The sequence below is a fragment of the Pseudomonas sp. Xaverov 83 genome, from assembly GCF_019352905.1.
Lineage (GTDB): Bacteria > Pseudomonadota > Gammaproteobacteria > Pseudomonadales > Pseudomonadaceae > Aquipseudomonas > Aquipseudomonas yamanorum.
Genome location: NZ_JAAAFU010000049.1, coordinates 245,250 through 301,596 on the forward strand (window position 1 = coordinate 245,250; position 56,347 = coordinate 301,596).

Sequence of the window (56,347 nt, forward strand, 5' to 3'; positions counted from 1 at the left end):
CTGCCCTCACGTCAGACGGTTACCGTTCTGCCACCGGCGCTGAGTGCTTTCGCCCCATTTTCGCGCACGGCACCGCGTTTTTTGAACGACGGCCCGCGTATCTGCGGGCTTACCACCAGCGGTCCGTTTCTTGCTTGAGCCAGCTTAATCAATGACATGGCATTTTGCCGTCAGTCATTTCAAAGCTTGATTCGCCGCACAGGCGAGTGGTTCTAGGAGTCGTCGGACATGCAAAGCCTTTTGTCGCCAGGAATCCGCCTGCTCGGACGTTTTGGATTCGCGCGCAAGTTCCAGATCCTGTTTTTTCTGTTCATGCTGCCCCTGGCGGGCAGCTTGTGGATGATCGCGCAGGAGTACCGCACCAAGCAGACGGTGATTTCCAATGAGCAATTCGGCGTGCGCGAACTGCTGGCCCTGGATGCCCTGGACGCCCAACTGACCGCCCAGCGCAATCTGGCCGCACGCTGGAAAGCCGCCGACATCCTCCACGACCAGACACCCGCCGCCAAAGCCGCAATGACGGCCGTGGACACCAATTTTCCGCTGATCCTGCAAAGCGTGCAGGCCCTGGGCGAGGCCCTGAAAGCCCAGAACGCCAGCGCTGATACCCTCGCTCGCTTCGAAGCACTAAAGGCTTCGGTCACCGACATGGACTCCCAGGCCCTGCGCACCGTGGGCTGGTGGCCGGACGGCTACGACCGCTTCACTTCCGCATTGAGCGCGATGCAAACCCTGCGCGAGCAGATCACCATGGACACCGGTTTGATCCTCGACCCGTGGCTTGAAACCTATTTGCTGATGCAGATTTCCACCCAGCAAACACCTGACCTGATCGAGCGTATCGGGCGCATGGCGAGCGTCGGGCAGTCGTCCATCGCATCGGGGCAGTTCACCCTGCAAAGCCGTTTGCAGATGCGTGATTTACGCGGTCGCATTGGCGATGCAAGGGACCAGTTGGTCAAGGCCGCCGCATCCCTCAAGGCCAAGCAATATCCGGGGCTGCAAACCTGGATCGCGCAATACGACGACAGCTTGCAACTGCTGGACAACGAACTGAAGACCCTGGACGAAGGCGTGTTCGGCGGCACCATCAAGCTCGATACCACCGGCTTCGAACGCAGTGTGGATGGCATGCTCGGCACCCTCGGCGCGTTGCGTAAACAGTCGCTGACCTCGCTGGACGCGCGGCTGGGTTACTACCGCGACAGCTCGCTCAAGCAATTCATCCCAGTGGCGGTGACGTTCAGCGTGCTGGCGCTGGCAGCGCTGTACCTGTTCGTGTGCTTGCAGGCATCGATCCGCCGCAGCGCCAGCGGCATCACCACCCTGGCCGAATCCCTGCGTGACGGCAATCTGTGCGTGGAAGTGGCGGTGGAAGGGCGTGACGAACTGGCCGCCATCAGCACCGCGCTCAACGTCGCCGTGGTGCAGTTGCGCACCAGCCTGTTGGGGGTCAATCACGAGACGCAGCAGTTGGGCTCTGCGGTGCTGACCCTCAATTCACAATCAGGCAGCACGCTGACCGAAGTGGAAGACCAGCAACAGCAGATCAGCCAGATTGCAGCGGCCGCCACACAGTTGGCCGCGACCTCCATGGGGGTCGCCAAGAGCTGCGAGCAGGCCTCCGGCAGTGCGCAAAAAACCCGGCAGATTGCCGAAGACAGCAGCCGCGACAGCCAACGCACCACCGCCAGTATCCAGCAACTCAACCAGCGCCTGACCGACACCTCCGATGCATTGGAACGCGTCAGCCAGCAGGGCCAGCAGATCCAGTCGGTGGTCGACACCATTCGCGGTATCGCCGAGCAGACCAACCTGCTGGCGCTGAACGCCGCCATCGAGGCGGCGCGGGCCGGTGAGCAGGGGCGGGGTTTTGCGGTGGTGGCCGATGAGGTGCGCAGCCTGTCCCAACGCACCCAGGCCTCCACGGCGCAGATCGCCGGGACGGTCGACAGCTTGCGCGCGACGGTGAGCCAGGCGGTCACCCTGATGGGCGCGGCCTGTGAGCAAGCGGTGACCGATGCCGAGTCCGTCACGGGCTTGGGCCATCGGTTGGGCGAGATCGCTAGCGCGGTGCAGAGCGTCACTGACACCCTGGCGCAGATCGCCACGGCGGTTGAAGAGCAGGCGGCGACGGCGGATGAAGTGAGCGGCAATATCCAGCAGGTTGACCAGGCCGCCGGGCGCTTGCTCGATGGCGCGCGGGCGGTGAATCAGGCGGCGGATATGTTGAGCAAGGGCAGCCGAGCATTGAGCGATAACACGGCGCGGTTCCAGCTGGGTTGAGGGTGTGTTGGCGGGGCAAACTGTGGTATTCAGCTCCCTACAGCCCAGCAAGGAACGCAGATGAATTTCTTCAAGAAGCTCTTCGGGGCACGGAACACGCCTGAGCCCCAGTCGCCCGAGCCCGTGGCATCACCCGAAACCGCCGCGCAAAAGCTCAATTACGACGACCTGACCGAAGCAGAGGCGGCGAACCACGCCGCGTGCATGGCCAGCGCGCAATGCCTGGATCGCCATTGGCAAACGGTAGGTACTGTTGAGCGGGACGTGCTCTCGTACATCATCAGCCCGAGTTTCAGCGGTGGGCCTGATTGGCCGTCGACCCGCCAGGCGTACCGGGTGGTTCGCCGGGACCATGCCATCGTGCTCGCCACGGACGGCCTGTCAGACCCTTTCGATGACGCCGAGGGGTTGGGCAATGGCTTCGAAATGGAGCTGTTCCTGGAGACGTCCGATATCCCCGAACATGCCCGGGGTGTGTTAGGGGAGATTGATCCTTTAAAGCAGAGCTGGGCGTTTGAGCTGATAGAGCACGTCGCAAAAACCGTGGCGAACGCCGGCGGCATTACCCATCAACTGGACCGCCACGGTGTGTTGTCCCTGGAGCTGCCCGGGTTCAGCCAGTCGCACCACATGAGCGATCAGCTGCCGCCTCTGTTCGTCACCGAGGACGATGCCACGGGCGTGCTGTTGGGCGGCCCTGATCCGGACTTCCCGACCCGCCTGGACGACATGCCGCTGTCCCCGGTCAGGCTGGTTCCCGTGGTATTGATCACCGCGTCCGAGCTGGAATACGTGCGCACCGGCGGGCGCGAAGCACGGGAAGATCTGGTCAGCCGCCTGAAGGCTGCTGGCATCGGGCACACCAGCAGCCTTCGTCGGGCCAGCGTGGTATGAGGCCGGTAGAAGCGCTCTCCCGTTCGACGAGCCAGAGACCTTTTCAATGATCTCCGATCCGTTCCGTATTCCAACCGATGCTGAAATCGAGAAGGCCGCGAGCAACCTGAACTTCCCGTTCCCTGCGGCGTATATCGAGTTCCTCAAGGGCGGCAGCGATGTGGCCAATGCGACGTTCGAGCCGGCCGTGATCCTGCCGGGCACGAGCCATCTCGATTTGTTCGAAATCGCCCAGGTTGCGTGGAACCAAATGGGGGTGCCAAAGGAGTGGCTGCCGTTCATTGAAGAAAACGGCGACTACTTCTGCGTGTCGCAGACAGGGCAGGTTCGGTATTGGTCGCACAATGGCCCGACGAATGAGCGCTGGCCGAATTTTTCGGCGTGGTTCCAGCAGGTATGCGTGGAGTGTGAATAAACGGGCAGCTTTCGACGGGTGAATGGAATGCTCTATCATGAGTTTTTACTCATAAACGATTGCCCGCCCGGGAAGCAATGCCATGAGAGACCTGCCACCCACCTCGACATTGCGTGCCTTTGAGGTTGCGACTCGGCACACCACGTTCACCTCTGCTTCGCAAGAGCTGCACGTCACCCAAAGTGCCGTCAGCCATCAACTCAAGCACCTCGAAGAACTCTGGGGATTGCAGCTGTTCCAGCGGGGCAAGTCACTCAGCCTGACACCTGCCGGCGCAGCCCTTGCGCCCATCGTGCGCGAGTTCTTCATGAACCTTGAGGCGACACTCGCGGACCTGCGGGAGCAAAAGGGCAGGGTGCGGCTCAAGGTCAGCACCACCTATTCCTTCGCGCTGAAATGGCTGCTGCCACGTTTGCCGAGCCTGGCCCAGCGGCATCCGGAAATACTGGTCACGCTGGACTCCAGCGACAAGATCATCAACTTCTCCAGTGCGGAGGCTGATGTTGCGATCCGCTTGGGCAACGGGAATTACCCGGCGCTTTACTCGGAGTTCCTGTTCCGCGAGCAGATTTTTCCAGTGGCCAGTCCCGATCTGTTGAAGCGCTTTGGCCGGCCAAACACGCCCGCCGAATTGCTGCGCTATCCCTTGCTGATGCGCGACGGCGCCGACCTGGTGCCGAAGTGGGAAGTGTGGTTCCAGCACGTCGGGCTGGCGATTTCGCCACTCAATGAGAGTGTCAGGTTTCCGGATACCAACATGACGATCGAGGCGGCGTTGCTCGGCCAGGGCATCGCATTGGCGCGCAGTGGGCATGTGGAGTCAGAGCTGAGCGACGGCAGCCTGGTCAAGCTGTTCGATGTGCCGTTCCCATCCCCGGTCGCCTATTATTTTGTGTGCCCCAAAGGGCTCGAATCCCAGCCTCACATCGTCAGCTTTCGTGATTGGTTGATGCAGGAAGCGGTAAACGCCGGACTCGCCTACGAATAAAGCATGAGGATTTGCTCATTCTTCAATGAGGAGACTTCGTTTCAGTTAACGCGCCGGTTTGCTTAGGATTAGCGCATGCCTTATCACATCATTCTCTTGGTCCTGTTCGCCGCCTTACTGCACGCCAGTTGGAATGCGCTGCTGCGTGGCGGCGCCGACCGGCTCTGGTCGATGACGGTGATGTGCCTGGCGGTCGCTATTGCCAGTGGCGCCGCTGCCTTGTTCCTGGAAGTGCCGGCGCCAGCCAGTTGGTTCTATGTGGTGCTGTCAGCGGTACTGCATGTGGGCTACAACCTGTTCCTGGTGCGCAGCTACAAGGTGGGCGACCTGGGGCAAACCTATCCGATTTCACGGGGCTCCTCGCCGGTCCTGATCACCCTTGGCGCCGCAGTGTTTGCCGGGGAGAGCGTGTCGGCCAGCGCGCTGCTGGGCATTGCCCTGGTGTCTGGCGGGATTATTTCACTGGCGTTCAGGGGCCGTCGCCTGGCCGTGCCCAGCCTGCCATATGCCCTTGGCACCGGCTGTTTCATTGCCGCTTACAGCGTGACAGACGGCATCGGCGCACGCCTTTCCGGCGCTCCCGTGGCCTACACCGTATGGATGTGCGCCCTGTGGGGTGTGCTGATGCCGGCGGTGTACATCGGCCTGCGCGGGGCCAAGAGTTTGTTCAGCGTGCGGCCCGGATTCTTCACGGCGTTCGCCGGCGGGCTGGTGTCGCTCCTGGCCTACGGAATCATCATCTACGCCATGGCCGGTGCACCCATGGGCGCGGTGTCGGCGTTGCGCGAGACCAGCGTGTTGTTTGCGGCGCTGATTGGCTATTTCTTTCTCGGCGAGACACTGACGGTGCGCAAGGTATTGGCGTGCGTGGTGATCGCCACCGGCACCCTCCTCATCGGCTGAGGACAGGTAACGCATTTCCCACCACCACATGAAGGTTCGCTCAATGGATACCGTCCCGCAGGCACCGCTGATTCTGATCACGGGTGGAAGCCGTGGCGTTGGCGCCGCTACCGCGCGGCTGGCTGCCGCACAAGGTTATGACGTGGCGATCAGCTTCGTTTCCGACGAATCTGCTGCCCTCGCGGTAGTGGCGGATGTAGAAGCGGCGGGGCGCCGGGCCTTGGCCGTGCGTGCAGACAGCGCAGACCCGGAGCAGGTCGTTCAGTTATTTGCCGCGATAGATCGGGCGTTCGGGCGCATCGATGTACTGGTTAACAACGCCGGGATCAACGCGTTGCAATCCCGGGTCGAGGACCTGGCGTTCGAGCGCATGCAGCGGATTTTCGCGGTCAATGCGATCGGGCCGATGCTGTGTGCCCAGCAAGCGGTGAAGCGCATGTCGTTTCGTCACCAGGGGCGGGGCGGTTCTGTGATCAATATCTCGTCGGCCTCCGCCCGGCTGGGCAGCCCCAACGAATACGTCGACTACGCCGCATCGAAAGGCGCGCTTGAGACCTTCACCATCGGGTTTGCCAAGGAAGTTGCAAGGGAGGGAATACGCGTCAACTGCATCCGCCCCGGGCATATCTACACCGACATTCACGCCAGCGGCGGAGAGCCGGGGCGGGTTGATCGCGTTAAAGACTCGATCCCCATGGGCCGGGGCGGTCAGCCTGAAGAAGTGTCCAGGGCGATCCTGTGGCTGGCAGGCGCCGAGGCGTCCTTCATCACGGGTACGTTCCTGGATGTCACCGGCGGTAAATGAGCAGCAGGGCGTGGCACCGAGGCTCCCCCCGGTAGGCCACGCCAGGCATGCTTGCGCCGGGTCAGCTGTTGAGCTTGATCTGCTCTTTCGCCAGCTTCACCACATTCTCCAGGGTAAAGCCGAACTTGGCCTGCAACTTGGCCAAGGGTGCCGAGGCGCCAAAGCTGTTCATCACCACCTTGGCCCCGGTCTGCCCTACGTAGCGATCCCAACCCAGCGGGCCCGCCTGTTCCACCACCAGCCGTGCCTTCACTGTTGGCGGCAGCACGCTGTCGCGGTAGGCCTGGTCCTGTTCTTCGAACAGTTCCCAGCTCGGCATCGACACCACTTGCGCCGCCACGCCTTCAGATTTCAGTTGCTCATAGGCCTCCACCGCCAGGCTGACTTCACTGCCGGTGGCCATCAGGATCACCTGGGGCTTATCGGCGCCGGCCAGCACATAAGCACCACGGGACGTGCCCGAGGCTGCGGCGTATTTCGTGCGATCCAGGGTCGGCAGATTCTGCCGCGACAGCACCACGCAGGTCGGCCGGTGGGTCTGGGCCAGGGCGATCTTCCAGGCCTCCAGGGTTTCATTCGCGTCGCCTGGGCGCAGGGTCAGCAAGCCCGGCGTGGCCCGCAGTTGGGTCAGGTGTTCGATGGGCTGGTGGGTGGGGCCGTCTTCGCCGACACCAATCGAGTCATGGGTAAACACGAACACCACCGGCAGCTCCATGATCGCCGCGAGGCGAATCGGCGGCTTCATGTAATCGCTGAACACGAGGAAGGTCGAGGTATACGGCCGCAGGTACGACAGCGCCATGCCGTTGGCAATCGCGCCCATGGCATGTTCACGAATACCGAAGTGCAGGTTGCGCCCGCCGTAGTTCTCGGCACTGAAGCGCCCGGCGTCGTCGAACGTCAGGTTGGTCTTGGTGGACGGCGACAAGTCTGCCGAGCCCCCCAGCAGCCACGGGATTTGCTTGGCAAACGCATTCAACACCTCGCCACCGGCGGCACGGCTGGCGACGCCCTTGGCATCCGCGGCAAAGCTCGGCAGTTGCTCCTGCCAATGCTCGGGCATCTCGCCCGCACGCATGCGGCGCAGCTCATCGGCCAGTTCCGGCTCGTACTGTTCGAGGTGGGACAGGGTTTCGGTCCATTGCTCATACAGCGGCTTGCTGCGCTTAAGCAGCGCATCCCGCAGGACCGTACGCGCTTCCTCCGGTACCAGGAAGCTTGAGTCTTCGGGCCAGCCGTAAGCCGCTTTGGTCAGGCGGATTTCCTCTTCACCCAAGGGCTCGCCATGGGCCGACGCGGTGTTGTGTTTGTGAGGCGAGCCATAGCCGATCACGCTGTCGACGACGATCAGCGTCGGAGCCCCGGTGTTTTTCTGGAAGGTGCTCAGGGCGTCGCTCAGGGCCAGCAGGTTGTTTGCATCGGTGACGTGCAACGTGTGCCAGCCATAGGCCTGGAAACGCTTGATCACGTCTTCGCTGAAGGCCAGTTCGGTGTGACCTTCGATGCTGATGGTGTTGTTGTCGTAGATCCAGCACAGGTTATCCAGCTTCAAGTGCCCGGCAATGGACGCAGCTTCGCTGCTGATGCCCTCCATCATGTCGCCGTCGCCACACAGGGTGTAGACGTTGTAGTCGAACAGCACCTGGCCGTCGCGGTTGAAACGCTTGGCCAGCCAACGCTCGGCCATCGCCATGCCGACGCTGTTGGCGCACCCCTGGCCGAGAGGCCCGGTGGTGGTTTCCACGCCAGTGGTCATGCGGTATTCGGGGTGGCCGGGGGTTTTCGAGCTCATCTGCCGGAACTGCTTGATGTCGTCCAGGCTGATGGCCGGCTGGCCGGAGCGCTTGCCGTGGGCGTCAATCTCCACCACGCCCGCCAGGTGCAACAGTGAATACAACAGCATCGAGGCATGGCCCACGGACAATACAAAACGGTCACGGTTGGGCCAGTCGGGATGCTCGGGGTGATAGCGCAGGAAGCGGCTCCACAAGGTGTAACCGACGGGCGCCAGGCCCATGGGCGTGCCGGGGTGGCCGGAGTTGGCCTTCTGCACAGCGTCCATGGCGAGGGTACGAATAGTGTTGATGCACTGGGTGTCGACAGCGTTGGCAGCGTGATTCATGGAACCTGTTCTCCATCGGGTGACGATCTACAGTGGAGGGCAGCCTGCGCCAAAGGTTTTATGAAATCGTCTGCCCCGCGACGAACGGGGCGCAAACGCGACAGGTTCATCTCAAACATGACAAGAGCCCATCGGATGGGCTAGCTTCAAGGGGCATTCAGTCATTGATCAACTTGCGGAGGTACTCCATGCCAGTGAAACACGACCTGTATCAGGACCTGACTTTCACCAAGGAAGACATTCAACAGCGCAGGGCGGGCGACAACTACCTGGATTCGCTGTTCCACCAGTACGACAGCGCCGACAAGGAGGTTTTGGAGCTTGAGTCCTCCAGTGGCGGCGACGAGGAGCTGGAGAAGCTGAAGAAAAAACGCCTGTTGATCAAAGATAAGATCGTCGAGCAGTTGGAGAAAGCTACAGCCAAGTAAAATATTTGTTCAGAATTGCCTGAAAGACAGCGGCACCGCCGCTGCCTATCATGCCAATCGTTCGCCCGGCACTGGGGCTCTTAGACGGCGCATGGAATGCGCTGTGGCCGGGCGAACTCTCTCTTTCAAGCCAGCAGCGCGCGTTTGCATTCGTCAATCGAGCGCTGCTGGGTTTCCCCGTACAACTTCAGCTCATCAATCGTCTGACGGCCCAGGGCCTTTTCAAACTCGGCCTGGTTGGAGTTGGCCGCGTAGTGACTTTGCGCCGCATCCCCCAGGTTCGACTGGAAAATCCCCGCCGCACTCACGGGCAGAAAATCTTCGTACACCAATGGCTCCACATCCACGTGGCCGGCGGCGATCAGTTCGTCCAGGGTGGCGGCCTTGTCCTGCGCGGCCAAGCCTTTCTCGGTCACGAAGTAGCGGAAGTACGCCAGCTCCTGCTCGCGCATCTCGCGGTGATTATCGGGAAACCTCTGGAAGTGCTGCTCCATCAATTCGGTGTAGCGCCCGGCATTGGCCTCATTCGGAAACGCGCCCAATTCATCCCGTGCAGCATTCAGCAGTTGGTCATACAGCGCACGGCCCTTGGGGGTCAGCGCCACGCCGCGTTGTTCGATCTCACCGAAGCGCGCGCTGTGGCTGCCCTTGGCATCGGTAAACGCAATTGCCTCGTCCAGGGCCTTGAAGCTGGTCTGGCGCAGCAGGATCGGGCACTGGCGGCGGGGCGGGCCTTCGATCACGGCCTTGGGGGTGATGCCTTTGCCGGGCATCGCGGCCTGTACCTGGTCGATGTCCAGGGTGCGCGGCGTCAGGTGGTTTATGTGCGGGCCCTTGAAGGCCACCACGTCGGCGATCAGCCGGTGCTGGTCGCTCAGTTGCTGGTATTGCGCGGCGGTGACGGTGGCGGTGTGGTGCCAGCGGAAGGTTTCCAGGGCTTGCTGGATAAACGCTTCGGCGTGGGTAGCGTCGAGGCCGCCGTCGGCTTCCGCCTGTTGGATCAGCTCAAGGGCGCGCGGAGTGAAGATCGAGCGTTTGGCCAGGGCTGACTCGGCGAATGCGCGCAGTTCAGGATTTTCGATCAGCTCCAGACGCAGCAGGGAAGTGAATACCCGGAACGGGCTGGTTTGCAGGGCGCTTTCATGCACGGCGCGAAAGGCCGTGGAGTGCACCGGTACCCCGGCGGGCGTGAGGTCGTAATAGCCCACCGGCTGCATGCCCATCACCGCAAACAGGCGGCTGATGGTCGCCAGTTCTTCGGCGGTGCCCAGGCGGATGGCGCCGTGGCGCTCCATGTCCAGGCGCTGGATTTCCCCGGTGCGCTGCAGTTGGTGAGCCAGCGCGGCGTCGGTGTTGAGCACGCGGGCGTTGGTCTCGGCCACCAGTTCCATCAGGGCGCCGTACAGCGGCACTTCATCGCGGTACATGTCGGACATGGCTTTGGAGAAGCCTTTGCGAATGTCGTCAGGGCTGACATGGCGGGCGGTGGGCATAGAAAAATTCCTGGCGGCTGTCGAGGTGAACTACACGGTTGCCTGATTTTGTTGGGCCCGCCATTGCCTTGCAAACGAAGATTCCTCTGGACTTCATTCTGCAAATGAATGAGCTGGATGTTATTAGCTTCACGTGCATCTCAGCGCCGATGGGTTCTACACTGGCCGTCCCCTCTGAACGCGACGGAAGACTCGATGACGGCACAGCCTGCGACGAACATTCTGAACACGATTGAAGGCCAGCGCCTGGCCAAGGATGACGCCGAGCGCTGGCGTGACTGGGGCCCTTACCTGAGTGAGCGGCAATGGGGCACGGTGCGCGAAGACTACAGCGCCGACGGCGATGCCTGGCGCTACTTCCCCCACGAACACGCCCGCAGCCGCGCCTACCGCTGGGGCGAGGATGGCCTGGCGGGCTTCAGCGACAAGGCCCAGCGCTGGTGCCTGGGCCTGGCGCTGTGGAACGAGCACGACGCGATCATCAAGGAGCGCCTGTTCGGCCTGAACAACGCCGAGGGCAACCACGGCGAAGACGTCAAGGAACTGTACTTTTTCGTCGATGGCGTGCCGAGCCATGCCTACATGCGCATGCTCTACAAGTACCCCCACGCGGCCTTTCCCTACGACGACCTGATCACCGAAAACGCCCGGCGTGGCCTGGGGGATGCCGAATACGAAATCCTCGATACCGGGGTTTTCGAAGACAACCGCTACTGCGACGTCACGGTGGAATACGCCAAGCATCAGCCCGATGACGTGTTCATGCGCATCACTGTCCACAACCGATCGGACCAGCCAACGCGCCTGCAGGTGTTGCCGCACCTGTGGGCGCGTAATGACTGGAGCTGGACCCACGATGCCCCCAAGCCTGAATTGCGCCTGGAAGGCGAACAGGTGGTGGCGCGGCACCATGAATTGTTTGATCGCCACCTGAGTGCCTGGGGCCAGGACAGTGTGGAATGGTTGTTCTGCGAGAACGAAACCAACTTCCCCAAGCTCGACGGGCAACCTGGGCCGGGGCCGTTCAAGGATGGGATCAACGACTATGTGACCACGGGTTCGGAAGCAGCGATTCGCCGGGATTCGGGGACCAAGGTGGCCGCGCGTTTCATCCTCGAACTGGCGGGCCAGGAAAGCAAAACCCTGTACCTGCGCTTCGCCCCGGCGGAGGCGCCGTGGATCAATGCGCGCAAGCTGTTCGAAGAACGCCGTCAGGAGACTGATGATTTCTACGCGGCGCTGCAGCAGGGCATCGCCGATGAAGACGCACGCAACGTGCAGCGCCAGGCTCTGGCGGGGTTGTTGTGGTCCAAGCAGCTGTATTACTTCGACGTGAATCAATGGCTCGACGGCGACCCGGCCCAGCCGGCGCCGCCGCCCGAGCGTTTGCATATCCGCAATACCCATTGGCGGCACCTGTCGAATTTCGACATCCTCTCGATGCCCGACACCTGGGAGTACCCGTGGTACGCCTCGTGGGACCAGGGTTTCCAGGCGGTGGCGTTTGCCCTGATGGATCCGGGGTACGCCAAGCAGCAACTCCTGTTGTTGGTGAAAGACCGCTTCATGCACCCCAACGGGCAGTTACCGGCGTACGAATGGCGTTTCGACGACGCCAACCCGCCGGTGCATGCCTGGGCCAGCTGGCGGGTGTACCAGCAGGACAAGGCGCTGAACGGCGTGGGCGACATGGATTTTCTCGAGCGGATCTTCCACAAGCTGCTGCTGAATTTTTCCTGGTGGGTTAACCGTAAGGACGCCGAGGGCCGCAACCTGTTCCAGGGCGGGTTTCTCGGGCTGGACAACATTGCGCTGTTCGATCGCTCGGCTGATTTGCCGCCGGGTTATCAGTTGGACCAGGCGGACGGAACGGCGTGGGTGGCGGCGTATGCGCTGGACCTGATGCGTATCGGCCTGGAACTGGCCAAGCGCAACGTGGTGTATGTGGACATCGCGGTGAAGTTCTTTGAGCACTTCCTGTATATCGCCGGGGCGATCAACCGGGTAGACGACAGTGCCGAAGGCTTGTGGGATGAGCAGGATCAGTTTTTCTATGACGTGCTGCATCGTCCGGGCGGTGAAAGTGAGCCGGTGCGGTTGCGCTCCATCGTTGGCCTGATGCCGCTGTTTGCGGTGCTGGTGCTGGAGCAGCGGGAGCATGAAGGGCTGGAAGGTTTGCGCGAGCGGTTGCTGGGGTTTATGAAGCATCGGCCGGACCTGGCCAAGTTGGTGTCGCGCTGGAACGAGCCGGGGCAGGGGAATCGCCTGTTGCTGGCGCTGTTGCGGGGGGAGCGGACCAAGGATTTGCTGCGGCGCATGCTGGATGAGTCTGAGTTTCTCTCGACGTTTGGTGTGCGGTCGCTGTCGAAAGCGTTTGCCGAGGAGCCGCTGGCGCTGAAGATGAATGGCAATACGCTGTGTGCCCGTTATGAGCCGGCAGAGTCGGATTCGCGGTTGTACGGGGGTAACTCTAACTGGCGTGGGCCGTTGTGGATGCCGGTCAATTACATGCTGATTGAGTCGTTGCGGGAGTTTCATCGGTACTACGCGGATAATTTTTCGGTGGAGTATCCGGCGGGGAGTGGGTATCTGGCTTCGCTGGAGGAGGTTGCGGATGGGCTCAGTCAGCGGTTGACGCGATTGTTTCTGAGGGATGAGAACGGTTCGAGGCCGTCGATGGTGGGGTATGCGCAGTTGGAGGCGGATCCGGGCAGTCGCGATTTGGTGTTGTTTCATGAGTACTTTCATGGCGAGACCGGGCGGGGGTTGGGGGCTTCGCATCAGACGGGGTGGAGTGCGTTGGTGGCGCTGTTGTTGCAGCCTCGGTAGGGGGGCATATCCGTTGTTTAGGTAACGGCGGCTTATGGTTCCGCCCTTACGGCGGCTAACCCGGCGTCCTGCCGGGTTAGCCACGCTCCAAAGCCTGCGTTCGGCCAGCGTGGTTTAACGGGGCGCCTAAGATCAAAAGCAGATTAAGAGCGCAGCGGCCTACCGGCCGGCTTGAGTGTGGTGAGGCAAAATCAAAAGCTGAAGCGGGCACGGTCCAAATGTGGGAGCTGGCTTGCCTGCGATGGCATCACCTCGGTGTACCTGATGCACCGAGTTGTCTGCATCGCAGGCAAGCCAGCTCCCACAGATCAGAACCAGGTACATTCGCCGCCCCTCATGCCTGGGTGGAGTCCGGAAAATTTGTTTTGGCTCGGAAACGAAAAATCCCGCCATTGGCGGGATTTTTCGTTTTAGCGCGGGTTTGATCAGGCCGGGAACAGCTCGCTCAATTTCATGGCCAACATCATGTCGCCTTCAGTGCGCAGTTTGCCGCCCATGAATGCCTGCATGCCGTCGGTGGAGCCGTCGACGATGCCTTTCATGGTTTCGCCGTCCATCACCAGAGTGACTTGGGCGTCTGGGTTTTCACCTTCCAGCAGTTCGCAGGTTTTGTTTTTCACGACCAGCGAGAAGTTCTGGGTGTCGTCGATACGGAAACCGAACACCAGGTCCAGGCCGTCGGCAGCGGCTGGGTTGAATTTGGCTTTCATTGCTTCTACGGCTTTAGCTACGTCAGTCATGGTTTCGATCCTTTTATGGTGAGTCCAGTGACCTTGGGGTCACGGTTGGCCGCAGCTCATCGGAAGGTGATGAGCTGCGGCGCCTTCAACAGTTGCAAGTGGGTATGGCTGTTGAAGGAAGCCAGTGCCACCTCGCGACCACGGAATTTCAGCTGGTTGAGCGAGGTGTTAACAATTTGCCAGTTCAGTTCGAAGGCCTGTGCAGCAGGCATCCGGGTAATCAGGTGGAGCAGGGCCGTGATGGTGCCGCCGGAGGTAAACACGGCGATTTTGTCACTGTTGTCGGCGGCTTCGAGGAGGCGTTGCAGGCCGCCCTGGACGCGCTCGACAAACCCCAGCCAGCTTTCCAGGCCGGGCGGGTCGTAGGTGCCGGCCAGCCAGCGTTCGACAATCAGGGAAAAGATGCGCTGGAACTCGCCGCGGTTTTGCGCGGCGTTGCGCAGGATGTGCAGGGCTTCGGGTTCGCTGTGCAGCAGGTCCGGGAGCAGGGCGCGGATGATCGCCTCGGCGTCGAACTCGTTAAACGCGCTGTCGATTTCCAGCGTGGGTACCGGCAAGCCGAGGGCGCTGTATTGTTCGAAGGCGGCGGTGGCGGTGTGCTGCTGCCGGCGCAGGTCGCCCGACACGCAACGGTCGAAGCTCAGGCCCAGTTCCGCCAGGTGGCGGCCCAGCACTTGCGCCTGTTGCACGCCGATGGGCGACAGCACGTCGTAGTCGTCTGCACCGAAGGAGGCCTGGCCATGTCGAATCAGGTAGATGCTGCCCACGTCCGTTTTCCCGGTACGTTGAAAGTCTGGCGAGGTTATGAGGATGCCGGGAAGCTGTCAATGAAAAAACATACGCTTGTTTTAAAAGGTCGTTAGAGGCCCGTTGCTGGCGGTTTGATCACTGGCCCCATGACGGTGGCGTCGGTATGCTTGGGCAATCCGCGCCTGGCGCACTGCACTTGTAAGGAGTCACATGGATTTTCTGGCCGAGTACGCTACTTTCCTGGCTAAAACTGTCACCCTGGTCGTCGCCATCCTGGTGGTGCTGATCAGTTTTGCCGCGCTGCGCAGCAAGGGCCGCCGTAAAGCCGCCGGCCAGTTGCAGGTCAGCAAGCTCAATGATTTCTACAAAGGCCTGCGTGAGCGCCTGGAGCAGACCTTGCTCGACAAGGACCAGCTCAAGGCCCTGCGCAAGTCCGAAAGCAAAACCGAAAAGAAGAAAGGCAAGAAGAAACCCGAAGCCAAGCCTCGGGTGTTCGTGCTGGATTTCGACGGCGACATCAAGGCCTCGGCCACTGAAAGCCTGCGCCATGAAATCACCGCACTGCTGAGCCTGGCCACGCCCAAGGACGAAGTGGTACTGCGCCTCGAAAGCGGCGGCGGCATGGTTCACAGCTACGGCCTGGCGTCGTCGCAACTGGCGCGTATCCGCGAGGCGGGCGTGCCGTTGACCGTGTGCATCGACAAGGTCGCGGCCAGCGGCGGCTACATGATGGCGTGCATCGGCGAGAAGATCATCAGCGCACCGTTTGCCATCCTTGGCTCCATCGGTGTGGTGGCGCAGTTGCCCAACGTCAACCGCCTGCTGAAGAAGCACGACATCGACTTCGAAGTGCTGACCGCCGGTGAATACAAACGCACCCTGACGGTGTTTGGCGAAAACACCGAGAAGGGCCGCGAGAAGTTCCAGGAAGACCTGGACATCACCCATCAACTGTTCAAGAACTTCGTGTCGCGCTACCGCCCGCAGTTGGCCATTGATGATGTGGCCACCGGTGAAGTCTGGCTGGGTGTCGCGGCGCTGGACAAGCAACTGGTAGACCAGTTGCAAACCAGCGATGAATACCTGGCGACCAAGGCCAAGACCGCCGAGGTGTTCCACCTGCACTATGCCGAGCGTAAAAGCCTGCAGGAGCGGGTAGGCCTGGCGGCCAGCGGTTCAGTAGACCGGGTGCTGCTGACCTGGTGGAGCCGCCTGACCCAGCAGCGTTTCTGGTAACCCTTCAACTGACTGTCGAAGATCAAAATGTGGGAGCGGCGGTGCGACGATTCGACTTGCTCGCGAAGGCGGTGGATCAGTCACAGATGTATTGATTGATCCACCGCATTCGCGAGCAAGCCCGCTCCCACATTGGGTCGTGGTGGTCGCATTATCGAGTCAGTAAAGAGACCTGCGGCACCGCCGGTATGGGGTGCCGCATCAACAACCCCACCACCAGCGCCCCCAGCAAACCCAACAACCCCGCCACCCACAACACCACGCTGAACCCGCCGACAAACGCCTGCCGCGCCAGTGGCTGCACCATCCCGCGTGCCGTTTCAGGCAGCAACGCCATGGCCGCCGGCATATCGCCTGCCACTACCCGTGAAGCAATCCCTGCCACCTGTTCCTGCCACTGTGAGCCGATGCTCGTGTGCAGCAACTGTTCGCTATGGCTGCTCAACAACGCCCCATACACCCCAATCGCCAACATGATCGCGCTGAAGCGCATGGTAGTGCTCATACCCGACGCCATTCCCGCGCGATCCCGTGGCACGCAGGCCATGATGTTTTTCTGGGTGTCGCCATTGAGCAACCCGGCGCCGGCCCCCGTGACCGCTATGGCCAGGGCGAACGGCAGATAACCGCCGACATTCACCGCCCAGGCACTCAGCAGGTTGCCGCACCCCACCAACGCCAGCCCCGTCGCCATCATCGTTGCCGGGGCAAAACGGCTGGCCAGGCGGGCGCCAATTCGCGGGCAGATCAACATGGTCAAGGCAAACGGCAACATGCCCAGCCCCGAGGCGATCGCGGAGAATCCCAGGCCGTTTTGCAGGTAGAACGGCAGCAACGTCATCATCACTTGGGCGCAGCCGGCGTAGGCGAACATCCCCAGCAGCGCACCGATAAAGCGCGGGTGCTTGAACAACTGCAGGTCCACCATGGGTCGCTGTTGCAAGCGTTCGGCGAGTACAAACACACCCAGCAACGCCGCACCGCCCAGCAGCCGCGCGTAGGTCAGCGGGTTGTCCCAGCCGATGCGGTTGGCTTCGATCAGGCCCCAGATCAAACACAGCAGGCTGGCGCTGAAGGTCAGGCTACCCCAGGGATCGAGCCTGGCGGACTGGGCGTCCCGAGACTCCGGAATCGCGCGCAACACCAAGCCCATCAACACCAGGCCAACCGGCAAATTGAGATAGAAAATCCAACGCCAGCCCAGGTACTGGGTGATCAAGCCGCCGAGGGTCGGCGCAGCGGTCATCGCCACACCCATGCACGCGCCCCAGAAGGCCCAGGCCTTGGCACGCTCCACTTCGTCGTGAAACGTATGGCCGATGGACGCCAGTGCCGAGGTCAGCAGCAGCGCCGCACCGACACCTTTGACGGCGCGGGCGATATCCAGGAACAACGCATTCGGCGCCGCGCCGCAGCCAATGGACGCGAGGATGAAAATACTCAGGCCCCAGATCAGGGTCTTCTTGCGCCCAAAGCGGTCGGCGATGCTCCCGGCCGGCAATAACAGGGCGGCGAAGGCCAGCATGTAGGCGCTGACCACCCATTCGATATCGGCAAAATTCGCCCCGAGGTCCCGGGCGATGCTCGGCAGGGTCACGGCGACGATATTGGTGTCGAGCACGATCAGTGAGCAGACCCCGGAGGCAGTCAGCAGCGTGAGGCGTGGGCTGACCTTGCTCATGGCTGCACCGAAGCCACCGCCGCCAGGGCGATCTCATCATCGTGGGCCGGGGTGTCTGCGCTGATGCCGATGGCGCCCACTACCTGGCCTTCGAGGATGATGGGCTGAGCGCCTTTCATCATCAGCAGGCCGGCGGTGACGGCTGCCTGGCGCCCGCCGTTGATGGCGTTTTCCAGATCGGCCGACGGCCGTTTGAACAGCGCCGAGGTACGGGCCTTGCCTTGGGCCAACTCAATCCCGGCAACCACGGGAGCGCCGTCCATGCGGGTGGTGAGGATCGGCCAGCCGCCATCGTCAACAATCGCCAGCGCGCAGGGCCAGCCTTTATCAGCGGCGACTTTACGGGCCTGCGTGGCGATCTGCTGGGCGGTGGCCAGGGTCAGTATTGCCTTGTGGGCAATGGTGGCGGGTGGTTCGGCGGCCATTGCCGAGGGCAGGGTGGCCAGCGTTGCGAGTGCCAGTACCAGGGATTTGACTAACATGGGGGTGCCTCTCTACTGTGAGCGTGCGCACAGCTTAGTCCCGCCGAGTCTTGGCTTTATTAGGCGTGACAGTGATCTTCATTACCTTTGAGCTAATCCTGCGATGGAAATACGTCATTTCCGCTACTTTCTGGCGGTTGCCCGGCAACGCAATTTCACTCGGGCCGCCGAGCAGCTAGGCATCGCCCCGCCGACCCTGAGCCGGCAGATCCAGGACATGGAAAACACCCTCGGTACGCGCTTGTTTATCCGCCAGCAGCGCGAAGTCAGCCTCACCGAAGCGGGAGCGGCGCTGTTGATCGAGGCTGAGGCCACGGTGCGTCAGTTCGAGTTTGCCCAGCGCAATGCCCAGCGCGCCGGGCGCGGTGAGATTGGTCACATTGAATTGGGGTACGTTGCGTCGGCGGTCTATTCAGGCCTGTTACAGCGCCAGGTGCAGTCGTTCTGTGGGGACTTTCCCGACGTGAGCATGAGCGTGCGCGAAAGCCCGATGCCGACGTTGCCGGGGCTGGTCGCAGAGGGGCGCTTCGATATTGGCTATATCCGCTCGCCGATGACATTACCTGAGGGCGTCGAGGCGGTGCGTTTGAACAGCGAAGGGTTTGTGCTGGCGTTGCCGCAGGATTCCTGGCTGCTGGGATTAAAGGCCATCAGTTGCGAGCACCTGCAAAACGAGACCTTTATCTTGCCCGAGCAGATCAGCGGCACGCTGCAGGTGGCCGCCCAAGGTGGTTATGCGCCTCGGCTGGGGCCGCAGCCGGGCGGGTTGGTGGCGGTGATTGCGTTGGTGTCACTGGGGCAGGGCGTGGCGGTGGTGCCGGCGTCGGTGGTAGGGCATGTGGGTTTGCCGAATGTCGTGTACCGCAGCATCGAAGGCAGTGAGGCCTCGTCGTGGTTGTCGCTGATCCACCGGCGCTTTGAAAAGGCGCCGGCGGTGGCGCGGTACATCAAGCAAGTCAAACTGAGTGCGGCTGGTTTTGGTGATAAAAGTTAAGCCGGGTCGCGGCCATCGCAGGCAAGCCAGCTCCCACAGCTGACCGTGTACGCCCGGGCAACTCGGTCAACTGTGGGAGCTGGCTTGCCTGCGATGAGGCCTGACCAGGCGCTACACCAACCGCGGCTGAACCGAATCCGCCAATCGCGTCAGTATCAAGCAGCATGACACCGCTCCAGCATCCAGCACACCCAGCGAGCGTTCGCCCAGACGGCTGGCGCGACCTATCTTTGCCACCAGATCCTTGGTGGAATCCCGCCCCTGTGACGCCGCACTTTTCATCGCGTCCAGCGCCTCACTGAATGACGCCCCCGACCCATTGGCCTGTTCAAACGCTTCCACCGCCGGAATCAAGGTGTCCATCAAACACTTGTCACCCACGCCGGCGTCGGTGATGTCCTGCAACGACGTCAACCCGCCCCGCAGCAAATGGGCAAAGGTCGCCGCGTCAATCTCTTCGCGGCCCCGCACCTCATCCGCCATGCCGATAAACAGGCTGCCATACAGCGGCCCCATGGAGCCGCCGATGCCTTCCATCAGGCTCAGCGTCAACTCGTCCAGCGCTTCGGCCAGGGTCAACTGACGGCCTTCAATGGTGCGCCCGCAATGGGCGAACCCCTTGGCCATGTTGATGCCGTGGTCGCCATCGCCAATGGCGCCGTCGACTTCGCTCAGGTATTCGCGGTTGGCAACGATCACGCTCACCAGGTCGGCGACGATGGCGCTGCCGTCGTGGGTGGAGAAATGCTGGCTCATGGTTTAGTCCGCCTGGGTCATGCCGATGGAACGGCAGGGTTGGTCGATCAGGGTTTTCAGCTCGGCGTCCAGGCCCAGCAAGGTCAGGGTCACGCCCATCATTTCCAGGGAGGTGAAGTAGTTGCCCACGTAGCAGCGGTGAATCTTCAAGCCCCTGGCCTGCAGCTGACGTTCAACCTCGGCGTAGAAAATGTACAGCTCCATCACCGGCGTCGCCCCCAGGCCCGAGACCAGCACCACCACGCTGTCATCCTGGCTGAAGTCGCGGTCGGCGAGGATCGGCACGAGCATGCGCGCGGCCATGGCTTCGGCAGATTCGATGGGGATGACTTCAATGCCCGGCTCGCCGTGGTGGCCGATGCCCAATTCCATCTGCCCGTCAGGAATCTGGAAGTTCGGCTTGCCCACCGCCGCGATGGTGCAGGGCGTGAGGCCGATGCCGATGGATCGGCAATTGTCGACGGCCTTCTGGGCGACACGGATCACGCCGTCCAGATCGTAATCCTGGGCAGCGGCCGCACCGCCGACCTTCCACATGAAGATCTCGCCTGCCACCCCGCGACGCTTGGCGATATCGGCCTTGGGCGCCGAGGCCACGTCGTCGTTGGCGACCACGGTGCGGATCTGCATGTCCTTGCTGGCGGCCATTTTCATTGCCAGCTTCACGTTCATGTTGTCGCCGGCGTAGTTGCCGTACAGGCACGCCACGCCGGCACCCTGGTCGGCGGCGCGGAAAGCATCGAAGAAGCTTTTGGCGGTGGGCGAGGAGAAGATTTCGCCGACGGCCACGGCGTCCACCAGGCCGGGGCCGACATAGCCGAGGAAAGCCGGTTCATGGCCGGAACCGCCGCCGGTCACGATGCCCACGCGGCCCTGTGGCGACGCCTTGGCCTTGCCGATCACCCGGGGATTGGTTTCGTATTGGCGCAGCTCGGGGTGCGCGACCAAAATGCCCCGCAGCATGTCCTCGACCACTTGGTCCGGATCGTTTATCACTCGATTCATAACGCGGTTTCCTGTGTTCTTATTCTTGGTGTGGGAGCCGGGCTTGTGTGGGAGCTGGCTTGCCTGCGATGCAAGCGCCTCGGTCTTTCAGTGACACCGGGTCGATGCTATCGCAGGCAAGCCAGCTCCCACAAAGAGCCCGGCGCCCGCAGGGTTTTGTGTTATTGGGCCAATCAGGGTTCCAGCACGACTTTAAGCGACTTGTCCCCGCGCTCCATCACCGCAAATGCTTCCTTGAAGTCTGCCAAAGCAAATTTGTGGGTCACCACGTCGCGCATGTCGATCTTGCGGTTGCCGATAAAGTCGATGGCGCGCGGGTACATGTACGGACCCAGGTGGGAGCCCAGCACGTCCAGTTCCTTGCGGTCGCCGATGATCGACCAGTCCACCGTGGCCTCGTCGTTGAACACGCTGAACTCCACAAAACGCCCCAGTTTGCGCAGCATCGCCAGGCCCTGGTTCACCGCCTTGTGGTGCCCGGTGGCCTCAATGTAAATGTCGCAACCGTAGCCGTCGGTGATCTCGCGAATCTTCGCCATCACGTCGACTTCAGCCGGGTTCCACACTTCGTCCGCACCCATGCGCAGGGCGAGGGCGGCGCGCTCGGGTTTCATGTCGAGCACGATGAGTTTTTTCGGGTTGCGCATGCGCACCGCGCCGATGATCCCCAGGCCCAGGGTACCGGCACCGGCCACCACCACGATGTCGTCGAAATCCACATTGGCCCGCTCCGCTGCGTGCAGGGAGCAGGCCAGGGGTTCAATCAGGATGGCTTCGTCCGGGGCAATCGAGTCCGGCACTTTGTGGATGATGCCTTCCTTGGTGAAGATCATGTACTGGGCCATGGCGCCCTGGACGTTGTTCTGGAAACCGTACAAGTCGTGTTTCTGGCACATCCAGTACTGGCCGTGGTTGCAGAAGCGGCAGCCCCAGCACGGCACGATCTGCTCGGAAATCACCCGGTCGCCGACCTTCACTCCACGCTTTTCTGCGCCTGGGCCGAGGGCGACCACGCGGCACACGAATTCGTGGCCGGGAATCATCGGCGGCTTCACGTAGCGCGGCTGCTCAGCATCGCCCCAGAACGATGGAGCACCGCGATAAGTCTTGATGTCGCCCATGCAGATGCCGCACAGCTCGACCTTGGTCAGGATCTCGTCGGGCCCGGGCGTCGGTACATCGACGGTCTCCAGGCGATAGTCTTCGGGGCCATGGCAGACCACGGCCTGCATGGTTTTCGGAATGACGGGTGACAGTTGCTCGGGCGTGCGTTCGGTAACGGTAGACATGACGATAAACCTCACGACAAAAGATCAATTACTGGATGCTGTAGCCGCCGTCGATCACCACGTTCTCGCCGGTGATCATCTGCGCGGCGTCGCTGAGCAGGTACAACGCCAGCCCGGCGATTTCTTCCGGCTGGGCAAAGCGGCCCGCCGGGATCTGCAATTTGGCCCGTTCCCCCAGCTCGCCGGCCCAGGCCTTTTTGCCCAGGGCGGTTTCGACGATGGTCGGGGAAATGGCGTTGACGTTGATATGCGGCGCCCATTCCATGGCCAGCACCTTGGTCATGCCGACCACGGCGGCCTTGCTGGCGCAGTAGGCGACGTGACGGTCCAGGCCGATCACTGCCGCTTGGGAAGCGAGGTTGACGATGCGCCCGCTGCCCTGGGCAAGCATGTGTTTGGCGCAGGCCTGGGCGACGAAAAAGCTGGCCTTGAGGTTGATGTCGAGGGTGGTGTCCCAGGCGTTTTCGCTGACGTCCAGGGCCTTGTCCAGCAGGGCGACCCCGGCGCTGTTGACCAGGTAATCCAGGCGTTTGAAGTGATCGAATACGTAGTCGACGGTGCTGTGCACCTGGTCGAGTTGGCGCAGGTCCACGGCGATGCCGATGTTCCCGGTGCCGAGGCTGGCGGCGACTTCGACCACGGCCGGGTCACGGTCGAGCAGGGCCACCCGCGCGCCGCGTTCCACCAGCAGGCTGGCACAAGCCAGACCGATCCCGGCGGCCCCGCCGGTGATCACGGCGCAGCGGCCGGTGAGGTCGAAGGCTTGATTCCAGAATCCAGACATGAACATGACTCCATTTTTCAGATCGGTGGAGATCCAATGTGGGAGCGGGCTTGCTCGCGAAAGCGGTGTATCAGGTGGCACATCTGTTGAATGATCCACCGCTTTCGCGAGCAAGCCCGCTCCCACACTTGACCGGTTTTCAAGTCAAAACTTACTTCGTACCGCTGACCTGCTGGTACAGCGCATCCGCATTCGCATTGGTCACTGGCACCCACGGCAGGATGTAGTTCTTGGCGGTGCCGTCACCCCATTTCACATCCTTGCCATAGCGTTCCCAGATCACCGACTGCGGCTTGTAGTCCTTGCCGGCCAGCGCACGCAGCGCCACATCCAGCGCGCCTTGGGATTGCGCCTGGGCGTCTTGCAGGAAAGTGGTCACTTCATCTTTCTTGGCTGCCTGGATCGCATCCGGCATGCCATCGATGGAGGTCACCGGTACGTCCTTGGAGGTCAGTCCATGGGACTTCAACGCCTGCACCGCACCTAGGGCCATGTCATCGTTTTGCGCGATTACTCCGTTGATGCCTTTCGGGTGGGCGTTCAGCCAGTCCTCTGTCAGGGCCAGCGCCTGGGCGCGGTCCCAGTTGGCGGTTTTCTTCTCGATGATCTTGATGTCCGGGTGCTTGCCCAGCACTTCCATCTCACCCTTTTCCCGGTCGATCTGTGCCGACTGGCCAATCGGGCCCTGGATGATCACGACGTTGCCCTTGCCCTTGAGCTTGTCGACCATGGCCTGGGCCTGGAGCCGGCCGCCTTCCACGTCGTCGTTGCCGACATAAGGTACGTTGGCGTCCGCCACCTTGGTGTTGGAGGCGATCACCACCACGTCATTGCTCATGGCAGCCTTCACGGTGCCGACGCCGGCCTTGGTGTCGATCGGTACAAACAGGATCGCGTCGTAGTGCTGGGTCACCATGTTTTCAATCTGGTTGTTCTGGGTCAGGGCGTCGTAGTTGCCGTCGAACACGGTCAGTTGCACGGTGCCGTCCTTGACGGCCGGGTGTTCCTTCAACTCGCGTACCCAGTTCTGCATGAACTGGCCCTTGAGGCCGTATACCGCGGCGCCGATCTTGTAGGTCTTGCCATCGGCCGCCAGGGCAATGCTGCTGGCGAGCAGGGAGAGTGCCGCGACGGCGGCGAGGGAAATACCAACTTTCATGATGAGAACTCCGCTTATTGTTGTAGGTCGTTCAGTTCGGTTTCGAGGAAAAGCGACTAGCGTTTTTTCTTGCGCCACACATCAATCAATACTGCGAACACGATGATCAGGCCCTTGGCGACCTGCTGGTAATAGGAGGACACGCCGAGCAGATTCAGGCCGTTGTTGATCACACCGATCAGCAGTGCACCAAACAGCGTGCCGACAATCGTGCCGGTACCGCCCGACAGGCTGGTGCCGCCGATCACCACCGCGGCAATCGCGTCCAACTCATAAGAAGTGCCCGCCTGGGGCAGGGCGGAGGTGGTGCGCGCCGACAGCACCACACCGGCCAACCCGGCGAGCAACCCCGAGACCACGTACACCGAAAACATCACCTTGCGCACGCCGATCCCGGAGGTGCGCGCGCTCTTCTCGTTGCCGCCCACCGCGTACACATAGCGGCCGTAGGTGGTGTAGCGCAGCACCATCCAGAAGATCAGCGCGACCACGGCGAAGATCACGATGGGCACGCCAATCGGGCCGATCTTGCCGATGCCCAGCGCCAGGTACGCGTCGGGCAGGTCGGTGATCGGGCTGCCGTCGTTGAGGATGAAGGTCATGCCCCGGGCAATGCTCAACATGCCCAAGGTCGCGACAAAGGGTGGGATCGACAGGTTGGCGACCATAAAGCCGTTCACCACCCCGAGCATCGCCCCGGCGAACATCCCGGCGCTGACCGCCGCCAGCACGCCATACCCTTGGGTCGCCACCATGGCACTGCACAACCCGGCAAACGCCAGGATCGAGCCCACTGACAGGTCGATGCCCTTGGTCAGGATCACGTAGGTCATGCCCACGGCGAGAATCCCGTTGATCGAGGTCTGGCGCAGGATGTCCATCCAGTTGCGCCAGGTCATGAAGTATTCGCTGGCGAAGGCCATCACCAGGCACAGCAGGATAAACACCAGCGGCAGGCCGAAGCGGTCAAGGGACCATCGCAGGCGACTGCGGGGTGCGGTCGTGACGGGGGCGGCTGCAGGTGTAGAAAGTGATTTGGCATTCATGAGGCAAGACTCAACAAGGCTTCCTGGGAAAGGGCGGTATCGCTGCTGATGGTCACCAGCCTTCCGCCTTTGAACACGGCAATACGGTCACTCAGGTGCAGCAACTCCGGGGCTTCGGACGACACCACAATCGCCGCGCCACCGGCGCGCACGAACTGGTCCAGCAGGTGATAGATCTCCTGCTTGGCACCTTCGTCGATGCCTCGGGTCGGCTCGTCGCACAGCAGGCAGATCGGCTGGGTCGACAGGCATTTGGCGAGCACCACTTTTTGCTGGTTGCCGCCGCTCATGGATTCCACCGGCAGGTCCAGGGAGGCGGTCTTGATCTGCAGGCGCTTGACCATGTCCTGGGCCAGCTGGTTTTCCTTGCGCGCGTTGATCAGCGACCAGCTCGACAGCTGCTTGTAGGCCGACAACGCGATGTTCGAGAGGATGCTGCCGCTGAGCACCAGGCCGCTGTCTTTGCGGTCTTCGGTGACCAGTGACATGCCGGCCTGGATCGTTGCCTTGGGCAGGCCGATGGGCATCGGTTTGCCTTGCAGGGTCACGCTGCCGGAGTCCGGGGTGGTCAGGCCGTAGATGCAGTTGAGGAATTCACTGCGGCCTGAGCCCATCAGCCCGTAGATACCCAGAATTTCGCCTTGGCGCAGTTGCAGGCTGATGTCCTGGAACTCGCCGGCGCGGCTCAGGCTGTCGACGTCCAGGCAGCATTCGGCGGCGCATTCGCGGCCGACCTTGTGGTCGATGCGGGTGAGTTCCTGGCCCACGATGCCGCGTACCAGATGGGCGCGGTCGATATCGGCCATGCGCCCGGTCTCAACGAAAGCACCGTCACGAAAGATGCTGTAGTCGTCGGCAATCTGCGCCAGTTCACTGAGGCGATGCGACACATAGATGATGCCGGCACCACGGGCGGTGAGGCGGCGGATCGCCTTGAACAGGGTTTCGGCCTCACGCTCGCCGATGGCCGAGGTGGGCTCGTCCATGATCATCACCTGGCAGTCGTGGCTGAATGCCTTGGCGATCTCCACCAACTGGATCTGCGCCACGCTCAGACGGTGCATGGGGCTGGTGGCGTCGACGTCGAACTCCAGGCCTTCCAGCAGCTCGCGAGTGCGCCGGTTGAGCTCCTTGCTGTCGACGATGCAGCCGGCGCGGCGCGGTTCGCGGCCCAGCCAGATGTTTTCGGCGACGGTCATGTAGGGGATGGGTTCCAGTTCCTGGGTGATCATCGCGATCCCCGCCGCCAATGCTTCGCTGGGGCGGTTGAACTGAACGGGTGAGCCATTGAGCAGGATGGTCCCGGTGTCACGTTGGGTGATGCCCATCAGGATGCTCAGGAAAGTCGACTTGCCTGCGCCATTGCCGCCGCACAGGGCGTGGACGCTGCCGGCACGCAGAGAGAGGCGCCCCTCACGCAGGGCAGGGATCCCGGCGTAAGCCTTGGCGACGTGTTCAGCCTGGAGCAGTAATGGCGTGGCCATCGGCGTGTCCTCGTGCTGTGAATTCTTATTAGGTCGCACAGTCATGTTTCGCTGTGATCATATGTGTATCAAATGAAATTCTGATCAGTCAATCTCTTTCACTGAAAAGTTGTAAATGGGCGGATTTGCGCAAAGTGTACCGGTTTAGAGGGCTTTGACTGCAAGGTCAGCTAAATCTTGCTTGACAGGGCGCTTCGGATATCCGAGAAATGACTGAGCGAAATTTCATTGAGTGATCATATGATCATTCGAAAGTACCCAAAACGGCAGCGGAGCCAAACGCCATGAACACACCTTTCCCGGTGGCTATCGGATGCGATGAAGCGGGTTATGAGCTTAAAGAACTGTTGAAGCGCCATATCGAGGCGCTGGGTTACCCGGTGACCGACTTTGGCACCCACTCCACGGCGCCGGTGCTGTACCCGGACATCGCCCTGGCGGTGGCCACGGCGATCAATGCCGGTGAACAGCGGCTGGGGGTGCTGGTGTGCGGCACCGGCATCGGCATGGCTATCTCGGCCAACAAAGTCCTGGGGATTCGTGCAGCCCAGGCCCACGACACCTATTCGGCGGAGCGGGCGCGCAAGAGCAACGATGCGCAGATCCTGTCCATCGGTGCACGGGTGATCGGCGCGGAACTGGCCAAGAGCATCGTCAAGTCGTTCCTGGAGTCGGAGTTCGAAGCTGCGCGTTCCGGGGCCAAGGTCGACCGCATCAACGCGATCGAGCGTGACGGGCATCAGTAGTGGACGGAACGGGGCAAGAGTCGGGAGAATGCGCCTTTGACACCGAAACGGAAGCCCGTGCCCATGAGTGACAGTACCCAGCGCATCGCCAGCGACATCGACCTGATGACCGAAGTGGCGATGCTCTATTACCTTGAGAACGTCACTCAGGAAGCCATCGCCAAGCGCTTCGACCTGTCCCGGGCAAAAGTCAGCCGCCTGCTCAAACGCGCACGAGATGAAGGCATCGTCGAGGTGCGGGTGTTGCAGCATCCGGCGATGAACAACGAATTGGAACAGGCGCTGGTGGATCGCTTCCAGCTGGACCGCGCCTTGATCGCAGTCGACCACAGCGACCCCGACACCCAGCGTTCGGCGGTTGCCAGCCTGGTGGCCAACTACCTGAACAAAACCCTCAGCGACGGCATGATCGTCGCGGTCGGCATGGGCCGTAACGTCGGTGCGGTGGCTGATAATGTGTTCCTGCCGGTGACCCGCAACTGCACGTTTGTGTGCGCCATTGGCGGTTCGCTCAAGGCGGGCGAATACATGAACCCTGACCACATCTGCCGGCGCCTGGCCCTGCGCTTTGGCGGCGAGAGTGAAAGCTTGTACGCCCCGGCCCTGGTGGCCAACCCGGAACTGCGGGGGGTGTTGATCAGCAACGATACGGTGCGTTCCACCCTTGACCGTGCCCGCCGTGCCGACATGGCGTTGATCGGCATCGGCGACATGAGTGAAAACAGCAACATGGTGCGCATGGGTTGGTTCTCACCCCAGGAAATCGCCCAGGCGCGGTTATCCGGTACGGTGGGCGACATGATGGGCTATGACTTCATCGACATTCATGGCCAGCCGGCGGTCAATGCGATTCAAGGGCGGGTGATCGGGTTGACGGTGCAGGAGCTGTTCCGCATTCCGGACGTGGTGGCGATTGCGAGTGAAAATACCAAGGCGGCGGCGACGCTGGGGGCGTTGCGGTCGGGGGTGATCAATACCCTGGCGACCACGGTGACCAATGCTCATACCATCCTTGCGCTGGATGATGCGACGCGTAAAAGCTGACACCCCCCCGATAGTCCAGGCCCTGAACATCAACTGTGGGCGCTGTCGAGCCATGGCGAGGCTGCGATGGCATCACTGCGGTATGACTGGAGTACCGAGCTGTCTGCATCGCGGGCAAGCCCGGCTCCCACCGTTGACTGCCTCAGGGTTTCCACACCTGCACATCCTGCGCATCCACCGCCTTGGGTAACAACCCCGCCTTGAAGAACGCATCCGCAATCTTCTGCTGTTCACCCAACTGATCCAGCGTCACCGGCTGCACCTCATAACTACGATGAGCATTGGCCGCCTCGACAGTCTCCACATCCAGGTTGCCCCACAAAGGCCCCAGCACTTTCGCGGCATCCCGCGGGTGACTCTTCACCCACTCGCCAGCCTGGTGCAACTGCTCGTAAACCAGCTTCAGCACTTCGGGATGCGCCTTGGCATAGGGCGTGCCCGTCAGGTAATAGCGCTTGTAACTGGCCAGCCCGGTACCGTCCGCAAGGGTGCGGGTGGGCAGTTGGCGCTGCACGCTGGTGAGGAACGGTTCCCACGTGACCCAGGCATCAACCTTGTTGTTTTCAAACGCAGCGCGACCATCGGCGGGCGTCAGGTACGCCGGCTCGATATCGGAGAAGGCCAGCCCCGCCTTGTTCAAGGCAGCGATCAATAAATAGTGAGTGCCGGCGGCCTTGGTCACGGCGATTTTCTTGCCTTTCAAGTCCGCCAGTTGCTGGATCGGCGAGTCCTTGCGCACCACGATCGCCTGGGCTTGGGGCGAGGGCGCTTCCTGGGCGAAGTAGGTGAGCTTGGCCTGGGCGGCCTGGGCAAAGATCGGCACGGTGTCGGCCACGTCAGCGCTGATATCCACGTTACCGACGTTGAGCGCTTCCAGCAGCGGCAGGCCGCTGGGGAACTCGTGCCAGGTCACGTCGATGCCGTCGGTCTTGAGGGCTTTTTCCAGGGTGCCCTGGGTTTTCAGCAAGGTGATCAGGGTCGAGGATTTCTGGTAACCGATGCGCACGGTTTCCTGGGCGTGTGCACTCAGGGCGGTGCAGAGGCCCAGCGTGGCCAGGCCAGTGATGAAAAGGCGATGGAGCGAAAACAGGGGCATGGCGTGCTCGACTCTTAATGGATTAAGGTCAGCTTATTGTTCTAAAAATTATTCGATAAATAATTTTTCGGTCTTAGCTTAGGGCTTTATCGGATGCGCCGTTCGCGGCCTTTCAGCGTCAGGATGAAGGAGGGCGGTATGCAGTTGTATGTTGTTCGTCACGGCGAAACTCAAGCCAATGCCGAGGGGCGTTACCAGGGCTCGCTGGACATTGATCTCAACGAACGGGGCGTGCTGCAGGCGCGGGAGTTGCGGGAAAAATTGCCGGCGCAGATCGACGCTGTCATCGTCTCGCCGCTGCGTAGGGCCCAGCAAACGGCGGCCATTGTGTTTACGGATGATGGGCTGCAACTGCATACGCGGGATGCGTTTCGTGAGCGCGGCGTGGGGGTGTTTGAGGGACTGACCCAGGTGGAAGCCGCGCAGCGTTATCCCGACCTTTGGGCGCAGAATATTACCCGGCAATGGGAGCGGGCGCCCACGGACGGTGAGTCAATCTCGCAGTTCGTCGAGCGTATCCGGGGCGGATTGAATCAGTTGCTGGTGAACCATGGGCAACAGGTGGTGGTGCTGGTTGCCCATGGGGTTGTCGCCAAGGCAATTCGCGCATTGGTTCGCGATGATTTCTCAGACTTCTTCGAATGGCAGTTGCGCAATGGCGAAGTGCTGAGTCTCGACATCGCCACAGGGTTTGTGTGAGTCATGTCTACAGGGGAACGCTCAACGCCTGCGCAAACGCCTGGGGCGTAGGGCTTTCCGGCCAGGTCGGAACGCCCTCCGCCAGCGTTATCCACGGTTGCTTGTGCCGCAGCCAAATGTGCGCCACCGGCTGCACGGACGGGCTCTCATCCAGTGTCCCGACCCGCAGCACAACCAACCCCGGCGCGGCCGTCGTGGTGTTGCAGATCCGCGTATGGCACACCCCGCACAACCGATGTTCCGAACGCTGCCCATCGACGTCATAGGCATATTCCGTCAGCGAACCTTCAACCCGCAGCGCATCCGCTGGCAACAGCGCATGCAGGGCAAACGCGCTGCCGCTCCAGGTCTGGCAGTGGCGGCAATGGCAGGCATACACCGCCAGCGGCGCGTCGGTATCGAGGGTGTAGGTCACGCGGGCGCAGCGACATTGGCCGGTGAGTGTCATCAAAAACGATCCTGTGCAAAGTGAGGGCGAAAGCCCCATCGGTTATGCTCGCCAGCATGCCGCAGCCCCCGAACAAAGAACATCCGCCAAAACTGCCCAGCGGCTCACAGGAAATGTATGAACGCCCCGCAACTCCAATGGGAAACCCAGCGCGCCTTCCTCGCCGTGTTGCGCACCGGCAGCCTGTCGGGCGCAGCCCGTTTGCTGGGGATCGCCCAGGCCACCGCGCGGCGACGGATCGAGGCGCTGGAGCAGAGCGTCGGGGTCAGCCTGTTTATCCGCTCACCCGCCGGGCTATTGCCCACCGACACGGCCAAGGATCTGATCAGCCATGTTGAAGCGATGGCCGTTGCGGCCAACGCCTTTAACCGCGCAGCCTCGGCCGACACGGCGCTCGCCGGCGGCACGGTGCGGCTCACCAGCGGCAAGCTGCTGGGCGTTGAAGTGCTGCCGCCAATGTTGCGCAGCCTGCGCCGTGATCATCCGCAATTGGCCATCGAGCTGAGCGTATCCAATCGACTGCAGGCGCTTGCCCGGCAAGAGGCCGACGTCGCCGTACGCATCCGTCGCCCGGTCGAATCCACCGTGGTCGCGCGCAAGGTCGGCGACCTGCAAGTCGGGTTGTACGCCGCGCCAGAATTGCTGGCAGAGCAGGGCACGCCGGACACCGTTGCGCAATTGCACAGCTACCCGCTGATCGGGCCGGACCGCAACTTGCTGGAGATCGAATTTCTGGGTGAGCGCGGTTTCGACTGTTCGGCGCCCAGTACGGTGATTCGCACCGACGATCACCTCGCGCAGTTGGCCGCGTTGCGTGCGGGGCTGGGGATCGGCGTGTGTTCAGCCCAGGTGGCACAACGTCACGGGCTGGTGCGGGTGTTGCCCGCGCAGGTGGATTTCAAGGTTGACGTGTGGATCGCCATGCACCAGGACATGCGCAAGGTCCCGCGCATCGCCGTGGTGTTCGATGGGTTGGGCTCGGCCCTGACGGATTTCCTTCAGCCGCGATAACGCAGTGCGTCCACCAACAGCGCAAACGCGGGCGAGGTCTGGCGGCGGCTGGGGTAGTACAGGTGAAAGCCGGCAAACGGCGCACACCAGTCATCCAGTACCTGCACCAGTCGCCCGTCCGCCAGATAAGGCGCCACCAAGTCGGCAGGCACGTAACTCAAGCCCAAGCCGTCGACCGCTGCCTTGAGCAATGGGTACACGCCATTGAAGGTCACCTGGCCAGACACCCGCACATTCAGGCTTTCGTCGCCTTTCTTGAATTCCCACACATACAGACCGCCATTGGTGGGTAGGCGCAAGTTGTTGCAGGCGTGATCGGTCAAGTCCCGGGGCGTGCGGGGGATCGGGCGCTGGGCGAAGTAGGCCGGTGAGCCCACCACCAGCATGCGCATGTCGGGGCTGATGCGCGTGGCAATCATGCCCTGGGCCACGTCTTCCCCAAGCCGTACACCGGCGTCGAAACCATGGGCGGCGATGTCGACAAAGCCATAGTCGCAACATACCTCCACGGCGATGTCCGGGTACTGCGCCAGGAACGGTTTCAACACCGGCCACAGGATGAATTCCAGCGCGTGGTCCATGGCGTTGATGCGAATGGTGCCGGACGGCCGGTCGCGCAAATTACTCAGGCCTTCAAGCCCCACCTGGATTTCATCGAAGTGCGGCCCGACCGTATCGATCAAGTGCTGCCCCGCTTCGGTGGGTGACACGCTGCGGGTGGTGCGGGTCAGCAGGCGCAGCCCCAGGCGCGCCTCCAGGGCGCGGATGGTATGGCTCAGCGCCGATTGGGAAACCCCGAGTTTGGCCGCCGCCTTGGTAAAGCTGCGCTCACGGGCTACCGCCAGAAAGGCGAGCAGGTCATTGGCGTTTTCCCTGAGCATTGGTGAGTCATCCTCATAAGTATTTTCAGATTCTAGCGGCTAATTATCACAATTCGTAACTGTTAGATTGGATTCAGTCCCCTTACCCGGAGAATGACCATGCGCAGACGCACACTCGGTAACAGCCAACTTGAAGTCTCGGCCCTGGGGCTCGGTTGCATGGGCATGAGCTTTGGCTACGGCCCTGCGGCCGACAAACAGCAGATGATTGCCTTGCTGCGCAATGCGGTTGAACAAGGCGTGACCTTCTTCGATACCGCCGAAGTCTATGGCCCGTTCATCAATGAAGAACTGCTGGGCGAAGCCCTGTCACCGCTGCGTGAGCAGGTGGTGATCGCCACCAAGTTCGGATTTGCCCCGGACCCGTCCGGCAATGGCAAATGGTCCGGTCTCGACAGCCGCCCCGAACATATCCGCCAGGTAGCTGAAGCCTCTCTGAAACGCCTGAAGACCGATGTTATCGACCTGTTTTATCAGCACCGGGTTGATCCGAATGTGCCGATCGAAGAGGTGGCCGGTGCCGTGAAGGATTTGATTCAGGAGGGCAAGGTCAAGCACTTCGGCTTGTCGGAAGCCGGCGCCTCGACCATCCGCCGCGCCCATGCCGTTCAGCCGGTGACCGCTCTGCAAAGTGAGTACTCCCTGTGGTGGCGCAAGCCGGAGGCCGAGGTGCTGCCGCTGCTGGAGGAACTGGGCATTGGCCTGGTGCCCTATAGCCCGTTGGGCAAAGGCTTCCTGACCGGCAAGTTCGACAGTCAGAGCACCTTTGACAGCTCGGATTTTCGCAGCAGTTTGCCCAGGTTCACGCCTGACGCTTTGCAGGCCAACCAGGCCCTGGTGGAGTTGCTGCGCCAGGTTGCCCAGCGAAAAAACGCCACGCCCTCGCAGATTGCACTGGCCTGGTTGCTGGCCCAGAAGCCCTGGATCGTACCGATTCCAGGCACCACCAAAACCTCGCGCCTGACGGAAAACCTGGGGGCGATCGAAGTGCAGCTCAGCGCGACGGAGCTCAGTGAACTGGACGTCGCCGCTGCCAACATCGCCGTGCATGGCGACCGCTATCCCGAAGCCCTGGAAAGGATGACCGGCCTATGAACACCAGCCTCGCCGCCACCGCGCTTTCATTGTCATTAATGGCACTCGATTCACCCGCACAGGAGACGCCCATGCTGACCATCACGCCCAACGGTTCCCAGCCCTCTGCAAAAGGCCCGGCGGATTATTTCACCGGCACGGTACGCGTCGATTCACCCTTCAAGGGCACCGACGCGGCACGCGTCACCGGGGCCTTCGTCACCTTTGAACCGGGCGCGCGTACCGCGTGGCACACCCATCCGCTGGGCCAGACGTTGATCGTGACCGCAGGCCTGGGCCAGGTTCAGGAATGGGGCCAACCGGTACGGGCAATCCGCCCCGGCGACACGGTCTGGATTGCGCCCGGGGTCAAGCATTGGCATGGCGCCACGGCCAACACCGCCATGACCCATATTGCGATTAACGAAATGCTCGATGGCAAGGTGGTGGACTGGATGGAGCAGGTCAGCGACGAACAGTACGCGGCGCAGTAATCCGCTTCAGCGCCGCAACTGCGGCTCGCCTTCAATACAACTCACCAAAAACTCCATCACCACTTTCACCGAAGGCGAGCGGCGCATATCCGGGTAAACCGTCAGCCAGATATCGCGAACCGGGCCTTCGGTGTTTGTTGCCAACCGCACCAATGCCCCGTCGTGATCCCCCACCAGCGTGGGCAACACCACTGCACCCACCTGGGCGCGGGCGGCCATTTGCTGGGTGATCAGGTCGCTGGCGGCGAAGGCAATCGTGCGGTTGCCGCGCACCTGATGCATCCACGCCTGTTGGGGCAGGTGGTCGCGGGTGGCGTCATAGGCAATGAATGCCCACTGTTCAGCAGGCAGTTGTTTGAGCTCGGGCGTGGCATAGAGGCCGAAGCGCACGGCGCCGACCTTTCTGCGTACCAGCGCTTCCTCATCGGGACGCACCGTGCGCAGGGCAATGTCGGCTTCGCCTTTGTCGAGGGCGGCGAGTGTTGTCGAGGACATCAACACGATATTCAGCTTGGGATACTGCGTCCTGAATCGTGCGACATGGGGCGCGATGCAGTGGATGGCAATCGACGGCGGACAACTGACCCGCACGGTGCCGGCCACCTCGATGGAGGCCACGCGGGACAGGCGCATCACTTCGGTGGCCATCTCGCCCATGCCTGCTGCCATCTTCGCCAATGCCAGGCCTTCCTCGGTCAACGGTCGGCTGCGGGGCAGGCGATCCACCAACTTTACGCCGAGGGCTTTTTCCAGGGCATCGACGCGGCGGCCAACGGTGGCGTGTTCCACCTGCAGCTCGCGGGCGGCAGCCGACAGCGACTGGGTGCGCGCCAGTACGGTGAAGAAATACAGATCCTGCCAGTCGAACATCGGGTTATTTCCGCACGGAGGGTGGGAGTTGTTGGGGAATTCTCGTACAGAGTCCCGCCTTTTACCATGGCGCATTCCCACCGCAAACGGAGTTGTCCCGCGATGAAAGCCCTCACCCTTGAAACCTATGGCGGCCCGGAGGTCGTTCAGCTGCGCCTTGATGTGCCCAAACCCCCAGTGACACCCGGCCACGTATTGATCAAGGTGGCCTGCGCCGGGATCAATTTCATGGATGTGCACACTCGCCAGGGCAAGTACGCCACGTCGGTCACCTATCCGGTACGGCTGCCGTGCATCCTGGGTATGGAAGGGGCCGGTGTGGTGGTTGCGGTGGGCGAGGGTGTGAGCCACCTGGCGCCGGGTGATCGGGTGGCCTGGTGCATTGCCTGGGGCGCGTTCGCTGAATACGCCAGCGTACCTGCCGAGCGAGTGGCGCAGATTCCCAATGCGATCGGCTTCGATCAGGCGGCTGCAGCGATGTTCCAGGGCTGCACCGCCCACTACCTGATTGAAGAGGTCGCGCGGTTGCAGGCGGGCAACTGCTGCTTGATCCACGCGGCTTCCGGCAGTATCGGCCAGTTGCTGGTGCAAATGGCCCATCGACTCGGTGCCACGGTGTTCACCACCGGCAGCAGCGTCGAAAAGTGTGCGATTGCCCTTGAACGCGGTGCCGATCACGCCTGGCTATACGATGGGTTTGCCGAGCGGGTGTTGGAGGCCACGCAGGGGCAGGGTGTGGATGTGGTGTTCGATTCGGTGGGCAAGGCCACCTTGCGCGAGAGTTTCAGGGCATGCCGCACGCGCGGTTTGATCGTGAATTACGGCAACGTTTCCGGTTCGATCACTGATCTGGACCCGATGGAGTTGGGGGAAGCCGGTTCACTGTTCCTGACGCGCCCACGACTCAACGACCACATGGCCGACGGCCCGACCGTGCAACGGCGTGCCAATGCGGTGTTCGCGGCGATGCTCGAAGGTTCGCTGACAGTGGATATCGAAGGGCATTACGCGCTGGAAAACGTGCAGCAGGTGCACGCGCGGATTGAGGCACGGCAGCAGATTGGCAAGGCGGTGGTGTGGCTGGACCGTGAACTCCAGTAATGGCGAGAGAGCTTGTGTGGCGCTTGTGAGGATCAGTTAATAGCAGGCGAAAAAAAGCCGGCTGATCAGGCCGGCTGGGGGTGAACCGCGAACGACAGGGGTTACGCGCGGTTTTCCATCAGGCGGTCTGCACCACCTTCGGCTACGCGGTTTTCTTGAAGACGGTCTGCACCACCTTCAGCGACGCGGTTTTCTTGAAGACGATCAGCACCACCTTCAGCGACGCGACGTTCCAGCAGGCGATCAGAGCCCCCTTCAGCAACGCGACGTTCCAGCAGGCGATCAGAACCCCCTTCAGCAACGCGACGTTCCAGCAAACGGTCAGAACCACCCTCAGCCACGCGGCTGTCCATCAGGCGATCTGCGCCGCCTTCAGCGAGGGCAGGTTGGGTAAAGGCGCTTACAGCAAGTACCGAGAAAGCGAGGCTAAGCAAGAGTTGGCGTTTCATGAGAGTGTGCTCCGGGATGTCATTGGTTGGTATGGATGCGATGTTACGCGGTGGATTTTTTTAGAGAACTTCATTGGGCTGATGGTGACTATCGACGCCAGCGATGGCCCGTTTTCGCGGACCATCGCGCCGACTATCACGGCATTTCAGGCAGTTCCTGAGGGCGCAGGTCGAACACCAGCACCTCGGCGTTCTCGCCATGGCTCAGGTGAATCTCCCGCTCATCGCGCACTCGGGCACCGTCGCCTTCGTGCAAGCGTTGGCCGTTGACTTCAACGCTGCCCCGCGCCACATGGATGTAGGCATAGCGTTCCGGAGCCAATGGCAGGCTGGCGGTTTCAAAGCCGTTGAACAGCCCGGCATACACCCGCGCATCCTGGCGCACGCCGAGGGAGCCGTCGGTGCCTTCCGGCGAGATGATCAACTGCAACCGGCCGCGTTTCTGCGCCTCGGTGAAGTGCTCCTGCTGATAGCGCGGTTCGGCGCCCGCCACCGCCGGCACGATCCAGATTTGCAGGAAGTGCACGCCCTGGGTATGGCTGTGGTTGAACTCGCTGTGGGCCACGCCGCTGCCGGCGCTCATCAGTTGCACATCGCCGGGGCGAATCACCGAACCGGTGCCCAGGGTGTCCTTGTGTTCCAGGGCGCCTTCGAGCACATAGGAGAAAATCTCCATGTCGCGGTGCGGGTGTTGGCCGAAGCCCTTGCCGGCGGCAACCCGGTCATCGTTGATCACCAGCAGGTCGGAAAAACCCTGTTCCTTGGGATTCCAGTAGTTCGCAAACGAGAAGGTGTGGAACGACTTCAACCAACCGTGATTGGCGGCGCCGCGTTCCGAGGCTTTGCGAAGGGTCAGCATGGGGTGTTCTCCTCAAGGGAAGCTTGGCTGCGAGATGCAGGGCTTCGGTGTGAGGAGAAGATTACTGGTTATCAGACGGTTGATTAAGAAGCTGAAATCAGAATGACTGTCCTGTATGAGTTGACAGTGAGTGACGTGCCATAATGCTCGGATTCACCTCCTGAACGGGCAACTCCTGACAATGAAAACCGTGGCCATGGCGCTGTTTCCTGATTTCCTTCTGCTCGATATGGCCGGGCCGCTGGAGGTGTTCTCCATTGCCAATCGCTACCTTGAACCGCCAGCCCATTATCAGATCCTGACCATCGGTACCGAGCCCGGGCCACTGCGAGCCTCCAATGGCGTGGTGGTACACCCCGACCTGCAGCTGGACGAGGCCCTTGAGGCGTATGACTTGCTGTTGGTCCCCGGTGGCCCTGGCGCCTACAAAGAATGCCATCCCGCCCTGTTGCCCTGGCTCAAGGCCGCTGCGCCCCGCGCCCGACGATTCGGCTCCATCTGCACCGGCGCCTTTGTGCTGGGGTATGCGGGCTTGCTGGACGGCCAGCACGTGACCACCCACTGGCATTACACCGAACGGCTGATCAGGGCCTTTCCCAAGGCCATCGTTGAGACCGACCGTATCTACCTGCAGGACGGCCGGCTAATCACCTCGGGCGGCGTGACGGCGGGCATCGACCTGGCGCTGTCCATCGTGGCCCAGGACCACGGCAAGCAGGTGGCTGTCGACGTGGCCAAAGTGTTGTTGGTGGTCATGAAACGCCAGGGTGGCCAGGCCCAGTTCAGCTCGATGACCGCAGCGGTGGCCCCTCAGGAAACCGCGATTACTCGGGTGCAGAACCAGGTGCTGGAGCGACTGGACCAGGCCTTTACCATCGAGTCCATGGCGCAATTGGCAGGTATGAGCACACGGCACTTTGCGCGGGTGTTCGCCAAGGAAGTGCAGATGACCCCGATGGCGTTCCTGCAAGGTGCGCGCATCGATCGTGCCCGGCACTTGCTGGAAAGCACCGACCTGCCGCTCAAGACCGTAGCGTTTCACGCGGGGTTTGGCAGCGTGCGGCATATGCGGTCTCTGTTCAGTGAAAAACTCGGCTTGAACCCGACCCAATACCGCCAGCAATTCAGCTGATGTCCGTCCGGCGCACCTGAATGTCCGTGTGGATCCCCGTGCCAGCATTGTCCTGTCACCGGTAGCTGGCAAGATAGCGGTCAGTCCCATGGAAAAGGATGCGCAGGCGCCCAAGAACGGGTGTTTCAGCGCTTTGACGAGCATGAACAGCCTTCATACGATTGAACCGGAATGCTCAGTGCGCTTCGGACCCTTCACGTTCTACCCCCAGCAGCGCCTGGTGTGCGCAGAGGGCCGGCCGCTGCCGCTGGGCGGGCGTGCGCTGGACATTCTCGCGGTGCTGGTGGAGCAGGCGGGGCAGTTTGTCAGCAAGGCGGTCCTGATCGCACGGGTGTGGCCCAGCAGCGTGGTGGAGGAGAACAACCTGCGGGTGCACATCGCGGCCCTGCGCCGTGCCTTGGCCGATGGCGAGGGCGGGCGGTGCTACATCATCAACGTGCCGCAGCGCGGTTATTGTTTTGTCGCGACGCCACCCATGCAGGCAGAAGCTGTACAGCCCTTACCTCAACATAACCTGCCAGCACGCCTGGTGCCGGTGCTCGGCCTGGAGCCGCTGGCGCGCGCCCTTGCCCGGCGATTGCCGGGGCAAACGCTGATGACGCTCACCGGGGGCGCCGGCATCGGCAAAACTACCCTGGCGCTGTACCTGGCCGCACAGGTTCTGCCGCGCTATCGCGACGGCGTGTGGTTGGTGCCGCTGGCCGGGATCAGCCAGTTATCCGGCGTGCTCCGTCAGTTGGGCAAGGCGCTCGGGATTGAGGTTGAAGCGGGTGCTACGTTGCAAGGCGTTTGCCGGCAACTGGCGTCGCGGCAATTGCTGTTGGTGCTTGATGGGTGCGAACAGGCGCTGGCGGCCTGTCGCAACCTGGTGTCCGCCCTGCGTGAAATGGCGCCCCGGGTGACGCTGTTGTTGAGCAGCCGCGAAGCGTTGCATATGCCCGGCGAATGGGTTCAGCGCGTGCCTGCGATGGCGGTGCCGCCGCTGTCGGCATTGGCTTCTGTCGAGCACGCGCTGGCTTATCCCGCGGTGCAGCTTATTGTCAGCCGGGCCCAGGCCTGCCAGCAGGGCTTTGACTTGCGCAGGCAAGACCTGGTCCCCCTGCGGGATATCTGCCGGCGCCTCGACGGCATCCCGCTGGCCCTGGAGCTGGCAGCGGCCCAGGTCGATGCCCTGGGCATCAAGGGCGTGCAGTTACAGTTGGCGAACGGCTTGCTGGTGCTGACTCGCGGGCGGCGAACCGCGGTAGGGCGGCATCAATCCATGAACGCGGCGCTGGACTGGACCTACGATCGCTTGAGCCTGCCGGAGCGCTGGCTGTTCCTCCAGTTAGGCTTGTTCAAGATGGCGGTGACTTTGCCGAGACTGAGCGCGCTGATTGCCGGTACTGAACTGGAACACGCCGACTTGCCCTATCTGCTGGCACGGTTGGTGGACACGTCGCTGCTGACCGTCGAACCCGGTCCCGGCCCCCGGCGTTATCGCCTGCTCAATAGCGTACGTGCCTATGCGCTGGCCCGCCTGGGTGACGGGGCACAGGTGAGGTTGTTGCAGCAAGGCTACGGGCATTATCTTGGGCCGTTTTCAGGCCGGCACTTTGTGGTGCAGTTCGTCGAGCAGGCGGCGCACGCTCACTAGGTCCGGCGTGGAAAACCCTTCGGTAAAGCGCCCGTGGACGGTTCGCAACAGGTCGCGCGCGGCGGCGTGCCGGCCCTCGCGTTGCCATAGGCGGGCCAGTGACAGCGCGCTTCGCAGTTCCCAGGCCAAGGCGCCCTGCTGACGAGCCAGCCCCAGCGCTTCCAGCAACAGGCTTTCAGCCACCTGCGTCGGGGGCGGGTCGGCCCGGTGCAGCAGGGATTCGGCGCGCACCCGCAGGATTTCTGCGGTGCACCACCCCGCATCGCCCCGCCGGGCCCGTTCGAAGCAGGCCTCATCCACGTCCCTTGTGTGCAGGGTCACAACGATGTCCTTGATCAGGCCCAGGCCTTCGACGTTCTCTTCGTGTACCACGCCGTCCAGCGCCAGGGTGTAATGCCTGGCCCAGGTGTCGAACAGCAGCACCGAGTGCTTCTGCGCCTGCTGTGACAGCAGCTCCAGCATCGATCTCGCCGCTCGGTCGTCACCGTTGTAGTGAGCGATGACGACACCCGCGAGGGCCAGGGTGTAGCAGATCGAGGTGCCGTGATTGATTTGCAGCGCCAGCTCCAGCGCCTGGCGGGCGGTGCGCCAGGCGCGCTCCGGGAAACCCTGGAGCCAGAGGATGCGCGCCAGCACCGTCAGCGACGCCACGCTCTGGTCGTATTGCACGCCAAACCCATGGGTAAACCGATTGCGGTGGCCGCTCTGCGCCATGCGCTGCATCACCTGTTCGGCGTTGTGCCGTGCCAGGGCCTGATTGCCGGCAAAATGTTGCGCCAGTACCCGCAGGCGCTGTGCGCTCAAACCCAGCAGCGGTGGGGCGTTGGGGTCCAGGTGATCGAAGTGCAGGCTTTGACGCAGGGCCTGCTGGTAGTTGCCGCTGCACAGGTTGACCGCCAGGTGGCCGGACACGGCCCTGAGCTGGCCGGCGACATCCTGGCTGTTTTCTGCCAGTTGCCTGGCACGCTCAAAGGCATCGATGGTCTGTGGGGTTGCGCCCTGGGTGTGATAGGAAAAACTGCCCAGGGCCAACTGCAGTTGCAGGTGCAAGTGCGCGCAGGGCGAGGTTGATTGCTGGAGCAGGGCCAGGGCCTTGCCCACATACAAACCGTGCTCGGTGAGCAGCGACAGCTCCTGCCACAGCGGCATCGCGCTGACCGTCAAGCGGATGGCCAGCAGCGGCGAGCCTGCCTGGCTCAAGCCCCAGTCGAGGGCGGCACGCACGTCTTCGCGGTAGGCGGCATAACGGTCGAGCCACTGTTGGGTGGACACGTGTTCCCAGTCGGCTTGCGCTTGATTCATCAGCGTCAGGCACCGGGCGGCGTGGCGCTCACGGCTGGCCTCCAGCTCGCAGGCGGCGCTGAGTTTCTCCAGGGCATAGGTGCGGGTGATGTCCAGCAGTCGATAGGTTACCGCTTCATCGCCTACCTCAACGTTGAGCAGGGACTTGGCTACCAACTGCGTGATCGAACCCAGCACCTCGGTGGGCGCAATGTGTTCACCGCCGATCACTGCCGCCGCCGATTCCAGGGTGAAAACACCCCGGAACACCGCCAGGCGACGCAGGCAGACCTGCTCGCTGGCGGTCAGCAGATCGAAGCTCCACTCCAGGGTGGCGCGCAGGGTCTGGTGCCGGGGCAGGGCGCTGCGCCGGCCGCGGGTCAACAGGCGAAAGTTATCCTCCATCTGCACCAGCAAGCCCGGCAGGCCAAAGCGTTTGATTTGCGCCGCCACCAGCTCGATTGCCAGGGGAATGCCGTCCAGGCGTCGGCAGATGTCGATGGCCAGGGGCAGCTCGGCGTCACTCAGTTCAAAGCCGTCCCAGCGCGACCGCGCCCGTTCCACCAGCAATTGCAGCGCGGGGTACGCCATCGCTTCGGCGCGGTCGCCCGTGGCCGGTGGGCACGCCAGAGGCTCCAGGCGTTGCACGAACTCGCCTTCGGCGCGCAGCGCTTCGCGGCTGGTGGTCAGGATGTGCAGCTGGGGGGCATTGCGCAGCAGGGTTTCGCTGATCAGCGCAATATCGTCGAGCAGGTGCTCGCAGTTGTCGATCACCAACAACATCTGGCGCTCGCGCAGCAGGCTGGCGAGGCCGCACAAGGGCTCGTGGCTAGGTAGCGTGAGTTCCAACAGGGCCGCCAGGTTGGGCAGGATCATCGAGGGTTGGTTCAGGGGGGCCAAGTCCAGCAGGCGGATGCCGTCGCGGTAACGGCCGATCAGCAGTTCGGCCACCCGCAAGGCGACGGTGGTCTTGCCGATACCGCCGGCCCCCGTGAGGGTGATGAAGCGGTGTTGAGGCAACTGCTGCACCAGGCTTTTGATCAGGGCCTGGCGTCCCAGCATTCGGGTGCGCCGCAGCGGCAGGTTGTGCCCTGGATGGGCCCCTAAGCTGTCGTCTTCCAACGCCGTGGGCTCGATGCTCAGGGGCGCAACAAAACTGTAGCCACGCTGGGCCACGGTGACGATATAGCGCTGTCCGGCCTGGCCATCGCCCAAGGCCTTGCGCAGGGCCGCCATGTGCACCCGCAGGTTGCCATCCTCCACCACGGTCCTGGGCCAGACCCGGGCGATCAACTCCTGCTTGCTCACCACCTGGCCGGCGTGCTCGAGCAAAATCAGCAGGATATCCACCGCCCGGCGGCCCAGGCGCAACGGTCGGCCACCCTCCAGCACCGCGCGCTGGCGCGGGTGGATCCGGTAGGGGCCGAAATGCATGGCCTGGTCGCTGGGGTTGCTCATGCGCGGTCTCTGGAACGAGGTCTGTGGTGCATATTCCAGAGGTTTGCGCTGGGGTGCAATCACCACTAGGCGGCGATCACGCGAAGTTGGTGGTTACGCCAGGTCATCGGGTTTACGCCTTCGCTGCGGCTGAATATGTGGCAGAAGTGCGCCTGGTCGCAAAATCCGCACTCCTGGCTGATTTGGGTCAGGCTCAAGGCGGAGTGGATGATCAGCTCCTTGGCCCGCTGGATGCGTTGTTGGCGAATCCATTCCTGGGGAGAGAGGCCGGTACTGCATTTAAACGCGCGGGAAAAATGGCTGCGGGACAGGGCGCAGGCCCGTGCCAGTTCGGCGACTTCCAGGCTGTCCCCGAGGTTGGCCAGGATCAACTGCTTGACCATGCGTTCGCGGCGGGGGCACAGGCCGCCGGTGGCAGGGGCTCGGGGGTGCGGTGCAGGTGCGATTTGCTCAAGTCGGGCCATGACAGATTCCGTGGTCGATGGGAGCGTTTCCTGTTGATGAAAATCCAGTGTAGACCGCCGTATTCTTGGTGCCGGACCGTCTGGCTGGCGAGTTAATCGTTGTTAATTTCGCCAGGTGCCTGCGCAAAAAAGACAGCACAGGGATGCAATTGCAGCGGCCTTGAGCGTGGTTAGCTGACGGGGTGCTCACCTCCCGGGAAACCCTATGAATCGCAACGACTTGCGCCGCGTCGACATGAACCTGCTGGTGATTTTCGAGGCCCTGATGTTCGAAAAGAACCTGACCCGGGTTGCCGAAAAACTCTTCATGGGCCAGCCAGCGGTCAGTGCGGCCCTGAGCCGGTTGCGCGACCTGTTCGATGACCCGCTGCTGTTGCGCAATGGTCGCGGTATGGAACCCACGCCACGGGCCGTGGCGATCCTCAAGGAGTTGCAACCGGCCATGGACATCATTTCCGGCGCCGTGAGCCGCGCCAAGGATTTCGACCCTTCCACCAGTTGCGCGGTGTTTCGCATCGGGCTGTCGGATGACGCCGAGTTTGGATTATTCCCGCCGTTGCTCAGCCAACTGCGGGAAGAGGCGCCCGGGATCATCGTGGTGGTGCGGCGTGCGAACTACTTGTTGATGTCGGCGTTGTTGGCCAGTGGCGAGATTTCCGTGGGGGTCAGCTACACCACCGAGCTGCCAGCGAATGCCAAGCGCAAGAAGCTGCGGGATATTCCGTGCAAGGTCCTGCGGGGGGATGACCGGCCGGAGCCGTTGACCCTCGACGACTACTGTTCACGACCCCATGCCATGGTTTCGTTTTCCGGTGACTTGAGCGGCAACATTGACTTGGACCTGGCGCGGGTTGGCCGGGCGCGGCGGGTGGTGTTGGCGGTGCCGCAATTCAGTGGGTTGCGGGACCTGTTGGCCGGCAGCGAAATGATTGCGACGGTGCCCGATTATGCCGCCTGCGCGTTGACCCAAGGCAGCGGGTTGCGGGCCGAGGACCCACCGTTCGCCATCGATGCGGCAGAGCTGTCGATGGTGTGGAGCGGGGTGCACGACAACGATCCGGCGGAGCGCTGGTTGCGATCGCGGATTGGCGAACACATGTCCCGGACGCTTTAACAGAGCACGTACATCCAATTTTTACGCTGCGCGACGCCCCACACTGCGGCCATCGCTCACGTATTCAGGGGGAGGGGCACGATGGACTCAGTCACGCAGCAAGGCGGCCCGGACGAGGTTGTCACCTTGGTGGTCAAACACCGTATCAAACCCGGCCACGAAGCCGACTACGAAGCCTGGCTGCGGCGCATCGTGCGCATTGCCGGCGAGCGCCCCGGCCACCTCGGCGTTGACGTGGTGCGCAGCAAGCAGGGCGGCCTGGCGCTGTTCACCTGCGTGCTGCGTTACCGCTCCACCGATGACCTGGAACGCTGGCTGGAGTCGCCGCAGCGCCTGGAGCTGATCAACGAAGCGGCACCGATGCTGGCCGACGGCGACCAGACTGAAGTCGGCGCGGTCAACGAGTTCTGGTTTTCGCCCCTGGCCGACGCTGCCGCCAAGCCGCCGCGCTGGAAGCAGGCGGTGGTCACGCTGCTGGTGATCCTGCCGCTGACCTTGCTGGTACCGATCATCTGGGGCCCGGTACTGAGGCTGCATCCGTTCCTGTCCAACTACATCGTCGCCACCTTCCTGGTCACCCTGACCATCGTTGTACTGGTGGTTTACCTGCTGATGCCGGCGGCCACCCGCCTGTTCGCGCCCTGGCTTGAAGCCTCTGTAAAGGAAACCCTATGAACGCCGATCTGATTCTGTTCAATGGCCAGTTCCACACCGTGGACCGTGAAAATCCCCGCGCTACGGCAGTCGCGATCCACCAGGGACGTTTTGTCGCGGTGGGCACCGACGGCGAAGCCATGGCCCTGCGCGGCAGTGGTACCCAGGTCATCGACCTCAAGGGTCGCACCGTCATCCCTGGCCTTAACGACTCGCACCTGCACCTGATCCGTGGCGGCTTGAACTACAACCTTGAACTGCGCTGGGAAGGCGTGCCGTCCCTGGCCGATGCCCTGCGCATGCTCAAGGACCAGGCCGACCGCACGCCCACGCCGCAGTGGGTGAGGGTGGTGGGGGGCTGGAACGAATTCCAGTTCGCTGAAAAGCGCATGCCCACCCTCGACGAACTCAACCAGGCCGCCCCCGACACGCCGGTGTTCGTGTTGCACCTGTATGACCGCGCCTTGCTCAACCGCGCGGCCCTGCGGGTGGCCGGCTACACCAAGGACACACCGAACCCGCCCGGCGGCGAGATCGTGCGCGACCACAACGGCAACCCCACCGGCATGCTGGTGGCGCGGCCCAACGCGATGATTCTCTACGCGACCCTGGCCAAGGGCCCGAAACTGCCCCTGGAATACCAGGTGAATTCCACCCGCCAGTTCATGCGTGAACTCAACCGCCTGGGGCTGACCAGTGCCATCGACGCCGGCGGCGGTTTCCAGAACTACCCTGACGACTACGCAGTGATCGAGCAGTTGGCCAAGGACCAGCAACTGACCGTGCGCATCGCCTACAACCTGTTCACCCAGAAGCCCAAGGAAGAACTCAGCGACTTCAAGAACTGGACCGGCAGCGTGACCCTGCACCAGGGCGACGACTACCTGCGCCACAACGGCGCCGGCGAGATGCTGGTGTTCTCGGCGGCCGACTTCGAAGACTTCCTCGAACCCCGCCCGGACCTGCCGCTGACCATGGAGCAGGAGCTGGAACCGGTGGTGCGCCACCTCGTAGAACAGCGCTGGCCGTTCCGCCTGCACGCCACCTACAACGAGTCGATCTCGCGGATGCTCGACGTGTTCGAGAAGGTCAACCGCGACATCCCGTTCAACGGCCTGCCGTGGTTCTTCGACCACGCCGAAACCATCACCCCGCATAACATCGAGCGGGTGCGGGCGCTGGGCGGCGGTATCGCGATCCAGGACCGCATGGCGTTCCAGGGTGAGTACTTTGTGGAGCGCTACGGCGCCAAGGCTGCCGAGGCCACGCCGCCGATCAAGCGCATGCTCGCCGAGGGCGTGCCGGTGGGCGCTGGCACCGACGCCACCCGGGTGTCGAGCTACAACCCCTGGACCTCGCTGTACTGGATGGTCAGCGGCCGCACCGTGGGCGGGCTGGAACTGCACGCCGAGGGTTTGTCCCGGCTGACCGCCCTGGAACTGTTCACCCACGGCAGCGCCTGGTTCTCTTCCGAGCAGGGCAAGAAAGGCCAGATCAAGGTCGGCCAATTGGCGGACGTGGCGGCCCTGTCGGCGGACTTCTTCAGCGTCGACGAGGAAGCCATCAAGTGGATCGAATCGGTGCTCACCGTGGTCGGCGGCAAGGTTGTCTACGGCGCCGGCGACTTTGAAGACTTCGCACCGCCTCGCGTGCCCGTGCTGCCGGACTGGTCGCCGGTGGCCAAAGTGCCGGGCCACTGGCGCCCGACTGCACCGCTGCAGGCCCAGGTGCACCAATGCAGCGGCCCCTGTGGCGTGCATTCCCATAGCCATGAACGGGCGCGTCTTTCGAACGTGCCGGTCAGCGACTTCCAGGGTTTCTGGGGCGCGTTTGGCTGCTCGTGTTTTGCCTTCTGAATCTAACCCCAAAGGAGTGTTCCCATGACTTACAAACGCCTGAACAAAGACGACGCCGTGGTCCTGCTGGTGGATCACCAGACCGGCCTGATCTCGCTGGTGCAGGACTTCTCGCCCAACGAGTTCAAGAACAACGTGCTGGCCCTGGCGGACCTGGCCAAGTTCTTCAAGCTGCCGACCATCCTCACCACCAGCTTCGAAAACGGCCCCAACGGCCCGATGGTGCCGGAGTTGAAAGAACTGTTCCCGGACGCGCCGTACATCCCGCGTCCTGGCCAGATCAACGCATGGGACAACGCGGACTTCGTTCAGGCGGTGAAAGCCACCGGGCGCAAGCAACTGATCATTGCCGGTGTGGTGACGGATGTCTGCGTCACCTTCCCGACGCTGTCCGCCCTGGCTGAAGGCTTTGAAGTGTTCGTGGTCACCGATGCGTCGGGCACCTTCAACGAAACCGTGCAACAGGCCGCCTGGGCGCGGATGACGGCTGCTGGTGCGCAGCTGGTGAACTGGTTCTCGGTGGCCTGCGAGCTGCAAGGGGACTGGCGCAACGACATGGAAGGCCTGGCCAACCTGCTGTCGCCGCGCATTCCCAACTATCGCAACCTGATGAACAGCTACTCGGCGCTGGCGGCCAAGTAAACCGCTCCAGAGGACACCAAAAATTCCATGTGGGAGCCGGGCTTGCCCGCGATAGCGGTGGATCAGTCAAAGCTGATGTCGACTGATCCACCGCTATCGCAGGCAAGCCAGCTCCCACATTGGATTTGTGGTGCCGGGACATACCGGCTATAAAACAGCCCAGCGTCCACCGAGAAGCGACAATGAACCCCTTCGAAGACATGCGCCTGTTTTGCCAGGTCATGGAATCCGGCAGCTTCACCGCCGCCGCCGAACACCTTGGCCTGTCCAAGCAATTTGTCAGCCGCCGCCTGATCCAGCTGGAAGAGCGCCTCGGCGTACGCCTGCTCAACCGCTCCACCCGCCGCCTGGACGTCACGCCTCTGGGCCAGAGTTACTACGAATCCGCCCTGCGCCTGCTCAGTGAAGTCGAGCAAGTGGAGCAGGGCATCACCGGGCAAAACACCGACCCCCGAGGCACCATCCGCCTGAGCGCACCGTTGTCGTTTGCCATGGCGCACCTGGGCAGCCTGTTGCCGTTGTTCCTGCAACGCCACCCCCACGTCACCGTGGAAGTCGACCTCAGCGACCGCCCGGTAGACCTGATCAGCGAAGGCTACGACCTGGTGCTGCGCATCGGCACCCTGGAAGACTCGACCCTGATCGCCCGGCGCATCGCCAGTGTGCAGCGCGTCTACTGCGCCAGCCCGGACTACCTGGCCCTCCACGGTACGCCCCAGACCCCCGATGATCTGGTCGACCACGAATGCCTGCCTTACGGCCATGGTCGCCAGGTGCAATGGCACTTCAAGGTCGATGGCAAACCCCACACCCGCAACGTCAGCGGACGCATGCGCGTCAACAACGGTGAGCTGCTGCGGGACGCGGCGATCGCCGGGTTGGGTATCACGTATCTGCCGAACTTTATCGTCGCCCAAGCCTTGCAGGACGGCCGGCTGGTGGCGCTGCTGGAAGACACTACGCCGGAGTCCCTGACCCTGTCAGCGGTGTACCCCCAGCACCGCCAGAGCTCGCGCCCGGTGCAGGCGTTGATCGAGTTTCTGCGTGAGCGCCTGGCCGGCGGTTGTTGAGTCAGAACGCGTACTGCACCCGGCTGTAGTAATACCCGCCGGTAAACCCGAACGGCGAATAGCTGCCCCAGTTATCGCCGAACGAAGAGTTCTTCACGCCGATATGATCCGGGTATTTGTCGAACAGGTTCTGCGCACCCACGGCCACTGTCAGCTGTTTGGTGATTGCATAGGCCACATCGAGGTCGGTGATCCATTTGGCCGAATACGTGCGGTCCAGGCTCGGGTCGCTGGAGCTGTTGACCTCGGTGTAGGTGCCGTAGCGGGTCAAGCGCAGGTTGACGTCGAAGTCGTGGATCGCCCAGTCGGCGGAGAAGATCATCTTGCTGCTGGGTGAGGTTTTGGTAATCAGCGCCCGGGACTGGCGGCCCATCAACTGGAAGTCGCCCAGGGCGGCGAGCTGCGCCGGGGTGTCGTTGACGCTGAGGATTTGCGTGTGGTTGTAGTTCAGCGCCGCGGTCCATTTCACCGAGCCGTAGCGGTCGAGGTTTTGCCGGTAGTTGCCCACCACGTCCACCCCGGAGGTGCGGGTGTTGGCGCCGTTGGTGAAGTACTGCGCGCCGGCGGTGGCCGGTACGCCGATGCCGTCCAGCAGCGCCGCAATGCCCGGGCCCTGGAAGCGCTCGCTGAGTACCAGGCGGTCCCGCAGGTTGATCACGTAGCCGTCCACCGTGAGGCTCAAGTCATCGCTTGGGGTAACGGCAAACCCGAGGCTGAAGTTGGTCGAGCGCTCCGGTTTCAATGACTTGGCACCCAAGGCCTGGGCGCCGGCGGAATCCACCGGCAGGATCACGTAGTTATACGATTGGTACACGCCATTGATGGTGTCGAACCCGGTGGAGCGCGCCGTGAAAATCTCGTTGGCCAGGGACGGCGCACGAAAACCGTTGCTCACGGTGCCGCGCAGGGCAAACACCGGGTTGAACGCATACCGCGTGCTGAGCTTGCCGCTGCGGGTGCCGCCGACGCCTTCGTTGTAATGCTCGTAGCGCCCGGCCACGCCGACGTACCACTGCTCGGTGGGGTAGAAGCCCAGGTCGACATAGCTGGCGACGCTGTTGCGGCTGACCTTCTGCGCGTCTTCGGGGCGGATGCCGTTGGTGACCTGGGCCCCCGGATCGGGACGCTGCCCGGCCCGTGGATGGCCCGCCGGGAACACGTAGCCGCCATCGATATAAGAGGCCTCGGAGCCGGCGCGGGTCTCGTAGCTTTCGCGCCGATGCTCCAGGCCGAACGCCACGTCCAGCGGCTTGGCCAGGCCGATCTCGTAGGTGTTTTTCAGGTCGAGGTTGGTGGTGAGCTGGTCGGCGATGTAGATCCCGGAGGTGAACCTGTTCGGCGTGCTTTCACCCAGGGACGGGTTCTGGTTGTCGTAGGTACGCTGCTTGGCATAGTTGCGCCCGTAGGTGCTGCTCAAGTCCCAGGCCCAGCCGCCGCCGAGGTCGTTACCCTTGGCACCGAAGGCGGATTGAAAGTCGGTCTCGTTGACCAGCCAGTACGGGCTGTAGCCATTGGGGTAGCCATTGGGCCCGGTGGTGATGGTGTTGCGGCCATTGGGCAGGCGGAAGTTCTGGCCGTCGTTGTTCTCCCGGGTGGCCAGGGTGGAGAACGAGTACAGCGTCAGGTCGTCGTTCAGGGGCAAGTCGAGGTTGTAGGCGACGTCAGCCAGTTGGCTGCGGGGCGAGCCGTAGCCTTTGTAGGTATGGTGGCTGGAAGTGGCTTCACGCGGGTCGGGTGAACCATCCGCCAGCGGATAGTAATGGGTGCTGTAGCCGTTGCTGCCGGCCTTGTTGTCGCGCTCCTGGTAGCGGGTATCGAGGGACACGTTGAGCACCCCGGCTTCGCCTACCTGGAAGCCATAGTTCAGGGCCTCCTGGCCGGTGCCGCGCTTGCCGTCGTAGTTCTGGCCCAGGGTGGTGTCGGAACTGCCGCCGGTGGTCTGCTTGAGGATGATATTGATCACCCCGGAAATCGCATCCGAACCGTACTGCGCCGCCGCACCGTCGCGCAGCACTTCCACATGGTCGATGGCGGCCACCGGGATCAGGTCGAGGTCGCTGGGAGCGGCGCCGCTGTTGATGCCGTTGATGTTCAGGGTGGCGCTGGTGTGGCGCCGTTTGCCGTTGACCAGCACCAGCACATGGGAGGCGGTCAAGCCGCGCAAGGTGGCCGAGCGCACCACGCCGCTGGCATCCCAGCCGGCGCGGTCGGGCAGGTTGAACGAGGGGATGAGCTTGCCCAGGGCTTCCAACAGGCTCGGCTTGCCCACGGCCCGCAGCTGTTCGCCGCTGATCACATCAATGGGCGTGGGGCTGGTGGTGACGGTACGTTGTTCGGCGCCACGGTTGCCGGTGACGACGACGGTGTCGAGGGTGGGAGAGCGGTCTTCGGCGGATTCGACGCCGAAGGACGCCAGGCCGCACGCCAGCGAGAGCGGCAGCAATAAGGGACGTCTATGCATGAGAGTGAAGCTCCTTGATCCCGGATCGATCCTTGGGTCAGCGTTTGCGCGCGGCAACCGCTTCGATTTCCACCAGCCCGCCGGGCAATGGCAGGGCGACGACTTGCACCGCGGTGCGTGCCGGTTTTTTCGGCTGCTCGGCACTGCCGAAGAACGGCGTGTAGCCTTCCTGCAAACCGGCAAAGTCGAGCTTGCCGCCCTTGGCGGGATCGCCCACCAGGAATATCCGCAACTGCACCACATCCCCCAGATCCAGGCCCTGGCTTTGCAGCACGCCCTTGAGCTTATTGAGGATCGACGTGGTCTGGATGGCCGTGTCGCCATAGGCTGCAAACGAGTCTTTCGGTGCCTTGGGGTCATGCAGGTCGGCCAGCAAGCCGCTGACAAACAGCAGTTCGGTCTGCGGTGGTACCGACACCGCCAGTGAGATCGGGAAGTTCGAGTTGGGCAGCGGCACGCGCTTGATCTCATCGGCGTGGGCGGCGAGGGTGGTGGCGGTCATCAGCAGTCCTGCAAAGAGAGTTTTCATCGATCATTCCTTGAGTGAGCAATTTCAGGCGGCGACGCCCGGTTGCTGGCGTTCGGCATGGCGGCCGATCAGCGAGACGATGCGCCGTGCCGAATCGGCGGCGCTGTTCTGCCAGATGCCGACACCGCCGTGGGCGAGGGCGTCGCTGGCCAGGTAAGTACGGCCCTGGGGCTCGTTGAGCAGGCGGTAGGCGCTTTCGCCGACTTCGTCGTTAACGATCCACGGGCCTTTGCTGTAGCTGACTTTCGACCAGTTGATCGCCACCGGCTTCTGCAGTTTTGCGCTGTGGCCGGGATGCAACAGTTCCACCGCCTGGCGTGAAGAGGCGAACTGTTCGGCCAGGGTTTTCTGGCTGAAGGCCTGGGCCGATTCGCTGGTGTTGTAGGCCGCCACCAGAATCCCCTGGGCGCTGTTGAGGCGGTCGCTGGGGTACCACAAGCCTTTGACTTCATGGTCGAGGTACGACAGGCCGCCATAGATGTTGAAGTCGGTTTCCCAGAAGCGCGGCGTCTGCCAGGCCACCTTGTTGGCCTGGTCGCTTTGCGCGGTCTGGATCGCCTGCTTGAACGGCGGCGTGAAGTTGCTCGGCAGCTTCGCCAGCAGTGGCAAGGGCACGGTGACGATGGCGTAGTCGGCGCTCAGGACCTGGGTCTTGCCGCTGATACGGTCGCGGTAGCTGATGCGGCTGCCTTGTTCGGACGTCTGGATATCACTGACTTCGGCGTTGAAGCGCACCGCGTCCTTGAGGTGTTCGTAAAAGGCATAGGGAATGCGGTCCATGCCGCCCACTGGCTGGAACATGGTGGATGAAAACTCCGGGATTTCATCGAACACCAAGGCGCCCCAAAGCTTGGGGTTAAGCAGGGTTTGCAGCTCCAGTGGCGCGCGTGTCACGCCAGTCTGGTCGCCAGCGCCAGGCACGCGGGTGTAGCCGGAACGCACCGAACCCTTGTATTGCAGGTCGCCGTTGAGGTCGCCGTACACTTTGAGGAAACTCAGCAACGCTTTGCGGTCATCCACGCTCAGGTCCTGGTCCAACGCCTTGCGGCTGACTGTGCGGGCCAGGAGTTCCGAGAGCTGGCCACGGGTGTCATTGACCGCCTGGCGCAACTGGAACGCCGGCTGTTGCGTATCCGGCCGGGCCAGGGCGTTGCGGCTGCTGTTGACCAGTACTTGCAACTCCACGCCCAGCTCGCGGCAGTAGCCGAGAATCGTCTGGTGGTGGCTGGGAATACGCGCAGGGCCGGCGTTGAAAAACTGCCCGTCATCAAAGTCGACGGTCTGGCTGATGCCGTCGTCGAAGTCGACCCTGGTGCCTCGGCGCAGGGTCCAGTTGCGTCCACCCACCCGGTCGCGGGCTTCCAGGATCGTCACGTTGAACCCGGCCTTGCGCAGCTCATAGGCGCTGACCAGCCCGGAGATCCCCGCGCCGACCACCACCACGTTCTTGCCTTTGCCGGTGCTGCCCAATTGCAGCGGGGTAAAGCTCGATGCCACCGCCTGAGGCGTCAGCCCCAGCGCGCCCAATGCGCTGACAGCGGCGGAATAACCGCCCACGGCGGCAATACGGGAAATCAGTTCCCTGCGGGTAAAAGCCATGATTCGCTCCTTGAGATAGCGGTTTGTCAGAGGTCGTAGCGCACGGTCAGCAACAGGGTTCGCGGGTCGTTGACCGAGTAGTAGCGGGCGCCGCTGGAAGGCACGTAGCCCACCGACTGCGGGTAGGCGCGGTCCAGCAGGTTTTTCACCGCGAGGGTGGTGGTCCAGTGGCCGTCGCCGCTGATGTAGCGGGTGTTGGCGTTCCAGAAGGTCTGTTGCGGGATTTCCTGGATGTCGTCATTCAGCGCGTTGGCATAGGACTTGGTCTGGAACTGCGCATCGGTGCCTGCCAGCCAGGTGCCGGGCAGCCCGGCGGGGATGGTGTAGTTGAGGCCCAGGCTAGCGTTCCAGCGTGGCGAGAACACCAACTGCTTGCCGTTGGCATCCACCCCCGCGCCGCTGGCGTTCTGGAAGTCGTCGTACTTGCTTTGCAGGTAGCCGACGTTGGCGGTCAGTTGCAGGTCGCGGCTCAGGGCCGTGAGGGTTTCCAGTTCCACGCCGTAGGTGTGGGCGCGGCCGACGTTGGTGCGCAGGCTGACCCCCAGCGCCGGGTCATAGGCGTTGGTTTGCAGGTCTTTGTAGTCGTTGTAGAACACCGCGACGTTGGCCCGCAGGCGTTGGTCGAAGAAGTCGCCTTTGACCCCGGTTTCCCAGGTGGTCACATCCTCTGGGGAGAACGCCTGTTCGGCGGCGGCCTGGGTCGGTGCGCGGTTGTCGTAGCCGCCGGCCTTGAAACCTTTGGCGACATAGGCGTACTGGTTCAAGTGTGGGGTCCAGGCGTATTCGAAGCCGATTTTCGGGCTGGTGGACTGCCAGGATTTGCTCGACTCGGCGGTGAAGTTGGTGCCGGTGATCTGCCGGTCGGTGTTGATCGCGTAGTTGGTGAAGTCGAAATTCTTGTGTTCGCGGGTAAAGCGCAGGCCAGCGATCAGCGACAGTTGCGGCGTCAGCTTGTAGGTGCCCTGGCCGTACAGCGCGTAGCTTTCGGTGTTGGTGGTGCTGTATTGGCCCTGGCCGATCACCCGGTTGCGGGCGACGGAATAGGTGAGGTTGTCGCGGTCGGCGTCGAACTTCTCGCGGTACAGGTACACGCCGGTGCTGAAGCTGAAATCGTCGTAGTCACCGTTGAGCTGAAATTCCTGGGTGGCGTAGTTCTGCTTGTACAGGATCAGGTTGTTCTGGATCAGCGCGGCTTGCCCTGAGTTGTCGTAGTCCACCGGTTGGTGGAACGCCGAGTAGGCCGTCACCGATTTGAAATTCAGGTGATCGTCGATTGCATAGATCGCCCGCAGCACCGAGCTGCCCTGGTCCAGGCGGTTTTTCGGGTCGAGGCTGCTGTAGCTCTTGAACTTGTCGAAATGCCCGTTGGCGTCGAAGGGCGTATAGCTGGTGGTGTCGCCCCGGTCGAAGGTACCGGCCAGGGTCAATTGCACATCCCAGGGCGAATCCACCGGCTTGTAGCGCAGCTTGCCGCGATAGGACTGGATGTCGACGTTGTTCACGTCCTTGCCCCGGGTGGGATCGGACACCGTGCCGTCGCGGCTCAGGCGGATAGCGGAGAAACTGCCGAACAGCGCGTTGTCTACCAACGGGCCGCTGATCAGCAGGCGTGCGTTCTGGGCGTCGTAGTTGCCGGCGCCCAGCTCTACAAAACCGCGGGTTTCCTGGGTCGGGTCGCGGGTGATCACCCGGATCGCACCGGCGCTGCTGTTGCGCCCGTACAGCGTGCCCTGGGGGCCACGCAGCACCTCGACGCGCTCCACATCGTTGAAGTCGAGCATCGAGGAAATCGCACGGGGGATGTACAGGTCATCAGCGTAAACGGCGACGGCGGCTTCCTGAATCGGGTCGGTTTCACCGATGCCGCGGATGCCGTAGGTCTGGGCGCTGTAGGAGATCGACTGGCGGCTGAGTGTCAGGTTCGGTACCTGGCCCGCGAGGTCGCGCACGCTGTTGATTTGCTTGTCCTCCAGGGCCTTTTCATCGAACGCGGAAATCGCCAGCGGGGTTTTTTGCAGGTCTTCGCTGCGGTGCTCGGCGGTGACGTTGACCACCGGCAGGGCGGTGTCGTCGGCATGGGCGGCGAGGCCGAACAGGGCGAGGGAAATGGCCAGTGTCAGGCGATTGGGTACGGCGGTAGGACTCATGATGGACCCCTGAGGTGGTTGACGGTTTAGGCAAAGTCGGGCCTCCACCTGGTCAGGGGTCGGTATTGGATGTAACAGTATTTGTATAAATGCTGGGCGTAAAAGTCCGATTAGTTATAAGTTAATTATAAAAAATGGGTATGTAGTGGTTTGTTTGTGATGCGTAAGGCTGATGATATTTTTCAGCTGATGAAAAACAAATGTGGGAGCGGGCTTGCCCGCGATAGCGGTAGGTCAGTCACATTGATATCGACTGATCCATTGCTATCGCAGGCAAGCCCGCTCCCACATTTTGATTTCTGTTCGGCTTAGTAACCGCGTTGGGTGTTGGCGAGGTTCTCCAGCGGCAGATCACTCAGATACCTTTCCAGGTTGCCCAGAAAACTGTCCGCAATATCATGTCGGCTATTGGTCGAAATCGCCGACGTATGCGGCGATACCCTGACCCTCGGATGGCCATACAGCGCATGCCCATCCGGCAACGGTTCCGGCTCAGTCACGTCCAGCGAAGCCAGCCCAAGACGGCCGCTGTCCAACGCCTCCAGCAGCGCCTCATGATCCACCAATCCTCCCCGGGCAATATTGATCAGGTGCAACCCTGGCTTGGCATTCTCCAGCGCCTCCCGATCCACTATATGTCGCGTGGCCTCGGTCAGTGGCGCGGCCAGCACCAGGTGGTCGGAGCGAGCAAACAGATCATGGATATCCAGCGCCGCCTCCACACCCTCCACGTCAAACGGCGTGTCACTTTGGCGTAATGCCACGATCTTGATCCCCAATCCATGAGCTTTTTGCGCCAGGCTACGGCCAATCGCACCAAACCCCAGAATCCCCAGGGTGGTGCCCTTGAGCGGGCGCAACGCAGTGAACTGCCACTGCGAATCCTGCACCCAGATGTCCGGCAAGTGCTTGGCTGCCGCGAAGATCGCTGCCAGGGCGAACTCCGCGATGTTCTCGGCGGCG

50 protein-coding genes (1 of these 50 running past the window's edge) are annotated in these 56,347 nt (G+C 62.4%); 24 read left to right on the forward strand and 26 right to left on the reverse strand.

All coding sequences use genetic code 11. The features are described 5' to 3' along the window. Window positions 1–228: 228 nt before the first annotated feature. The 6 genes from K0H47_RS16720 to K0H47_RS16745 all read left to right on the forward strand — a co-directional run bounded on the left by K0H47_RS16720 (window position 229) and on the right by K0H47_RS16745 (window position 6,291). Window positions 229–2,286 (forward strand): methyl-accepting chemotaxis protein, encoded by a 2,058-nt coding sequence (locus K0H47_RS16720; protein ID WP_219273262.1) that lies wholly within the window; start codon window positions 229–231, stop codon window positions 2,284–2,286. A 60-nt stretch (window positions 2,287–2,346) separates the two neighbouring features. Further along, window positions 2,347–3,180 (forward strand): suppressor of fused domain protein, encoded by an 834-nt coding sequence (locus K0H47_RS16725; RefSeq protein WP_093198126.1) that lies wholly within the window; start codon window positions 2,347–2,349, stop codon window positions 3,178–3,180. Window positions 3,181–3,226: 46 nt separating this feature from the next. Then, complete coding sequence (locus tag K0H47_RS16730; protein ID WP_201141507.1) at window positions 3,227–3,595, forward strand: SMI1/KNR4 family protein; 369 nt, start codon at window positions 3,227–3,229, stop codon at window positions 3,593–3,595. Window positions 3,596–3,677: 82 nt separating this feature from the next. Further along, window positions 3,678–4,583: a transcriptional regulator GcvA gene (gene gcvA / locus K0H47_RS16735; protein WP_177026537.1), complete on the forward strand. Its 906-nt coding sequence runs from the start codon at window positions 3,678–3,680 to the stop codon at window positions 4,581–4,583. Between the two features lie 75 nt (window positions 4,584–4,658). Further along, a complete protein-coding gene (locus K0H47_RS16740) occupies window positions 4,659–5,486 on the forward strand; it encodes a DMT family transporter (protein ID WP_063031092.1) in 828 nt (275 codons plus the stop codon). A 43-nt stretch (window positions 5,487–5,529) separates the two neighbouring features. Beyond that, window positions 5,530–6,291, forward strand: coding sequence for an SDR family oxidoreductase (locus K0H47_RS16745; protein WP_219273263.1), 762 nt, complete (start codon window positions 5,530–5,532; stop codon window positions 6,289–6,291). Window positions 6,292–6,352: 61 nt separating this feature from the next. Here the strand turns inward: K0H47_RS16745 and tkt are convergent, their stop codons facing one another. Then, window positions 6,353–8,413, reverse strand: a complete 2,061-nt coding sequence (tkt, locus tag K0H47_RS16750; protein WP_177072149.1) for a transketolase — start codon at window positions 8,411–8,413, stop codon at window positions 6,353–6,355. Window positions 8,414–8,601: 188 nt separating this feature from the next. Between tkt and K0H47_RS16755 the strand changes: the two genes are divergently transcribed. Then, window positions 8,602–8,841, forward strand: coding sequence for a DUF465 domain-containing protein (locus K0H47_RS16755; RefSeq protein ID WP_219273264.1), 240 nt, complete (start codon window positions 8,602–8,604; stop codon window positions 8,839–8,841). Window positions 8,842–8,966: 125 nt separating this feature from the next. On the opposite strand, the gene K0H47_RS16760 is transcribed toward K0H47_RS16755, so the two are convergent. After that, window positions 8,967–10,334, reverse strand: coding sequence for a VOC family protein (locus tag K0H47_RS16760; protein WP_063031084.1), 1,368 nt, complete (start codon window positions 10,332–10,334; stop codon window positions 8,967–8,969). Between the two features lie 195 nt (window positions 10,335–10,529). On the opposite strand from K0H47_RS16760, the gene K0H47_RS16765 reads away from it, so the two are divergent. Further along, window positions 10,530–13,163: a glucosidase gene (locus K0H47_RS16765; RefSeq protein WP_219273265.1), complete on the forward strand. Its 2,634-nt coding sequence runs from the start codon at window positions 10,530–10,532 to the stop codon at window positions 13,161–13,163. Between the two features lie 425 nt (window positions 13,164–13,588). Here the strand turns inward: K0H47_RS16765 and K0H47_RS16770 are convergent, their stop codons facing one another. Both K0H47_RS16770 and K0H47_RS16775 read right to left on the reverse strand, forming a co-directional pair. Further along, the gene (locus tag K0H47_RS16770; protein WP_017479029.1) at window positions 13,589–13,903 is read right to left on the reverse strand and encodes an SCP2 sterol-binding domain-containing protein; all 315 of its coding nucleotides are present in this window, start codon (window positions 13,901–13,903) and stop codon (window positions 13,589–13,591) included. A gap of 56 nt (window positions 13,904–13,959) precedes the next feature. Further along, window positions 13,960–14,670: a histidine phosphatase family protein gene (locus tag K0H47_RS16775; RefSeq protein ID WP_093198097.1), complete on the reverse strand. Its 711-nt coding sequence runs from the start codon at window positions 14,668–14,670 to the stop codon at window positions 13,960–13,962. A gap of 193 nt (window positions 14,671–14,863) precedes the next feature. On the opposite strand from K0H47_RS16775, the gene sohB reads away from it, so the two are divergent. Further along, on the forward strand, window positions 14,864–15,889 hold the full coding sequence (gene sohB, locus K0H47_RS16780; RefSeq protein WP_017479031.1) for a protease SohB: 1,026 nt from the start codon (window positions 14,864–14,866) through the stop codon (window positions 15,887–15,889). 151 nt (window positions 15,890–16,040) lie between these two features. Here the strand turns inward: sohB and K0H47_RS16785 are convergent, their stop codons facing one another. Together K0H47_RS16785 and K0H47_RS16790 are read right to left on the reverse strand one after the other, a co-directional pair. Then, window positions 16,041–17,570 (reverse strand): MFS transporter, encoded by a 1,530-nt coding sequence (locus K0H47_RS16785; RefSeq protein ID WP_219273266.1) that lies wholly within the window; start codon window positions 17,568–17,570, stop codon window positions 16,041–16,043. After that, window positions 17,567–18,052, reverse strand: coding sequence for a heme-binding protein (locus K0H47_RS16790; protein ID WP_063031076.1), 486 nt, complete (start codon window positions 18,050–18,052; stop codon window positions 17,567–17,569). Before K0H47_RS16790 ends, K0H47_RS16785 begins: the two co-directional genes overlap by 4 nt. A gap of 103 nt (window positions 18,053–18,155) precedes the next feature. Here K0H47_RS16790 and K0H47_RS16795 point away from each other — a divergent pair, with 103 nt between their 5' ends. After that, a complete protein-coding gene (locus K0H47_RS16795) occupies window positions 18,156–19,046 on the forward strand; it encodes a LysR family transcriptional regulator (RefSeq protein ID WP_219273267.1) in 891 nt (296 codons plus the stop codon). Between the two features lie 111 nt (window positions 19,047–19,157). Here K0H47_RS16795 and dhaL read toward each other — a convergent pair whose 3' ends face one another. The 7 genes from dhaL to K0H47_RS16830 form a co-directional block, all read right to left on the reverse strand. Beyond that, window positions 19,158–19,802, reverse strand: a complete 645-nt coding sequence (gene dhaL / locus K0H47_RS16800) for a dihydroxyacetone kinase subunit DhaL (RefSeq protein ID WP_219273268.1) — start codon at window positions 19,800–19,802, stop codon at window positions 19,158–19,160. A 3-nt stretch (window positions 19,803–19,805) separates the two neighbouring features. Next, window positions 19,806–20,807, reverse strand: coding sequence for a dihydroxyacetone kinase subunit DhaK (locus tag K0H47_RS16805; protein WP_219273269.1), 1,002 nt, complete (start codon window positions 20,805–20,807; stop codon window positions 19,806–19,808). Between the two features lie 173 nt (window positions 20,808–20,980). Next, on the reverse strand, window positions 20,981–22,096 hold the full coding sequence (locus K0H47_RS16810; RefSeq protein ID WP_063031068.1) for an alcohol dehydrogenase catalytic domain-containing protein: 1,116 nt from the start codon (window positions 22,094–22,096) through the stop codon (window positions 20,981–20,983). Window positions 22,097–22,124: 28 nt separating this feature from the next. Then, the gene (locus tag K0H47_RS16815) at window positions 22,125–22,880 is read right to left on the reverse strand and encodes an SDR family oxidoreductase (protein ID WP_219273270.1); all 756 of its coding nucleotides are present in this window, start codon (window positions 22,878–22,880) and stop codon (window positions 22,125–22,127) included. Between the two features lie 151 nt (window positions 22,881–23,031). Further along, entirely contained in the window at window positions 23,032–24,039 is a 1,008-nt protein-coding gene (locus K0H47_RS16820) for a substrate-binding domain-containing protein (protein WP_177026529.1), read from the reverse strand. 56 nt (window positions 24,040–24,095) lie between these two features. Further along, a complete protein-coding gene (locus tag K0H47_RS16825; RefSeq protein WP_218263484.1) occupies window positions 24,096–25,085 on the reverse strand; it encodes an ABC transporter permease in 990 nt (329 codons plus the stop codon). Then, window positions 25,082–26,569 carry a sugar ABC transporter ATP-binding protein gene (locus K0H47_RS16830; protein ID WP_093198065.1) on the reverse strand — a complete coding sequence of 496 codons (1,488 nt, stop codon included), beginning with the start codon at window positions 26,567–26,569 and terminating at the stop codon, window positions 25,082–25,084. The genes K0H47_RS16825 and K0H47_RS16830 overlap by 4 nt, the downstream gene beginning before the upstream one ends. A gap of 284 nt (window positions 26,570–26,853) precedes the next feature. Between K0H47_RS16830 and rpiB the strand changes: the two genes are divergently transcribed. Both rpiB and K0H47_RS16840 read left to right on the forward strand, forming a co-directional pair. Next, the gene (gene rpiB / locus K0H47_RS16835) at window positions 26,854–27,315 is read left to right on the forward strand and encodes a ribose 5-phosphate isomerase B (RefSeq protein ID WP_003215716.1); all 462 of its coding nucleotides are present in this window, start codon (window positions 26,854–26,856) and stop codon (window positions 27,313–27,315) included. Window positions 27,316–27,378: 63 nt separating this feature from the next. Further along, window positions 27,379–28,359, forward strand: a complete 981-nt coding sequence (locus tag K0H47_RS16840) for a sugar-binding transcriptional regulator (RefSeq protein WP_017479041.1) — start codon at window positions 27,379–27,381, stop codon at window positions 28,357–28,359. Between the two features lie 142 nt (window positions 28,360–28,501). On the opposite strand, the gene K0H47_RS16845 is transcribed toward K0H47_RS16840, so the two are convergent. Next, the gene (locus tag K0H47_RS16845) at window positions 28,502–29,455 is read right to left on the reverse strand and encodes an aliphatic sulfonate ABC transporter substrate-binding protein (RefSeq protein ID WP_177072155.1); all 954 of its coding nucleotides are present in this window, start codon (window positions 29,453–29,455) and stop codon (window positions 28,502–28,504) included. A gap of 138 nt (window positions 29,456–29,593) precedes the next feature. On the opposite strand from K0H47_RS16845, the gene K0H47_RS16850 reads away from it, so the two are divergent. After that, the gene (locus K0H47_RS16850; protein WP_093198058.1) at window positions 29,594–30,154 is read left to right on the forward strand and encodes a histidine phosphatase family protein; all 561 of its coding nucleotides are present in this window, start codon (window positions 29,594–29,596) and stop codon (window positions 30,152–30,154) included. A gap of 7 nt (window positions 30,155–30,161) precedes the next feature. Here the strand turns inward: K0H47_RS16850 and K0H47_RS16855 are convergent, their stop codons facing one another. Beyond that, on the reverse strand, window positions 30,162–30,602 hold the full coding sequence (locus K0H47_RS16855; RefSeq protein WP_093198055.1) for a GFA family protein: 441 nt from the start codon (window positions 30,600–30,602) through the stop codon (window positions 30,162–30,164). A 117-nt stretch (window positions 30,603–30,719) separates the two neighbouring features. Between K0H47_RS16855 and K0H47_RS16860 the strand changes: the two genes are divergently transcribed. Beyond that, window positions 30,720–31,613: a LysR family transcriptional regulator gene (locus K0H47_RS16860; protein WP_219273271.1), complete on the forward strand. Its 894-nt coding sequence runs from the start codon at window positions 30,720–30,722 to the stop codon at window positions 31,611–31,613. Here K0H47_RS16860 and K0H47_RS16865 read toward each other — a convergent pair. Then, window positions 31,601–32,494: a LysR family transcriptional regulator gene (locus K0H47_RS16865; protein WP_063031056.1), complete on the reverse strand. Its 894-nt coding sequence runs from the start codon at window positions 32,492–32,494 to the stop codon at window positions 31,601–31,603. The two genes, K0H47_RS16860 and K0H47_RS16865, sit on opposite strands and share 13 nt — an antisense overlap. Window positions 32,495–32,593: 99 nt before the next feature. Between K0H47_RS16865 and K0H47_RS16870 the strand changes: the two genes are divergently transcribed. Both K0H47_RS16870 and K0H47_RS16875 read left to right on the forward strand, forming a co-directional pair. Then, a complete protein-coding gene (locus K0H47_RS16870) occupies window positions 32,594–33,589 on the forward strand; it encodes an aldo/keto reductase (RefSeq protein ID WP_063031054.1) in 996 nt (331 codons plus the stop codon). Window positions 33,590–33,627: 38 nt separating this feature from the next. Continuing rightward, complete coding sequence (locus K0H47_RS16875; protein ID WP_081253257.1) at window positions 33,628–34,062, forward strand: cupin domain-containing protein; 435 nt, start codon at window positions 33,628–33,630, stop codon at window positions 34,060–34,062. Between the two features lie 6 nt (window positions 34,063–34,068). Here K0H47_RS16875 and K0H47_RS16880 read toward each other — a convergent pair whose 3' ends face one another. Then, entirely contained in the window at window positions 34,069–34,932 is an 864-nt protein-coding gene (locus K0H47_RS16880) for a LysR family transcriptional regulator (protein WP_177026524.1), read from the reverse strand. Between the two features lie 102 nt (window positions 34,933–35,034). Between K0H47_RS16880 and K0H47_RS16885 the strand changes: the two genes are divergently transcribed. Beyond that, on the forward strand, window positions 35,035–36,033 hold the full coding sequence (locus K0H47_RS16885; protein ID WP_177026523.1) for a quinone oxidoreductase: 999 nt from the start codon (window positions 35,035–35,037) through the stop codon (window positions 36,031–36,033). Window positions 36,034–36,134: 101 nt separating this feature from the next. Here the strand turns inward: K0H47_RS16885 and K0H47_RS16890 are convergent, their stop codons facing one another. Both K0H47_RS16890 and K0H47_RS16895 read right to left on the reverse strand, forming a co-directional pair. Beyond that, window positions 36,135–36,482, reverse strand: coding sequence for a hypothetical protein (locus K0H47_RS16890; RefSeq protein WP_081253168.1), 348 nt, complete (start codon window positions 36,480–36,482; stop codon window positions 36,135–36,137). Between the two features lie 136 nt (window positions 36,483–36,618). Then, window positions 36,619–37,341, reverse strand: a complete 723-nt coding sequence (locus K0H47_RS16895; RefSeq protein ID WP_177026522.1) for a pirin family protein — start codon at window positions 37,339–37,341, stop codon at window positions 36,619–36,621. A gap of 181 nt (window positions 37,342–37,522) precedes the next feature. On the opposite strand from K0H47_RS16895, the gene K0H47_RS16900 reads away from it, so the two are divergent. Together K0H47_RS16900 and K0H47_RS16905 are read left to right on the forward strand one after the other, a co-directional pair. After that, on the forward strand, window positions 37,523–38,473 hold the full coding sequence (locus tag K0H47_RS16900; RefSeq protein ID WP_219273272.1) for a GlxA family transcriptional regulator: 951 nt from the start codon (window positions 37,523–37,525) through the stop codon (window positions 38,471–38,473). Between the two features lie 88 nt (window positions 38,474–38,561). Further along, window positions 38,562–40,109, forward strand: a complete 1,548-nt coding sequence (locus K0H47_RS16905; RefSeq protein WP_219273273.1) for a winged helix-turn-helix domain-containing protein — start codon at window positions 38,562–38,564, stop codon at window positions 40,107–40,109. Here the strand turns inward: K0H47_RS16905 and K0H47_RS16910 are convergent. Together K0H47_RS16910 and K0H47_RS16915 are read right to left on the reverse strand one after the other, a co-directional pair. Next, complete coding sequence (locus tag K0H47_RS16910) at window positions 40,056–42,848, reverse strand: winged helix-turn-helix domain-containing protein (protein ID WP_219273274.1); 2,793 nt, start codon at window positions 42,846–42,848, stop codon at window positions 40,056–40,058. The genes K0H47_RS16905 and K0H47_RS16910 overlap by 54 nt on opposite strands. A 65-nt stretch (window positions 42,849–42,913) precedes the next feature. Beyond that, complete coding sequence (locus K0H47_RS16915) at window positions 42,914–43,312, reverse strand: helix-turn-helix domain-containing protein (protein ID WP_063031039.1); 399 nt, start codon at window positions 43,310–43,312, stop codon at window positions 42,914–42,916. A 205-nt stretch (window positions 43,313–43,517) separates the two neighbouring features. On the opposite strand from K0H47_RS16915, the gene K0H47_RS16920 reads away from it, so the two are divergent. The 5 genes from K0H47_RS16920 to K0H47_RS16940 all read left to right on the forward strand — a co-directional run bounded on the left by K0H47_RS16920 (window position 43,518) and on the right by K0H47_RS16940 (window position 48,648). Continuing rightward, entirely contained in the window at window positions 43,518–44,426 is a 909-nt protein-coding gene (locus tag K0H47_RS16920) for a LysR family transcriptional regulator (RefSeq protein ID WP_063031037.1), read from the forward strand. Between the two features lie 81 nt (window positions 44,427–44,507). After that, window positions 44,508–45,101, forward strand: a complete 594-nt coding sequence (locus tag K0H47_RS16925) for an antibiotic biosynthesis monooxygenase (RefSeq protein ID WP_063031035.1) — start codon at window positions 44,508–44,510, stop codon at window positions 45,099–45,101. Then, on the forward strand, window positions 45,098–46,936 hold the full coding sequence (locus K0H47_RS16930; protein ID WP_219273275.1) for an amidohydrolase: 1,839 nt from the start codon (window positions 45,098–45,100) through the stop codon (window positions 46,934–46,936). Before K0H47_RS16925 ends, K0H47_RS16930 begins: the two co-directional genes overlap by 4 nt. A 24-nt stretch (window positions 46,937–46,960) precedes the next feature. Further along, on the forward strand, window positions 46,961–47,578 hold the full coding sequence (gene ycaC / locus K0H47_RS16935; RefSeq protein WP_093198011.1) for an isochorismate family cysteine hydrolase YcaC: 618 nt from the start codon (window positions 46,961–46,963) through the stop codon (window positions 47,576–47,578). Window positions 47,579–47,760: 182 nt separating this feature from the next. Continuing rightward, entirely contained in the window at window positions 47,761–48,648 is an 888-nt protein-coding gene (locus K0H47_RS16940; RefSeq protein WP_093198006.1) for a LysR family transcriptional regulator, read from the forward strand. Between the two features lies 1 nt (window position 48,649). Here the strand turns inward: K0H47_RS16940 and K0H47_RS16945 are convergent, their stop codons facing one another. The 5 genes from K0H47_RS16945 to K0H47_RS16965 form a co-directional block, all read right to left on the reverse strand. Then, a complete protein-coding gene (locus K0H47_RS16945; protein WP_219273276.1) occupies window positions 48,650–51,109 on the reverse strand; it encodes a TonB-dependent siderophore receptor in 2,460 nt (819 codons plus the stop codon). 37 nt (window positions 51,110–51,146) lie between these two features. Next, window positions 51,147–51,638 (reverse strand): RidA family protein, encoded by a 492-nt coding sequence (locus K0H47_RS16950; protein WP_093197996.1) that lies wholly within the window; start codon window positions 51,636–51,638, stop codon window positions 51,147–51,149. A gap of 24 nt (window positions 51,639–51,662) precedes the next feature. Then, window positions 51,663–53,237, reverse strand: a complete 1,575-nt coding sequence (locus K0H47_RS16955; protein ID WP_177072165.1) for an FAD-dependent oxidoreductase — start codon at window positions 53,235–53,237, stop codon at window positions 51,663–51,665. Window positions 53,238–53,263: 26 nt separating this feature from the next. After that, window positions 53,264–55,384 (reverse strand): TonB-dependent receptor, encoded by a 2,121-nt coding sequence (locus tag K0H47_RS16960; protein ID WP_219273277.1) that lies wholly within the window; start codon window positions 55,382–55,384, stop codon window positions 53,264–53,266. A gap of 308 nt (window positions 55,385–55,692) precedes the next feature. Then, window positions 55,693–56,347: the 3' portion of a D-isomer specific 2-hydroxyacid dehydrogenase family protein gene (locus tag K0H47_RS16965; protein WP_063031019.1), read on the reverse strand. The gene runs 305 nt beyond the window's last position; the window shows 655 of its 960 coding nt (coding positions 306–960); its start codon lies off the right edge, out of view — the gene reads right to left on this strand; its stop codon occupies window positions 55,693–55,695.

Excerpts from the sequence above, each read along its gene's own strand:
- ycaC (WP_093198011.1), top strand. The coding sequence starts at position 46,961 with ATGACTTACAAACGCCTGAACAAAGACGACGCCGTGGTCCTGCTGGTG.
- K0H47_RS16760 (WP_063031084.1), bottom strand. The coding sequence starts at position 10,334 with ATGCCCACCGCCCGCCATGTCAGCCCTGACGACATTCGCAAAGGCTTC.
- K0H47_RS16870 (WP_063031054.1), top strand. The coding sequence starts at position 32,594 with ATGCGCAGACGCACACTCGGTAACAGCCAACTTGAAGTCTCGGCCCTG.
- K0H47_RS16900 (WP_219273272.1), top strand. The coding sequence starts at position 37,523 with ATGAAAACCGTGGCCATGGCGCTGTTTCCTGATTTCCTTCTGCTCGAT.
- K0H47_RS16820 (WP_177026529.1), bottom strand. The coding sequence starts at position 24,039 with ATGAAAGTTGGTATTTCCCTCGCCGCCGTCGCGGCACTCTCCCTGCTC.
- K0H47_RS16885 (WP_177026523.1), top strand. The coding sequence starts at position 35,035 with ATGAAAGCCCTCACCCTTGAAACCTATGGCGGCCCGGAGGTCGTTCAG.
- K0H47_RS16955 (WP_177072165.1), bottom strand. The coding sequence starts at position 53,237 with ATGGCTTTTACCCGCAGGGAACTGATTTCCCGTATTGCCGCCGTGGGC.
- K0H47_RS16785 (WP_219273266.1), bottom strand. The coding sequence starts at position 17,570 with ATGAGCAAGGTCAGCCCACGCCTCACGCTGCTGACTGCCTCCGGGGTC.
- K0H47_RS16960 (WP_219273277.1), bottom strand. The coding sequence starts at position 55,384 with ATGAGTCCTACCGCCGTACCCAATCGCCTGACACTGGCCATTTCCCTC.
- K0H47_RS16790 (WP_063031076.1), bottom strand. The coding sequence starts at position 18,052 with ATGTTAGTCAAATCCCTGGTACTGGCACTCGCAACGCTGGCCACCCTG.
- K0H47_RS16845 (WP_177072155.1), bottom strand. The coding sequence starts at position 29,455 with ATGCCCCTGTTTTCGCTCCATCGCCTTTTCATCACTGGCCTGGCCACG.
- K0H47_RS16950 (WP_093197996.1), bottom strand. The coding sequence starts at position 51,638 with ATGAAAACTCTCTTTGCAGGACTGCTGATGACCGCCACCACCCTCGCC.
- K0H47_RS16860 (WP_219273271.1), top strand. The coding sequence starts at position 30,720 with ATGAACGCCCCGCAACTCCAATGGGAAACCCAGCGCGCCTTCCTCGCC.
- K0H47_RS16825 (WP_218263484.1), bottom strand. The coding sequence starts at position 25,085 with ATGAATGCCAAATCACTTTCTACACCTGCAGCCGCCCCCGTCACGACC.
- K0H47_RS16740 (WP_063031092.1), top strand. The coding sequence starts at position 4,659 with ATGCCTTATCACATCATTCTCTTGGTCCTGTTCGCCGCCTTACTGCAC.
- K0H47_RS16925 (WP_063031035.1), top strand. The coding sequence starts at position 44,508 with ATGGACTCAGTCACGCAGCAAGGCGGCCCGGACGAGGTTGTCACCTTG.
- K0H47_RS16895 (WP_177026522.1), bottom strand. The coding sequence starts at position 37,341 with ATGCTGACCCTTCGCAAAGCCTCGGAACGCGGCGCCGCCAATCACGGT.
- K0H47_RS16875 (WP_081253257.1), top strand. The coding sequence starts at position 33,628 with ATGGCACTCGATTCACCCGCACAGGAGACGCCCATGCTGACCATCACG.
- K0H47_RS16910 (WP_219273274.1), bottom strand. The coding sequence starts at position 42,848 with ATGAGCAACCCCAGCGACCAGGCCATGCATTTCGGCCCCTACCGGATC.
- K0H47_RS16805 (WP_219273269.1), bottom strand. The coding sequence starts at position 20,807 with ATGAATCGAGTGATAAACGATCCGGACCAAGTGGTCGAGGACATGCTG.
- K0H47_RS16940 (WP_093198006.1), top strand. The coding sequence starts at position 47,761 with ATGAACCCCTTCGAAGACATGCGCCTGTTTTGCCAGGTCATGGAATCC.
- K0H47_RS16730 (WP_201141507.1), top strand. The coding sequence starts at position 3,227 with ATGATCTCCGATCCGTTCCGTATTCCAACCGATGCTGAAATCGAGAAG.
- K0H47_RS16810 (WP_063031068.1), bottom strand. The coding sequence starts at position 22,096 with ATGTCTACCGTTACCGAACGCACGCCCGAGCAACTGTCACCCGTCATT.
- K0H47_RS16880 (WP_177026524.1), bottom strand. The coding sequence starts at position 34,932 with ATGTTCGACTGGCAGGATCTGTATTTCTTCACCGTACTGGCGCGCACC.
- rpiB (WP_003215716.1), top strand. The coding sequence starts at position 26,854 with ATGAACACACCTTTCCCGGTGGCTATCGGATGCGATGAAGCGGGTTAT.
- K0H47_RS16920 (WP_063031037.1), top strand. The coding sequence starts at position 43,518 with ATGAATCGCAACGACTTGCGCCGCGTCGACATGAACCTGCTGGTGATT.
- tkt (WP_177072149.1), bottom strand. The coding sequence starts at position 8,413 with ATGAATCACGCTGCCAACGCTGTCGACACCCAGTGCATCAACACTATT.
- K0H47_RS16815 (WP_219273270.1), bottom strand. The coding sequence starts at position 22,880 with ATGTCTGGATTCTGGAATCAAGCCTTCGACCTCACCGGCCGCTGCGCC.
- gcvA (WP_177026537.1), top strand. The coding sequence starts at position 3,678 with ATGAGAGACCTGCCACCCACCTCGACATTGCGTGCCTTTGAGGTTGCG.
- K0H47_RS16755 (WP_219273264.1), top strand. The coding sequence starts at position 8,602 with ATGCCAGTGAAACACGACCTGTATCAGGACCTGACTTTCACCAAGGAA.
- sohB (WP_017479031.1), top strand. The coding sequence starts at position 14,864 with ATGGATTTTCTGGCCGAGTACGCTACTTTCCTGGCTAAAACTGTCACC.
- K0H47_RS16720 (WP_219273262.1), top strand. The coding sequence starts at position 229 with ATGCAAAGCCTTTTGTCGCCAGGAATCCGCCTGCTCGGACGTTTTGGA.
- K0H47_RS16865 (WP_063031056.1), bottom strand. The coding sequence starts at position 32,494 with ATGCTCAGGGAAAACGCCAATGACCTGCTCGCCTTTCTGGCGGTAGCC.
- K0H47_RS16890 (WP_081253168.1), bottom strand. The coding sequence starts at position 36,482 with ATGAAACGCCAACTCTTGCTTAGCCTCGCTTTCTCGGTACTTGCTGTA.
- K0H47_RS16905 (WP_219273273.1), top strand. The coding sequence starts at position 38,562 with ATGGAAAAGGATGCGCAGGCGCCCAAGAACGGGTGTTTCAGCGCTTTG.
- K0H47_RS16765 (WP_219273265.1), top strand. The coding sequence starts at position 10,530 with ATGACGGCACAGCCTGCGACGAACATTCTGAACACGATTGAAGGCCAG.
- dhaL (WP_219273268.1), bottom strand. The coding sequence starts at position 19,802 with ATGAGCCAGCATTTCTCCACCCACGACGGCAGCGCCATCGTCGCCGAC.
- K0H47_RS16945 (WP_219273276.1), bottom strand. The coding sequence starts at position 51,109 with ATGCATAGACGTCCCTTATTGCTGCCGCTCTCGCTGGCGTGCGGCCTG.
- K0H47_RS16770 (WP_017479029.1), bottom strand. The coding sequence starts at position 13,903 with ATGACTGACGTAGCTAAAGCCGTAGAAGCAATGAAAGCCAAATTCAAC.
- K0H47_RS16745 (WP_219273263.1), top strand. The coding sequence starts at position 5,530 with ATGGATACCGTCCCGCAGGCACCGCTGATTCTGATCACGGGTGGAAGC.
- K0H47_RS16725 (WP_093198126.1), top strand. The coding sequence starts at position 2,347 with ATGAATTTCTTCAAGAAGCTCTTCGGGGCACGGAACACGCCTGAGCCC.
- K0H47_RS16795 (WP_219273267.1), top strand. The coding sequence starts at position 18,156 with ATGGAAATACGTCATTTCCGCTACTTTCTGGCGGTTGCCCGGCAACGC.
- K0H47_RS16840 (WP_017479041.1), top strand. The coding sequence starts at position 27,379 with ATGAGTGACAGTACCCAGCGCATCGCCAGCGACATCGACCTGATGACC.
- K0H47_RS16850 (WP_093198058.1), top strand. The coding sequence starts at position 29,594 with ATGCAGTTGTATGTTGTTCGTCACGGCGAAACTCAAGCCAATGCCGAG.
- K0H47_RS16855 (WP_093198055.1), bottom strand. The coding sequence starts at position 30,602 with ATGACACTCACCGGCCAATGTCGCTGCGCCCGCGTGACCTACACCCTC.
- K0H47_RS16915 (WP_063031039.1), bottom strand. The coding sequence starts at position 43,312 with ATGGCCCGACTTGAGCAAATCGCACCTGCACCGCACCCCCGAGCCCCT.
- K0H47_RS16830 (WP_093198065.1), bottom strand. The coding sequence starts at position 26,569 with ATGGCCACGCCATTACTGCTCCAGGCTGAACACGTCGCCAAGGCTTAC.
- K0H47_RS16930 (WP_219273275.1), top strand. The coding sequence starts at position 45,098 with ATGAACGCCGATCTGATTCTGTTCAATGGCCAGTTCCACACCGTGGAC.